This window comes from Variovorax ginsengisoli, from assembly GCF_030811835.1.
GTDB classification, from domain to species: domain Bacteria; phylum Pseudomonadota; class Gammaproteobacteria; order Burkholderiales; family Burkholderiaceae_C; genus Variovorax; species Variovorax ginsengisoli_C.
Window position 1 is genome coordinate 1 of sequence record NZ_JAUSRO010000001.1, and the last position, 57,671, is coordinate 57,671.

At 66.8% G+C, this 57,671-nt stretch carries 43 protein-coding genes (1 of these 43 running past the window's edge); 30 read left to right on the forward strand and 13 right to left on the reverse strand.

Going from position 1 to position 57,671, the window contains the following annotated elements; genetic code table 11:
- Positions 1-381: 381 nt before the first annotated feature.
- Complete coding sequence (locus J2W36_RS00005; protein ID WP_307687600.1) at positions 382-6,378, reverse strand: alpha-2-macroglobulin family protein; 5,997 nt, start codon at positions 6,376-6,378, stop codon at positions 382-384.
- 156 nt (positions 6,379-6,534) lie between these two features.
- On the opposite strand from J2W36_RS00005, the gene opgC reads away from it, so the two are divergent.
- The 3 genes from opgC (at position 6,535) to J2W36_RS00020 (ending at position 9,559) form a co-directional block, all read left to right on the forward strand.
- Positions 6,535-7,671 (forward strand): OpgC domain-containing protein, encoded by a 1,137-nt coding sequence (gene opgC, locus J2W36_RS00010; protein WP_307687601.1) that lies wholly within the window; start codon positions 6,535-6,537, stop codon positions 7,669-7,671.
- 96 nt (positions 7,672-7,767) lie between these two features.
- Positions 7,768-8,250: a DUF2844 domain-containing protein gene (locus tag J2W36_RS00015; RefSeq protein WP_307687602.1), complete on the forward strand. Its 483-nt coding sequence runs from the start codon at positions 7,768-7,770 to the stop codon at positions 8,248-8,250.
- A gap of 67 nt (positions 8,251-8,317) precedes the next feature.
- Positions 8,318-9,559 carry a DUF3443 domain-containing protein gene (locus tag J2W36_RS00020; protein WP_307687603.1) on the forward strand — a complete coding sequence of 414 codons (1,242 nt, stop codon included), beginning with the start codon at positions 8,318-8,320 and terminating at the stop codon, positions 9,557-9,559.
- A gap of 7 nt (positions 9,560-9,566) precedes the next feature.
- On the opposite strand, the gene J2W36_RS00025 is transcribed toward J2W36_RS00020, so the two are convergent.
- The 4 genes from J2W36_RS00025 to argH all read right to left on the reverse strand — a co-directional run bounded on the left by J2W36_RS00025 (position 9,567) and on the right by argH (position 13,308).
- Entirely contained in the window at positions 9,567-10,361 is a 795-nt protein-coding gene (locus J2W36_RS00025) for an SGNH/GDSL hydrolase family protein (RefSeq protein WP_370869223.1), read from the reverse strand.
- Positions 10,362-10,461: 100 nt separating this feature from the next.
- Positions 10,462-11,226 (reverse strand): anti-sigma factor, encoded by a 765-nt coding sequence (locus J2W36_RS00030; protein WP_307687604.1) that lies wholly within the window; start codon positions 11,224-11,226, stop codon positions 10,462-10,464.
- A gap of 10 nt (positions 11,227-11,236) precedes the next feature.
- Complete coding sequence (locus J2W36_RS00035; protein ID WP_307687605.1) at positions 11,237-11,812, reverse strand: RNA polymerase sigma factor; 576 nt, start codon at positions 11,810-11,812, stop codon at positions 11,237-11,239.
- A gap of 80 nt (positions 11,813-11,892) precedes the next feature.
- Positions 11,893-13,308, reverse strand: a complete 1,416-nt coding sequence (argH, locus tag J2W36_RS00040; RefSeq protein WP_307687606.1) for an argininosuccinate lyase — start codon at positions 13,306-13,308, stop codon at positions 11,893-11,895.
- A gap of 127 nt (positions 13,309-13,435) precedes the next feature.
- Between argH and J2W36_RS00045 the strand changes: the two genes are divergently transcribed.
- Positions 13,436-14,650, forward strand: coding sequence for an AI-2E family transporter (locus J2W36_RS00045; RefSeq protein ID WP_307687607.1), 1,215 nt, complete (start codon positions 13,436-13,438; stop codon positions 14,648-14,650).
- A 9-nt stretch (positions 14,651-14,659) separates the two neighbouring features.
- On the opposite strand, the gene J2W36_RS00050 is transcribed toward J2W36_RS00045, so the two are convergent.
- Both J2W36_RS00050 and J2W36_RS00055 read right to left on the reverse strand, forming a co-directional pair.
- Positions 14,660-22,888, reverse strand: a complete 8,229-nt coding sequence (locus tag J2W36_RS00050; protein ID WP_307687608.1) for a glycoside hydrolase family 94 protein — start codon at positions 22,886-22,888, stop codon at positions 14,660-14,662.
- Positions 22,889-22,892: 4 nt separating this feature from the next.
- Positions 22,893-23,111 (reverse strand): hypothetical protein, encoded by a 219-nt coding sequence (locus tag J2W36_RS00055; protein ID WP_307687609.1) that lies wholly within the window; start codon positions 23,109-23,111, stop codon positions 22,893-22,895.
- 409 nt (positions 23,112-23,520) lie between these two features.
- Here J2W36_RS00055 and J2W36_RS00060 point away from each other — a divergent pair, with 409 nt between their 5' ends.
- Entirely contained in the window at positions 23,521-25,263 is a 1,743-nt protein-coding gene (locus J2W36_RS00060; RefSeq protein ID WP_307687610.1) for an ABC transporter ATP-binding protein/permease, read from the forward strand.
- A gap of 21 nt (positions 25,264-25,284) precedes the next feature.
- Here J2W36_RS00060 and ppc read toward each other — a convergent pair whose 3' ends face one another.
- Entirely contained in the window at positions 25,285-28,119 is a 2,835-nt protein-coding gene (gene ppc, locus J2W36_RS00065; protein WP_307687611.1) for a phosphoenolpyruvate carboxylase, read from the reverse strand.
- Between the two features lie 52 nt (positions 28,120-28,171).
- Between ppc and hemC the strand changes: the two genes are divergently transcribed.
- Genes hemC through J2W36_RS00085 form a run of 4 tightly spaced genes read left to right on the forward strand, consistent with a single transcriptional unit; the run spans position 28,172 to position 32,326 of the window.
- On the forward strand, positions 28,172-29,119 hold the full coding sequence (gene hemC, locus J2W36_RS00070) for a hydroxymethylbilane synthase (RefSeq protein ID WP_307687612.1): 948 nt from the start codon (positions 28,172-28,174) through the stop codon (positions 29,117-29,119).
- 2 nt (positions 29,120-29,121) lie between these two features.
- A complete protein-coding gene (locus J2W36_RS00075; protein WP_370869224.1) occupies positions 29,122-29,934 on the forward strand; it encodes a uroporphyrinogen-III synthase in 813 nt (270 codons plus the stop codon).
- Positions 29,931-31,034, forward strand: coding sequence for a uroporphyrinogen-III C-methyltransferase (locus J2W36_RS00080; protein WP_307687613.1), 1,104 nt, complete (start codon positions 29,931-29,933; stop codon positions 31,032-31,034). The genes J2W36_RS00075 and J2W36_RS00080 overlap by 4 nt, the downstream gene beginning before the upstream one ends.
- The gene (locus tag J2W36_RS00085) at positions 31,034-32,326 is read left to right on the forward strand and encodes a heme biosynthesis protein HemY (protein ID WP_307687614.1); all 1,293 of its coding nucleotides are present in this window, start codon (positions 31,034-31,036) and stop codon (positions 32,324-32,326) included. The genes J2W36_RS00080 and J2W36_RS00085 overlap by 1 nt, the downstream gene beginning before the upstream one ends.
- Positions 32,327-32,377: 51 nt before the next feature.
- Here J2W36_RS00085 and J2W36_RS00090 read toward each other — a convergent pair whose 3' ends face one another.
- Together J2W36_RS00090 and J2W36_RS00095 are read right to left on the reverse strand one after the other, a co-directional pair.
- Positions 32,378-32,878, reverse strand: coding sequence for a GAF domain-containing protein (locus tag J2W36_RS00090; protein WP_307687615.1), 501 nt, complete (start codon positions 32,876-32,878; stop codon positions 32,378-32,380).
- A 138-nt stretch (positions 32,879-33,016) separates the two neighbouring features.
- Positions 33,017-36,331: an Rne/Rng family ribonuclease gene (locus tag J2W36_RS00095; protein ID WP_307687616.1), complete on the reverse strand. Its 3,315-nt coding sequence runs from the start codon at positions 36,329-36,331 to the stop codon at positions 33,017-33,019.
- 546 nt (positions 36,332-36,877) lie between these two features.
- On the opposite strand from J2W36_RS00095, the gene J2W36_RS00100 reads away from it, so the two are divergent.
- From J2W36_RS00100 to J2W36_RS00115, 4 genes are read left to right on the forward strand one after another with little or no spacing between them, the layout of a single operon-like run.
- Positions 36,878-37,930: an RluA family pseudouridine synthase gene (locus J2W36_RS00100; protein ID WP_307687617.1), complete on the forward strand. Its 1,053-nt coding sequence runs from the start codon at positions 36,878-36,880 to the stop codon at positions 37,928-37,930.
- Positions 37,923-38,591 carry an HAD family hydrolase gene (locus J2W36_RS00105; protein WP_307687618.1) on the forward strand — a complete coding sequence of 223 codons (669 nt, stop codon included), beginning with the start codon at positions 37,923-37,925 and terminating at the stop codon, positions 38,589-38,591. The genes J2W36_RS00100 and J2W36_RS00105 overlap by 8 nt, the downstream gene beginning before the upstream one ends.
- Positions 38,592-38,638: 47 nt before the next feature.
- Positions 38,639-39,007: a Rieske (2Fe-2S) protein gene (locus J2W36_RS00110; RefSeq protein ID WP_307687619.1), complete on the forward strand. Its 369-nt coding sequence runs from the start codon at positions 38,639-38,641 to the stop codon at positions 39,005-39,007.
- Between the two features lie 18 nt (positions 39,008-39,025).
- Positions 39,026-40,069, forward strand: coding sequence for a S49 family peptidase (locus J2W36_RS00115; protein ID WP_307687620.1), 1,044 nt, complete (start codon positions 39,026-39,028; stop codon positions 40,067-40,069).
- 29 nt (positions 40,070-40,098) lie between these two features.
- Here the strand turns inward: J2W36_RS00115 and J2W36_RS00120 are convergent, their stop codons facing one another.
- From J2W36_RS00120 to J2W36_RS00130, 3 genes are read right to left on the reverse strand one after another with little or no spacing between them, the layout of a single operon-like run.
- Complete coding sequence (locus tag J2W36_RS00120; protein WP_307687621.1) at positions 40,099-41,250, reverse strand: MFS transporter; 1,152 nt, start codon at positions 41,248-41,250, stop codon at positions 40,099-40,101.
- A gap of 3 nt (positions 41,251-41,253) precedes the next feature.
- Entirely contained in the window at positions 41,254-42,012 is a 759-nt protein-coding gene (locus J2W36_RS00125; protein WP_307687622.1) for an SAM-dependent methyltransferase, read from the reverse strand.
- Positions 42,009-42,590 (reverse strand): Maf family protein, encoded by a 582-nt coding sequence (locus tag J2W36_RS00130; RefSeq protein ID WP_307687623.1) that lies wholly within the window; start codon positions 42,588-42,590, stop codon positions 42,009-42,011. The genes J2W36_RS00125 and J2W36_RS00130 overlap by 4 nt, the downstream gene beginning before the upstream one ends.
- A gap of 38 nt (positions 42,591-42,628) precedes the next feature.
- On the opposite strand from J2W36_RS00130, the gene J2W36_RS00135 reads away from it, so the two are divergent.
- The 17 genes from J2W36_RS00135 to rnc form a co-directional block, all read left to right on the forward strand.
- Positions 42,629-43,177 (forward strand): YceD family protein, encoded by a 549-nt coding sequence (locus J2W36_RS00135; RefSeq protein ID WP_307687624.1) that lies wholly within the window; start codon positions 42,629-42,631, stop codon positions 43,175-43,177.
- A 161-nt stretch (positions 43,178-43,338) separates the two neighbouring features.
- Positions 43,339-43,521: a 50S ribosomal protein L32 gene (gene rpmF / locus J2W36_RS00140; protein WP_307687625.1), complete on the forward strand. Its 183-nt coding sequence runs from the start codon at positions 43,339-43,341 to the stop codon at positions 43,519-43,521.
- 97 nt (positions 43,522-43,618) lie between these two features.
- A complete protein-coding gene (gene plsX / locus J2W36_RS00145) occupies positions 43,619-44,671 on the forward strand; it encodes a phosphate acyltransferase PlsX (RefSeq protein ID WP_307687626.1) in 1,053 nt (350 codons plus the stop codon).
- Entirely contained in the window at positions 44,671-45,648 is a 978-nt protein-coding gene (locus J2W36_RS00150) for a beta-ketoacyl-ACP synthase III (protein WP_307687627.1), read from the forward strand. Before plsX ends, J2W36_RS00150 begins: the two co-directional genes overlap by 1 nt.
- Before the next feature lie 64 nt (positions 45,649-45,712).
- On the forward strand, positions 45,713-46,672 hold the full coding sequence (gene fabD, locus J2W36_RS00155) for an ACP S-malonyltransferase (RefSeq protein WP_307687628.1): 960 nt from the start codon (positions 45,713-45,715) through the stop codon (positions 46,670-46,672).
- Entirely contained in the window at positions 46,669-47,412 is a 744-nt protein-coding gene (gene fabG, locus J2W36_RS00160; RefSeq protein WP_307687629.1) for a 3-oxoacyl-ACP reductase FabG, read from the forward strand. The genes fabD and fabG overlap by 4 nt, the downstream gene beginning before the upstream one ends.
- Positions 47,413-47,513: 101 nt before the next feature.
- Positions 47,514-47,753, forward strand: coding sequence for an acyl carrier protein (gene acpP, locus J2W36_RS00165; protein ID WP_007830471.1), 240 nt, complete (start codon positions 47,514-47,516; stop codon positions 47,751-47,753).
- A 93-nt stretch (positions 47,754-47,846) separates the two neighbouring features.
- Positions 47,847-49,091: a beta-ketoacyl-ACP synthase II gene (fabF, locus tag J2W36_RS00170; protein ID WP_307687630.1), complete on the forward strand. Its 1,245-nt coding sequence runs from the start codon at positions 47,847-47,849 to the stop codon at positions 49,089-49,091.
- A gap of 13 nt (positions 49,092-49,104) precedes the next feature.
- Positions 49,105-49,599, forward strand: coding sequence for a hypothetical protein (locus tag J2W36_RS00175; protein ID WP_307687631.1), 495 nt, complete (start codon positions 49,105-49,107; stop codon positions 49,597-49,599).
- Complete coding sequence (rpoE, locus tag J2W36_RS00180) at positions 49,596-50,270, forward strand: RNA polymerase sigma factor RpoE (protein WP_307687632.1); 675 nt, start codon at positions 49,596-49,598, stop codon at positions 50,268-50,270. The genes J2W36_RS00175 and rpoE overlap by 4 nt, the downstream gene beginning before the upstream one ends.
- Positions 50,271-50,287: 17 nt before the next feature.
- Positions 50,288-50,959, forward strand: a complete 672-nt coding sequence (locus J2W36_RS00185; RefSeq protein WP_307687633.1) for a sigma-E factor negative regulatory protein — start codon at positions 50,288-50,290, stop codon at positions 50,957-50,959.
- 14 nt (positions 50,960-50,973) lie between these two features.
- Positions 50,974-52,065 (forward strand): MucB/RseB C-terminal domain-containing protein, encoded by a 1,092-nt coding sequence (locus J2W36_RS00190; protein ID WP_307687634.1) that lies wholly within the window; start codon positions 50,974-50,976, stop codon positions 52,063-52,065.
- Between the two features lie 130 nt (positions 52,066-52,195).
- Positions 52,196-53,704 (forward strand): DegQ family serine endoprotease, encoded by a 1,509-nt coding sequence (locus tag J2W36_RS00195; protein WP_307687635.1) that lies wholly within the window; start codon positions 52,196-52,198, stop codon positions 53,702-53,704.
- A gap of 523 nt (positions 53,705-54,227) precedes the next feature.
- Complete coding sequence (gene lepA, locus J2W36_RS00200; RefSeq protein ID WP_307687636.1) at positions 54,228-56,039, forward strand: translation elongation factor 4; 1,812 nt, start codon at positions 54,228-54,230, stop codon at positions 56,037-56,039.
- A 7-nt stretch (positions 56,040-56,046) separates the two neighbouring features.
- Positions 56,047-57,018 carry a signal peptidase I gene (gene lepB, locus J2W36_RS00205; protein WP_307687637.1) on the forward strand — a complete coding sequence of 324 codons (972 nt, stop codon included), beginning with the start codon at positions 56,047-56,049 and terminating at the stop codon, positions 57,016-57,018.
- Between the two features lie 7 nt (positions 57,019-57,025).
- Positions 57,026-57,376, forward strand: a complete 351-nt coding sequence (locus J2W36_RS00210) for a DUF4845 domain-containing protein (protein WP_307687639.1) — start codon at positions 57,026-57,028, stop codon at positions 57,374-57,376.
- A 13-nt stretch (positions 57,377-57,389) separates the two neighbouring features.
- Positions 57,390-57,671, forward strand: partial view of a ribonuclease III gene (rnc, locus tag J2W36_RS00215; protein WP_370869225.1) — the start only. It continues 414 nt past the right edge of the window; 282 of the gene's 696 nt are visible here — the first part of the coding sequence; it begins with the start codon at positions 57,390-57,392; the stop codon falls past the right edge of the window.

Consider the following 57,671-nt stretch of genomic DNA (forward strand, 5'->3'; position numbering starts at 1 on the left):
CGGGTTCCCGTGTGAAAGTAGGTCATCGTCAGGCTCTTACAGCCCAGTCTGCCCCCGCTTGTTTATTCAAGCGGGGGCTTTCTGCTTTCTGGGAAGAAAATTCTCTTCGGGTTGCTGCCAACGGTGTCAGAACCAGTGCAGTTGTATGCATGGTTCTCTAGTCACCAATTTCCTGGTCTGCCCGCCATTTGGGAAGGTTCCACATACGTTGAATCGTCTTTGGTTGAGCTGTCGCTGCGTGCAGGTCCGTGATTGACCAACTTCCCCACCCAGGGCGCGCGCTTGCGCGCCAATGAAGCGCAGCAAATAAAGAGGTCGATGCGGGGTGCGAGTCGGACGTTCCTCTCAGAAATACGCCCGACCCCTTGCGCACCTTGGCGCCTACTTTTGCGCTTCCACTTTCACCCGTGCATTGGGGGTTTCACCGAATATCTCCGGCGCGTACATGGCTTCCACACGGCTGGGTGGCAATGCGAAGTCGCCCACATTGTTGAGGCGTACGGTATATTCCACCTTCACGACCCCTTTGGGCAGATAGTCGTAATAGCTGCGGAAGGCTTCGAAGCTTTTCTCTTCGAATGCCGCCGAGCCATTGCCTGACTGCTTCTCTCCCTGCGTGGCGATCTGCGAGTCACGGCCCAGGCCGCTGCCAAGAATGGTGGCACCGCCCGGGATGGGGTCGCTGATCACCACCCACGTCATGTCGGTACTGGCATTGACCTCCAGAGAAACACGCAGAACGTCACCACGGGTGTACTTGCCCGCCACGGCCTGTTCCACGGGAGTCACCGTCTTCTTGATGGCGTAGCCTGCTGCAAAAGGCGTCTTCAAGGGGACGGCGGCCAGCGACTGCAGGGTCAGCCATGGTTTGCCAGAACCTTGTTGGGTCACCAGCAGGGTGTCGCGAACGGGTGGCTGGGGCCAAGGCAGGAACATGGCGTTGTTGCGCAGATTGCCGGGCGACGCCGGCGCGCCAAAGGAGGTGCCTTGATGCGGCGCCCCTGCGGTGTCGCTGACCTTGACCCGTTCAACACGGCTCCAGTCGACCTGCGCCTTGGCAGCTCCCAGCGTCGCCGCCGTGATGCCTGCGACCGGCGTGCTTTCGAACACTTTGGAGAAGCGCTCGAGCGCCAGGCCACCCCACAGATTGGCGGTCGTGGTGTGCCAGGCGCCGTTTTGCTGGCGACTGATGAAACCGTTGGCCAGCTTGCCGATGTCGTCTTTCCAGGCAGGGTCCTCCATCACGGCGAGCAGCAGACGGGCGGTGTTGACGTCGCCGTTGGTCATCAGCCACCACCAGTAATCGTCTTTCTCGGTGCTGAAGATCAGCCGGGTACCTTGGTAGCTCAGTCGCGCCTTCAAGACATTATTCGCCTCGTCCATGCGTTCCTGCCGTTGGGGCACGTCCTTGACCCGTCGCAGGATCTGCAGCCAATCGATCACCGCGCTGGTCGGCCATTGGTTCGGTGCCACGGTGATGGACCCGAGCATGCGCCCCTGCGCTTTGCCATAACGCGACAGCGCTTCGATGGCGGCGAGCTTGCGGACGTCGAGGTCCTTGCGAGGGCTCCAGAAATCCCGTTGGATGCGGCCCTCGACAAAGGCGATCAAACCCGCTTCCATAGGGGCTCGCACGTCGTCGGCAATGGCAAAACCCGGATCGATGATCGAGGCTTCCTGCGTGGCGGCCAACAGGTACGAGGTCAGGATATCGCTGCCGCGGTTCGCCTCGCCATCACGCGGCGGGAAGTAGTTGGCAAGACCGTCGCTGTCGAGATAGCCCGGCAGTTGGGCCAGCACGCCTTGCCAAGTCTTGGCATCGCGCAGGCTGATCGACTTGCTGGTTTTCTGCTCCAGACAACTGAAGGGGTAGTTGGCGAACCAGTCGCGCACGCCGGGCAGGCCTTCGGCCAGGCGGGGCTGGAGCGACATCTTCAAGCCACCGCGGCCGGGCAACGCATCGGCCGGCGGGGCCACGTCGAGCGTATACGGCCCGTCGATCTGAACGAGCGTCGCCTGTTGCACCGTGAGCGGGACGGCCGGCACGATGCGCTGCCGCACCTTGAGCGCATCGCGCGCGCCGGTTGCACCAGCCAGCGTGTCCCTGGCCTCGATTTCCCACAAGATGGACTCGGCGCGGGTTTGCGCAAGCTGCGCTGGCGCCGTCACGTCCCACGCAACGTCACGCGACTCACCGGCCGGGATGTCGACCGTCTGGGGCGTCAGCGCAAGCAGGGTGGCGCGCGGCGATGCTTCGACCTTCATCGGTTTCTGCGTCGTGTTGCGAAGCGTGATCTGCGCACGGAACTGGTCATCCTCGCGCACCAGAGGCGGCAGGCCACTGATGATCTGAAGATCCTGCGTAGCCTGGATGGTGGTCTGGCCCGTACCGAACAGCCCCACGCCCGCGTCGGCGACCGCCACGATGCGGAACGTGGTGAGCGCGTCGTTGAGCGGCACTGTGACCACGGCTTGCCCGTTGGCGTCGAGGACCACTCGCGGGTTCCACAGCAGCAAGGTCTCGAGCAGCTCGCGTGTCTGCGCCTTGCCGCCACCACCACCTGCGGGCACCGCCTTGCGGCCATAGTGGCGCCGGCCGACGATCTCCATTTGCGCGGTCGAGGTGCTCACACCCCAGCTGCGCCGCTGCAGCATCGCACCCAGCAGGTCCCAGCTGTCGTTGGGCATGAGCTCCAGCAAGGCTTGGTCAACGGCGGCTACCGCCACCTCGGCACCTGCGGCAGGGTTGCCATCGGGCAGCTTGCCCGAGATGGTGATCTGGGCCTTGCCGCGAACCGGGTAGTTTGGCTTGTCGCTGGCGACCTTGATGTCGAGCTGGTGGGCCTGCGTCCCCACGCGGATCTCCGCCAGGCCGAGCCGGTAGGCGGGCTTGCTCAGGTCGACCAATGCGGTCGGCGCAACGTACTCCCGTCCCTCGTACCAGAAGGCGGTCCACCATTCGCGCGGCGCCTTGAAGCCCCAGGTGAAGAAGCTGTACCACGGCACCTCGCGCAACCGGCCGCGCAACGCAAGCACGCTGACGTAGGCGTTCGGTCCCCATTCGGGCTTGACCTGCAGGGTGACGGTCGGGTCCTGTCCGTTGAGTTGCACGACGTGCGTTTCGATCACGCCTTCACGCTCGACCGACACCAGTGCGGTGGCGAAGCGAAAGGGACTGCGGACCTGGAACTTGGCGGTTTCACCGGGCTGGTAGCTCTTTTTCTCGGGCAGCACGTCGATGCGGTCGTTGTCTTCGCCACCGAACCAGAGCTCGCCTTGCCGGGTGACGTACACCGAACTGGCCGCCTGGCTGTCGCGCCCGTCCTTGTCGGTTGCGGTGGCTACCAGCTCGACCTCGCCGGCGTCCTTGAGTTCGACTTCGCACAGCAGCAGGCCGCGCGCGTCGCTCTTGCCGCTGCACACACTGCCCAGCTCCTTGAGGTCGGTCTTGTTGTCGTAGGTATAGAAACCACCGACCATGCGTTTGCGGCTGGTGGTCGTGATCCGCGCCACGGCCTTGACGTCGATCTTGGCGTCTGCCTGCGGCTTGCCGGTGAGGTCGAGGGCCAGCGCCTGGAACTTCAGTTTCTTGTTCGTCGACACCCAGCCTTCGGTTTTCAGGCCCGCCACCACGGCTGCCGGCCACATCGTCTGCGTGCTGCGCAGCGTCTGCACTTCACCGTTGGGGTCGGCATAGTTGGCCTCGATCAGCAATTCGCGCGGTGTGGCCTTGGCCAGCGGCACGCGTTCGATGGTCACCTTGCCTGCGCCGTTGCGGTCGAGCGTCACTGGCAGCTTGTCGGCAATGACGCGCGTGTCGTCGAAGGCGGATGCCTCTTCGTCGTCCCCCGAACCGCTGTGCGTGTCACCGCGCTGGCGGGGCGGGGAAAAGCTGAACCCGTCGTAGTCGGAAAAGTTCAGCTGCTTGGCCCGCACCATCGCCGACACACGCACCGGGAGGTTGGCAGCGCCGCCGCCGGCCACGTAGTTGATCTGCACATCCGTCGGCAGCGATGTGATGGCCACCAGCGGCTTCTTGTCGCTCGGGCCGACGCGGCCCTCGAGCACGGGCAACCGGAATTCCTCGACCCGGAACTGGCCTGTATCGAAGCTGTCGCGCATGCCGTCTTCTTCGCCGCTGCTCTCTCCGGGTGGTTTGGACTGCAGGCTCACCTGGTAGACACCCAGCTTGGACGCTGGCGCGATCGCGAAGCTGCTCTCCGCACTCAGGCCGCCGCTGGCGGTCTTGCGCCAGGTCACCGGTTGCGTGAACTGCTGGCCGCTGCCCACGTGCGTGATGACGAGCACGCCGGGTTGGGTCGCGGGCAGGCCGAAACCCTTGCTCGTCTGGGTGCGCAGCAGGTGCTTCATCGACACCGTTTCGCCAGCCCGCAGCAGCGTGCGGTCGAACACGGTATGCGCCAGGCGGTCAGGCTCGGGCTGGCTGCTCGTGGGAACGTTGAAACGCCAGGGTTCGATCCCGCGCTGCCAGTCGCTCCAGGTGAAGGCGAGGTCTTCCACACCCTTTGCGTCCTTGGCGCGCGCGCTCACAAAATAGGCGTTGCTGCTCGTGTAGTCGTCGCCATCGGTGCCGCCGCTGCAGCTCGGACCATCGGGCGACACGCCGTCCAGGCGCGCGATGCCCTGTGCGTCGGTGGTCGCCGTCGCCACCGAATTGCCGCGGCAGTCGGACACCCGCACCGTCGCGTTGGCGACCACGCTGCCCTTGTCGAGCGTGGTGACCCAGGCCATCGAATTTTCACGGCCCAGCTTGAAGTGAACAGCCAGGTTGGTGGCCAGCGCGGTGGTGCGAACGTACATCGTGCGGCCGGTGCCATAGCGGTCGTCGAGCAGCGCGTCACCGAGCTTTTGCGAGGCGATCTCGAGCACGTGGAATCCGGGTGTGAGCGGGATACCGACCACCTCGAAGGGGCGCGGGTCGCCGCTTTCGGCCTTGGGCATGTCCAGCGTTTTCACCCCGGACTGACCACCCAGCAGAGAGATCATGCGCGTTTGCACGTTGTTGCGGTTGTCTTTGTCGATCACCGGCGGCAGCGGCCCCTTGACGTCGCGTGCGGCAGCCTTGCGCTCGATCGTGAAGCTGCTGTCGTAGCGGCGTACCTTGCGGAACCAGGCGATGATTTCCGCGTCGGTCTTGGGATTCATGTCGCTGACTTTGCCGGGCGTGAGGGCACTCACCTTCAAGGCCGGCTCGACGCGACGCACGGTCACGGGCATCAGCGCCACGCCGTCAGGCTCGGCCAGCCGCTCAATCACGCCGAAGGGCGACGCGGCGAACTTGGCCAAGGGCGGCATGGCGCCGGTCGACACTTTCAGCGGGAAACTGTCGGGTGTGTCCAGCGGGCGACCCGAGGCGTCTTCGAACTTCGTGGGTACGCGCACCGTGAAGGTCGCGCTCTCCGGAAATGGCGCCGGGAAGGTGATGCTGTCGATGACGGCATCTTCGCTCGCCGCGCTGTCCTCGTCGAAAGCCGGCTTGACGGTCTTGCCGTCGCCCTGCAGCACGATCTGCTCGGCCATCTTGCGGGTGACCGGCGCGTTGAAGGCCAGCCTCATCGGCCGCAGCGGCAGGCAGGCCGCCTGTGCGTTCTCGCGTTCGCAGCTGAAGGCCACGGCAAAAGGCTCGCGTACATTGAAGCCGAAGCGTTTCTCGGTGTTGTTGGCAATGCCCGACGGGGTGGCCACGCCCTTGCCATAGACCAGCTGCACGCGGCTGGCTGGTGTGAGCGTGCGGTTGCACTGCAGCGTGACGAAGCGCAGTGGATCTTTTGCGGCCTGCTTGTCGCGGCCCTGGGATTTCAGCAGTCCCTCGCGTTCGTCGCCATCGACCAGGCGCACCGGTATCCGTTCGCCCACGCCATCGGCCGAACACCAGACGTTGTCGCGCACGCTGGCCAGCGTGGCCGGGCCGTTGAGCTCGAGCAGGAAGAGTTGCTGCTCGTCGATCTTGCCGCCGCTCGGACGCAGGCTTCGCACGAACGGTCCGCCCGTATTGAACTGATAGCGTTCGGGGCCGCTCAGCTCGGCGCCGCTGCCCGACTTGAAGCCGGACACGCGGGTGGCGGTGCAGCGCACGCCAGGCGGCAGATCGCCCTCGAAGTCGAACACCCAGCGCTTCTCGCCCGTCCAGCGGCCCGTTCCCTTGCCTGCCTGGGTATCGCTGCAACTGACCGTCAGCGGCGCAGGTGCCTTGGGGTCGCCGAAGTTGACGGCTGCCTGGTCGAATGTGGCGACCAGCTGGCGCACCTGGGAGACCTCGCCCTGGGGTGTGAGCGCGCTGATCTGAAGCGCCGAGGCCTGATGTGCGCCCAGCAGACCGCCAGCGAGCCACAGAAAGGACGTGATCCCTCGATTCATGCGTTTGTTCTCCTTGGTTTGGTCCGAGCGTAGCCGAAGCTTGCCGGCCGCAGATACACGGAAACCGTGCACCTCGATTCTTCGCGCGCATTTCCTACAATCGGAATTTAGTCGTGCGTGCCTCGCGCGAGATCGCGAGCAGGACCTGCCGACCAAATGAAACGTTACTGGGAGATCGACGCGTTGCGCGGGCTGATGCTCGTGCTGATGACCGTCACCCACCTGCCGACGCGGCTCACCGATCCGCTGGGCCAGCCTTTTGGCTTCGTGTCTGCGGCCGAAGGCTTCGTGCTGATGTCCGCTTTCATGGCCGGCCTCGTCTACAGCCGCATCGGCTACCGCGATGGCGTCGATGCCATGCGCACCGCTTTCTGGCGGCGCGCGCTCAAGGTGTACCTGGCGCAGGCTGCGACGCTGCTGTTCCTGTTCACCGTCATCACCGCCGTCGGCCTGCGCATCGACCAGCTGGCGGTGAAGAACCTGGTGTCCTATTACCTGGCACAGCCGCACGATGGCTTTGTTTTCGGCCTGTTGCTCATCTACGAGCCTGCGTTGCTCGACATCCTGCCGATGTACATCTTCTTCATGCTGCTGAGTCCCTGGGTGCTGGCCTTCGCCCTGCGCCATGGCTGGGGTGGGGTGATGGTGGCCAGCGCCACGCTCTGGGCGTTGGCGCAGTTTGGCCTGAGCGAGTGGGTCTACGCCCATGCGGTCGTCTGGACCGGGTTGCCTGTGCCCTTCGCCGAGATGGGTGCCTTCAACACCTTCGGCTGGCAGTTTCTGTGGTTTGGCGGGCTGTGGCTGGGCGCCAGCCGCAACGCGCCCGACGCAAAGGCGCTGCGTCTGCCGTCGTGGCTGCTCTGGCTGGCGGCCGCCGTGGCGCTGTACGGGCTGTACTGGCGTCACAACAACGGCATCAATGGTCAGGCGCCCTTTGGCGGGAACGAACAGCTCAACCTGCTTTTCGACAAATGGCAACTCGGCCCGTTGCGTTTGCTGAACCTGGTGGCGCTGGGGCTGCTGGTCATGCGCTTTGGCGCCGGCCTGGCGCACCGCCTACCGCGCCTGCATTGGCTCGAGGCGATGGGCTCGGCCTCGTTGCCCGTGTTCTGTGCCCACCTGGTGGCGGTGCTGCTGACGCTGGCTTTCTACGGCGACAGCCAGACGGCAAGGCCCTGGTGGGGTGACGTGCTGCTGCTCGCCGGTGTTTTCCTGATGCTCTACGGCGTGGCGCGCCTGACGTTGTGGCGCGATGCGCGCAAGAAACTCGCCAAGGTCGTCGTGGTGCATTGACGACGGATGTCGCGTGACGAAGCGTTGAACGTGCGGTGGTGCGGCTACGATACGCGCCAACGTCGTTTCCCGACAATTCTCCACGCTGGAGCAAAGATGGATTTCCTTTCACGTCATGCGCAGGTTTGGCAGCTTGGCCTGGGTCTCGCTTTGGGTGCGGCCCTGACGGGCCCGGCGCTGGCCGCCCTGGGCCAAGCCCCTGCGGTGCTGCCGTCCGGCGCGGTCCAGCGCAGTCTGCAAGCCGGCCCGGCTGCTTCCGCTTCCGCTTCCGCTTCTGCGTCTTACACGCTCATCGAATCCATCGACACTTCCGGCGTCACGGTCCACGAGTACGTCAGCCCGGCTGGCATCGTGTTTGCCGTGACCTGGAGCGGTCCGGCCCGTCCCGATCTCTCGGTGCTGTTGGGAGCCCGTCCTTATGCCCAGATGGTGGCGGCGGGCAGCCTTCGCCGCGGACCGGTGGAGGTCGACCAGTCGGACCTGGTCATCCACTCCGGCGGCCGCATGGGCGCGCTGCGCGGCAGCGCCTGGATTCCGAGCCTCGTGCCTGCGGGCGTGAGCGTCGAGCAACTGCCGTGATCGCACCGCTGGTGCACGCCCTTCGTTCCCCCTTCGCGTTCCCGCGATGCCTTTGCACGAGTCTCCCATGCGCACTCCATTGATCGCCCTGTGGCTGCTGGTTGCCGCCGGTCTGCTTTCCGCCTGTGGTGGTGGGGGCGGCAGTGCCACTGCCCCGGCGCCGTCCACTTCCACAGCGTCCACGCCGTCCACACCCTCCGCAACCACATCCAATGTGATGGCCGTCACGGTCGATGGTGGGTTCGACGGCAACTATCCGAACGGCCTGTTCGCCAGTGCCACGCTGTGCCAGCCCGGTACGAGCAATTGCCAGACCGTCGATCGCCTGCTTGTGGACACCGGTTCGGTCGGCCTGCGGGTGATGGCGTCGGCGCTCGGCAGCGGCGTGCTGGGCGCACTGCCCAGCCAGCGCGGTGCGGTCACGGACAACGGGGTCAATCCGCTGGGGCAATGTGCGCAGTTCATCTCCGGCTACACCTGGGGCTCGGTGCGCCAGGCCGACGTGCAGCTGGCGGGCGAGCGTGTGACCAACCTGCCGGTGCAGGTGATCGGCGACACCGCCGTGGTTGGTGACGTGCCGGCGAGTTGCCAGAATGCTGGCGGCACCTCGCTCAGCAGCACGGCCGCGCTCGGCGCCAATGGCATTCTGGGCGTCGGCCTGTTCATCAACGACTGTCCGGCCTGCACCGCGGCAGCGGTCACGGCCATCTACTACACCTGCGCTGGCACCGGCAGCTGTACGCCGGCCCAGGTCCCGGCGGCGCAACAGGTGGTCAATCCGGTGGCGCGCATGAGCGTGAACAACAACGGCGTGGTCATCAAGTTGCCGGCCGTGCCCGACCTCGGTGCTGCCACGGCGACCGGCACGATGACTTTTGGCATCGGGACGCAAAGCAACAACGCGCTGGCCACGACGCGCATTCTGCGCACCGACGCTTATGGTTACATCCGGACCCAGGTCAATGGCACGCAGTACCCGTCGAGCTTCATCGACAGCGGCTCGAATGCCCTGTTCTTTCCGAGCGCAACGCTGCCTGTATGCAGCAGCATCTGGTACTGCCCGACCGACACGGTCACGATGAATGCGACGTTGCTGGATGCATCGGGCCAGAACGTACAGCCGCTGAGTTTCGACATCGCCAATTTCACGCGTCTCATCGTCTCCCGCAACAAGGCTTTCGACAACCTCGGTGGCAATGCGAGCGGCATGTTCGACTGGGGTCTGCCATTCTTCTACGGACGTACCGTGTACACCGCCATCGAAGGCCGCCAGGCCGGTTCGGCCGTTGGGCCGTACGTGGCCTACTGAGCGATCGTCACCGCGTGGAAACGGTGGGGGTGGGCGAGCCGGGCAAAGCCGCCGCCGCAGCCGCCGGGGGCATCACAGCGGCCGGCACATGGGCCGCGATCACCGACTGCCACAGCCGGTAGCCGTCCTCGTTCATGTGCAGGCGGTCGCGCAGGAACAGTTCGGGCCGCGCCCGGTTGTCAGGCCCGATCATCGGCGTATAGACGTCGATGAAATCGCTGTTGGGCACCGTGCGCAGGTAGGCGGAGATGATGTTGTTGGTTTCGCGCATCTTCGACATCAGCGCCTCCCGCGAGGGGCTGGGCTTGATCGAGATGTAGCTGATGCGGGTGTCGGGCAGCTCGGCACGCACCGTGTTGGCAAAACTGGCAAAACTCTCGAGCACCTGCAGCGGCGTGCGGCCCTCCGCCAGATCGTTGTCGCCGGCATACACGAGGACGTGCCGAGGCTTGTAGCGCACCACCAGATCGCGTGCGAACAGGCTGCAGTCGGCCATCGTCGACCCTCCAAACCCGCGATTGATGACCACCGGCACCTGGCGGAAGTCCTGCGCCATCTGCTTCCAGAAACGGATCGTCGAACTGCCGACGAAGAGCACGCCATCGGCGCCGGGCTGTTTTTCCCGGTCTGCTTCGTCGAACGCGCTGAGCGAACTCTTCCAGCGGGTCAGCGCGGCGACATATTCCGGTGACTGCGCGACGGCGGGTGCTTCGATGCGCACGGGCTGCGCCTGCAAGCCCGTCGACATCGCTGCGTACAGCGCCAGGGACACCAGGACGCCGCGGCGCCGGAGGGCTTTCATCGACTTCATCAGATCAAAACTGAATTCGACCGCTTCGCGTTGACCGGTTCCCGCCAAAATGAAGCGAAATGTGAGCGAAAGTGGCAATGCCGCGACGGCGCTACAGCGTCTTCTCGATCAGCGCGCCCTTGAAGAGGACCGGACCGGTGGGTCCCCGGTCGCTCGGCACCCCCCCACGGGGCTCCAGGCTGATGGCCAGGGTCGGCACGGCGCGGACATCGGATTCCTGCGCAGGCAGGCGCAATGCCGGCGCGTGGTCGAGCACACCGAGCGAGCGCGGCGCGCCTTCCGGCGGCAGGGCCCAGAGCTGCAACGACTTGTCGCTGCCTTCGGTGTAGCCGCCCACCCGTTGGAGCACCAGCTGGCGCTTGTTGGGGTCGAAGGTGACCAGCATCGATGCGGTGGACTGGTCGTCTGCAAGCACCGCCACATATTGAACCGCCGGTGCGTTGGCGAGTTGATCGCGCAGGTTCACACCCACCACGACGGCCAGCACGGTCGCCACCGCGCCGGCGGCCGCCGCGCCACGCCACAAGGCGAGGCTGCGCAGCCACCCGCCGGAGGCCGACGCGTCGTGCACCGGCAGGGCCCGCGCGGCGGCGCGCTGGCGGGCCATGGCGTGTTCCTTCTGCTCGGCCTCGATGAGGTTGCGGATGCGCGTCCACACGGCCGGGTCGGGCGCCACCGGATGCGCCAGCTCCGTCATGCTGGCCAGGCGGCCCTGCCAGGTCAGCGCGGCCGCACGCACGACGGCGTGTTCGCGCGCCATGGCCTCGAAGCGGCGACGCGCACCGCCACGCAAGGTACCGAGCGCATAGCTGGCGGCCAGCAATTCGAGCAGCGCAGGGTGGGCGGAAAGTTTCATGGTCGGCCCTTCACGCGAAACGGCTCATGCAAAGGCGCATTTTTTCCAGGCCCCGGCGGATCCAGGTCTTCACAGTACCCAGCGGGAGCTTGAGCTGCTCGGCCAACTCGCCGTGGCTGAGGTCGCGCAGGTAGGCGAGGCTCACCACCTCGCGCTGCCGGCCTTCGAGTTGAAGCAGGCACTGATGCAACGCCCAGGCCTGTTCGCTCGCATCGGTCGCATCCATCGGGTTCTGCGCCTGTGACTCCATCGTCTCTTCCATGGCGTCGTCGAACGGCTCGGTCAGCTGGGTCCGGTCGGCCGTGCGTTTGCGCAGCAGGTCGAGCGCGCGGCTGCGCACGATCAGCCCCATCCACGCCATCGGTGGGCTCAACGAGGCGCGGTAGTCTCCGGCCACGCGCCAGATCGTCAGGAAGGCTTCCTGCACCACGTCCTCCGCCCATTCGCGCTGGCGCACCACCCGCAGCGCCAGGCCGAAGAGCTTGGGCGCGCAACGGTCGTAAAGGGCGCGCAGGGCAGTTTCGTCGCGCTGGCCGACGCGATCGATCAGCGCTATCAATTCGGCATCGGGGCTGGGTGCAGTCATGCACGGATTGTCGGACATCGGTGGGCATGCAGCAGGTACGAGCCTGCATGCCCACCGGATTCAGAGGCCGACGGCTGCACTCAGGCGAGGCGGGCGCGGTGGCGTGCGACCTGGGTGCGGACCTGCGCGGGCGCGGTGCCGCCCAGGATGTTGCGTGCATTGAGCGACCCACGCAGGCTCAGCACCTCGTAGACGTCCTTCTCGATGGTCGGGTTGAACTGCTGCAGCACCGCCAGCGGCAGCTCCGACAGGTCGACCTGGTGCGAGATCGCCGCCTTGACCGCATGGGCGACCGTTTCGTGGGCGTCGCGAAAGGGCAGACCCTTCTTCACCAGGTAGTCGGCCAGGTCGGTGGCGGTGGCGTAGCCGCGCAGCGCGGCCTTTTCCATGGCTTCGGGCTTGACGGTGATGCCGCCGACCATCTCTGCAAAGATGCGCAGCGTGTCCTTGAGCGTGTCGACGGTGTCGAACAAGGGCTCCTTGTCTTCCTGGTTGTCCTTGTTGTAGGCCAGCGGCTGGCCTTTCATCAGCGTGATCAGGCCCATCAGGTGGCCCACCACGCGGCCGGTCTTGCCGCGCGCCAGCTCAGGCACGTCGGGGTTCTTCTTCTGCGGCATGATCGACGAGCCGGTGCAGAAGCGGTCCGCAATGTCGATGAAGCCGAAGCTCTGGCTCATCCACAGTACCAGCTCTTCGCTCAGGCGGCTGACGTGGATCATCGCCAGCGAAGCGGCAGCGGTGAACTCGATGGCGAAGTCGCGGTCGCTCACGGCGTCCAGGCTGTTCTGGCAGACCGCCGGGGCGCCGTCCGCGTCGACCATGCCCAGCGTCCTCGCGACCAGTTCGCGGTCCAGCGGGTAGCTGGTGCCGGCCAGCGCGGCAGCGCCCAGCGGCAGGCGGTTCACGCGCTTGCGCACGTCGAGCAGGCGCTCGGCATCGCGGCTGAACATTTCGACATAGGCCAGCATGTGGTGGCCGAAGCTCACCGGCTGCGCCACCTGCAGATGGGTGAAGCCCGGCAGGATGACTTCGACGTTCTTCTCGGCGATGTCCACCAGTGCTTTCTGCAGGTCCACCAGCAGCGCACCGATCAGGTCGATCTCGCTGCGCAGCCACAGGCGCACGTCGGTCGCGACCTGGTCGTTGCGGCTGCGCCCGGTGTGCAGACGCTTGCCTGCGTCGCCGACCAGCTGGGTCAGCCGTGCTTCGATGTTCAGGTGCACGTCTTCCAGATCAAGCTTCCATTCGAAGTCGCCGGCCTCGATTTCGCTGCGAATCTGCGCCATGCCGCGCTCGATCGCAGCATGGTCGTCGGCGCCAATGATGCCGCGCGCGGCCAGCATGCCGGCGTGGGCCAGCGAGCCCTCGATGTCTGCCTGCCAGAGTCGCTTGTCGAAGAACACGCTGGCGGTGTAGCGCTTGACGAGGTCGCTCATGGGTTCGGAGAACAGGGCCGACCAGGCTTCGGATTTCTTGTCGAGTTGGTTTTGGGTCATGGGAGGCCTCGCGGAGGCAATAATGGGTGAGTCATCCCGGAACTCGGCGATGCGCAATCCGTCGATTTTATCGGCCGCGCCCGTGCAAGGTCACCGGCCCCTGCGCGACATGCGCCAAGGACACACCATGAGCGAACCTGCCGTGAAGCCTGATTCCCTGCCTGACCCGGTGCCCGAGGCCGCCTCCGAGGAGGTCCAGGCGGCGCAACAGGAGGCCCGGGAGGTCCGGCAAGCCGAACGCGACCGCGTGCTGCTTCACATGCCGGTCGACGTACGCAGTGCTGCGCTGGTCGTGCTGGCGGTACTGGCCTCGATCTTCGCATTGCGCTGGGCGGCGGCGGTCTTCATTCCGCTGATGCTGAGCCTGCTGGCGACCTACGCCCTGTCGCCCGTGGTCGACCGTCTGGCGCGGTGGCGGGTGCCGCGCTGGCTCGGCGCGGCGGTGCTGCTGCTGGGCATCGGGGGCGGCCTTGGCACGACCGCCTACTCGCTGTCGGGCAGCGCCTCCCAGTTGCTCGACGCGCTGCCGGTGGCCGCGCAGAAGCTGCGCCTGGCCATGACCCGCGGGGCCCGGCAGAACACCAGCGCGCTCGACACGGTGCAGCAGGCGGCTGCGCAGCTGGAACAGGCGGCGCAGGCCGGGCCGGCCGCCGCGCGGCGCGGCGTGACCCGGGTGATCATCGAGCGCCAACCTTTCAATGTGCGCGACTACCTTTGGAGCGGCTCGGTCGGCCTCATGGCGGCCGCCGGGCAACTCACGCTGGTGGCTTTCCTCACCTACTTCGCGCTGTGCTCGGGCGACACCTTTCGCCGCAAGCTGGTGAAGATTACCGGCGACAGCCTGCAGAAGAAAAAGATCACCGTGCACGTGCTGGACGACATCACCGGCCACATCGAGCGCTACCTGCTGGTGCAGATCTTCACCAGTGTGCTGGTCGGCGTCGCCACAGGCCTCGCGTTCTGGGCGATCGGCCTGGAGAACGCGGCGGTCTGGGGCATCCTGGCTGCCGTCACCAACCTCATTCCGTACGTTGGCTCGATCATGGTGATGGGCGCCTCCGCCCTGGTTGCGTTCCTGCAGTTCAACAGCATCGAGATGGCCCTGCTGGTGGGTGGCACTTCGTTGTTGATCCACACGCTGGTGGGCAACCTCCTCACGCCCTGGCTGACCAGCCGCACCAGCCGCATGAATCCGGTGGCGGTGTTCGTCGGTGTGATCTTCTGGGGCTGGCTGTGGGGCGTGTGGGGCCTGCTGCTGGGCATTCCGATCATGATGGTCGTCAAGGCTGTGTGCGACCGGGTGGAAGACCTGCAGACCATCGGCGAGCTGCTGGGCGACTGAGTCGCGCGCTCAGGCCTCCCGCCGCACAGTACCGTCCATCGCCGGGCCCAGGCGCACCACTGCACCGTCGGGCAGTGTGGCGGCGAGGATCGGCTGGCCCACGGTCATCGTGTGGGTGGGTGGGGTGTCGTGCTCACCCCATTGCAGCGTCAGCGTGCGGCCGTTGCGCCGCAGGCAAAGTTCGAAGGCATCCCAGTGCGAGGGCACGCGCGGCGTGAGCCACAGCGTCTCACCGCGCACCTGCAGGCCCAGCAGTGTCTCCACGGCGGCGCGGTGCAGCCACGCGGCCGAGCCGGTGTACCAGCTCCAGCCGCCGCGCCCGACGTAAGGCGCCGCGCTGTAGATGTCGCCGGCCATCACATAGGGCTCGATCTCGTAGCGCGGACCCCGTGCAGGGTGGCGGGCGCGGTGCGCCGGGCTGAGCCCTTCAAAGCTCTGCCAGGCCGCGTCGGTGTCGCCGGTGAGTGCCTGCGCCATCAGCGCCCAGACCGCCGCATGCGAATACTGACCCCCGTTTTCGCGCACGCCCGGCGGGTAGGCCTGGATGTAGCCGGGGCTGTCGACGGCGTTCACCAGCGGTGGGTCGAGCAGGCGCAGCAGGCCGGCGACCGGATCGTGCAGCTGTGCCTTCATCGCGGCCAGCGCGGGCGTGGTGTGGGCGGCGTCCGAGGCACCCGAGAGCACCGACCAGGCCTGCGCGATCAGATCGATACGGCATTCGTCGTTGGCCGCCGACCCCAGCGGTGTGCCGTTGTCGAAAAAGGCGCGCCGGAACCAGGCGCCGTCCCAGCCTGCGTCGTGCAGCGCGATGATCCAGCCCTGCCGAGCGTCGCGCCAGCGCTGCGCGCGCGCTTGGTCGCCACGCGCTTCGGCCAGGGGCGCGTAACGTTCGACCACACTGCAGAGGAACCAGCCCAGCCACACGGATTCGCCGCGGCCCTCGTGGCCCACGCGGTTCATGCCGTCGTTCCAGTCGCCGGTGCCCATCAGAGGAAGGCCGTGTGCGCCGGTCGACAGGCTGCGGTCGATGGTGCGCGCGCCGTGTTCGTAGAGGCTGGCCTCCTGCGTGCTGATCTGCGGTGGGTAGTAGGCATCTTCGGCGCCGGGCGGTATGGCCGCTCCTTCGATGAAGGCCACCGATTCGTCAAGCACGGCCGCGTCGCCGGTGACTTCGACGTAATGCGCGCTGGCATAGGGCAGCCACAGCAGATCGTCGGAGAAGTGGGTGCGCACGCCAGCGCCCCCGGGCATGTGCCACCAGTGCTGCACGTCGCCTTCGGGGAACTGACGCGCGGCGTTGACGAGGATCTGTGCGCGCAGCCGGGCCGGGTCGGTCAGCGCAAATGCCATGGCGTCCTGCAGTTGATCGCGAAAGCCGAAGGCACCGCCGGCCTGGTAGAAGCCGGCCTTGGCCCAGAGCCGGCAGACCAGTGTCTGGTAGGGCAGCCAGCGGTTGACCATGGCGTCGAAGAGCGGGTCGGGCGTGCGCACGGTCAGCCGGCCGAGCAGGTCGTCCCAGAAGCCGCGCGCCTGCGCAAGTGCAGCAGGAACGTCGCGCGTTTGCCAGCGACATGCCAGCTGCAGCGCCGCCTCGGCGCTGTCGGCATGGCCGAGCATGAAGGTGAAGCTGGCGCTGTGCCCGGCCGCCAGTGTGAAATGGCGACCCACCGCGGCGCAGGCATCCAGGCCGTTGCCCGCGCGTGCGCCGAGCACGGCCGGTACCTCGACCGTTCCGCGGCCCGCGAAGAATTCGTTGCGGTCGCAGGTCCACTGCACATCCGCGGCGTCACCTGGCAGTCCGGTCAGCTGAACAAAGGCCGTGCTGCCGCCGAAGCCGCCGCTCGATTCACGTTGTTCGCCGAACACGGCGGCCCCATCGGCCGGTCGCCAGCCATGCACGGTGCGACGTTCGCCACGTGCGGCACCCAGTTGCCATTCGATCATGGCGAGCGCACGCAGATGGCGTGTGCCAACACCGTCGTTGCGCACCGTCACCTGCACCAGCTTCATGCGTTCGTCCCGGTCGGCGAAGAAGGTGGTTTCGAGCGTCACGTCGCGATGCGCGCACTCGAACACGGTGTAGCCCTGGCCATGGCGCACGCGATGCCGCGCTGCGCTGGCGCCGCGGCTGGCCGGTGTCAGCGGCAGGAATTCGTGCGACTCGGTGTCCTGCAGCAGGTAGTGCTCGAACGCCGTGTCCTGCACCGGGTCGTTCGACCAGGGCGTCAACTGGTGCATGCGGCTGTTCACCGCCCAGGTGTAGCCGGCGCCCGACTCCGATACCTGGAAGCCGAAGGACGCGTTGGCGATCACGTTGACCCAGGGCTTGGGCGTGCGGTGGTTCCGGTCGACCTCGAAACGAAACTCACCGCTGGCCGCGTCAAAGCTGCCTTCCGGCGAGCCCACCGGGCCGGTCGAGAGTGCTGCCAGGGGCGGCATCGACAGCGGCGTGCGCTGCAGGCCTGCTGGCGGCGCGGCTGCGAGCGCGGCCTCTCGCAGCGCGGCGATCTGCGATTCGAGCGAGCGGCCGTCGGCCGTGAACACGGCGCGTGCGAGCACGGTGAGCGCGGCCTTCTCGGAAGGCGCGACCTCGTGGTCGCGAAACAGGTAGAAGCCGGCCGCGTCGTTGCGCGGGAAGCTGTTGCGCGTTTCCTGCAGCACGCGGGCGCGCAGTGCCTCGATTTCGCGCTGAAGCGGCATGAGGTAGGAGTTGGGCTCGCCGTTGAGCACCACCAGGTCGCAGGCAACGCCTCCGAATCCCAGCCAGGGCTGGGCGCGCAGCAGCGTGTTGAGCAGTGCGATATCGGCCAGCGCATGGATGTGCACCAGCACGATCGGCTTGTCGCCCGAGATGCCGAAGCGCCAGATCTGGCGCAGATCGATCACGCCCCGGTCGCTCATCACACGCGGCGTGGTGTAGGTCAGGAGGGTCGTGAGGTCCTGCAGCGCCAGCGTCTTGGCCGGATCGATGCTGAGGTCGCGCAGGCGAACCTGCGCCAGGGTGGCGGCCATGCGCCTGGCGCGCTCCACGTGCATCGGCTGCAGGTAGCGGTCCAGTCGCGGCATGAGCGCGTCCACGTGGGCGTCGGCCGCCGTGGCAAAGGTCAGCCGTGCGGTGGCGCCGGGGGCGATGTGCAGGCGCACGCGCAGGCACGCGATGGGGTCGAGCCCGGTTACCGGCGTGCCGGCGGCAGTCAGCGGCTGGGCGTCGAGTGCGGGACTGGCGAGGGTGCCATTGCGCCCGATGAAGGCACGTCGATCGGCCATGCAGTCGATCGACAGCACATGCGCATCGACCGACGCCAGAAAGTGCGCCACGGCCATCACCGCGTCGCCGTGCAGCCGGGGCTTGCGCCACAGCAGCAACGCGCGCATGGCAGGTTCCCAGCGCGTTTGCACGAACAGGTTGGCAAAGGCCGGATGCGACTCGTCGGCCTTCGGGTGGGAGAGCACTGGTTCGAAGTACGACACGAGTTCCAGCGTGCGCGCCTCGGTGCCGCTGTTGTGCAGCGTGACGGTGCGCAGTTCGGTGTCGTCTTCAGGGCTGATGAGCACCGTGACCCGCGTCTGCAGGCCGGCGCCGTTGGCCTCGTATTGCGCCTGGTCGGCCAGAAACCGCGTGCGGTAATTCCAGCCTTCTCCCGGTGCGGGCAGGGCGGTGAGCGAGGTGGCGCCCTGGCCGTTCGCATCGCGCACGAAGAAGAAGGTGCCGTGGCCGTCGCGCAGCGGATCGTCGCGCCAGCGGCTGACATTGAATGCCTGCCAGCGGCTCACGCCCGCGCCGCTGGCGCGCAATGCCACGGTGTAGCGACCGTTCGACAGCAGGTGGGTGGGTTGAAGGCCTGGCGCGCAGGGATCGACCAGGCGCGGCTGGAAGGTCAACGGCACCTCGGCGCTGCCGGGCTCGGGCGGCGGGCGCGGATCGGCGCTGCGGATGATCTGGCGCGGGGTGCGCTCGTGCAGCAGCACGGCGTGCGCCTGCACCAATGCGGCACTGCCGAACCAGCGGCGCGGTGCCTCCTGGCGCACCACATTGCACAGTGCGACCAGCGACATGCCCTGGTGGTGGGCCATGACGTTGCGCACCACCGAAAAGGGTTGCCCCTCGGGCTGGCGTGACAGCGTGAAATCGACCGCATCGAAAAAGCCGAACTCGCCGCGCGCGCCCAGCGTTTCGAGGCGTCTGAGATTGCGCACCGCCTCCACGGGTGCAAGCAACGCCGCCATGGCGCTCGCGTAGGGCGCGACCACGCGGTCGGTCGGCGGCGTGCGGCGCAGCGCCAGGCGCGGTACGCCAAAGGGTGCGTACTGGTACGCCAGGGAGTGGTCCTGTGCGAAATACGCCGACTCCGACACCCCCCAGGGGATGGCCTGTGCATCGCCGAAGGCCTGCTGTTCGCGCACGGCGGCGAGGTTGGCGACCTGCAGCAGGCCATCGACGGGCTCGTCCATGACCAGCGCAGGCATCAGGTATTCGAACATCGAGCCCGACCACGACTTGAGCCCCGGCCGCACACCGACCGACAGAAAGGGCCGGCCCAACGCCATCCAGTGGCGCCGCGGCACGTCGCCCTTGGCGATCGCCAGGAAACTCAACAGGCGCGACTCGGAGGCCATCAGGTCGTAGTAGCTGGCGTCGAGCGTGTCGTCCTCGACCCGCAGGCCGATGTGAAACAGGTGGCGCTTGGCGTCGTAGAGGCCGCGGAAATCCATCGCCATGCACAGCGTGTCGCAGCGCTGCGCCAGCGCGTCGAGTGCGGTTTGCAGCGCCGGATCGTCGCGGCCGAAGCCGCGGCAGGCCTGTGCCACGGCGATCAGGTGGCCCGCCAGGTTGCCGCTGTCGACGCTGGAGACGTACGCCGGGGGCAGCATGCGCAGCGTGCGCGTGTCGTACCAGTTGAGCAGATGGCCTCGGTGCTTGTCGAGCCGCTCGACGGTGTCCAGCGTTGCACCCAGGCGTGCCGCGAGCGCAGCATTGTCGATCCAGCCGAACTCGCGCGCACAGCAGCAAGCCAGCAGGTACATGCCGACGTTGGTGGGAGAGGTGCGGTGGGCAATCGTCGGCTCAGGCTCGAACTGCAGGTTGTCGGGCGGTAGATGATGGTCTTCGGGCCCCACGACGTGCTCGAAGAAGCGCCAGGTGTCGCGGGCCAGCGTTTCCAGGTAGTCGCGGTGTTCGTCGGCGAGCGCCCCTTGGGTCGGCGCGGGTACACGGCTGATCCACCAGGTGGCCACGGGCGCGCAGGCCCACAGCAGGAAGAGCAGCGCACCGGCCAGCGGATGCGGGCCCCAGAGCGATGCCACGGCCAGTGTCAGACAGGCCAGGGCGACACCCGCCCCCGCGCGCAGGAAAGCCGGCAGGTCGTAGCGTGCCAGGTCCTGCGCCTGGGCTGCGGTGGTCCATTCGAGCAGGCCGTGCCGGCTGACCACCACGCGCCAGCTGGCGCGCGCGGCGGCATCGAGCAGCAACGCGGATTGCGCGCCCAGCTGGATGAACTGCGAGGCGGCGCCAGCGAGTGCGCGCAGCAGTTCGGTGGCCCCTGCGTCGAAGAAGTGCCGCAGCGCAATGGCACGCCGTGTGGGCACCAGCCCGGCCAGGGCGCCCATCAGCGGCCCGAGCACCAGCGCTGCGGCCACGGCCGCGAAGGCCCAGGCGGGCGCCAGGACATCGGTGAGAAGGGCCAGGCCCAGCAAGGCGGCCGAGGCCGGCACCACGAGTGTGCGGCGCAGGTTGTCGACCATCTTCCACAAGCCCAGGGCGTCGATGCCGAAATGGCGCGCACGTCCCATCAGCGGCAGCAACTGCCAGTCGCCCCGGGTCCAGCGGTGCACGCGCGACGCGGCCACGCCGGCGTGATGTGGGTGGTCTTCGACCAGCACCGTGTCGCTGACCATGGCACAGCGTGCGATGGTGCCTTCGAGCAGGTCATGGCTGAGCACTGCGCCTTCAGGCAGCCGACGGTCCAGCGTGGCATGCACCGCCTGCACGTGCAGCAAGCCCTTGCCAGTGAAGGAACCGGTGCCGAACAGGTCCTGGTAGACGTCGGAGGCGCTGCTGCTGTAGGGGTCGAGGCCGCACTGGCCTGCGAACATCCAGTGGAAGAACGAGCGTTCCTCGCGCGCGGGAAAGGGCGTGACGATGCGCGGCTGGAGGATGCCGAAGCCTGCGACCACGCGGCGGCGCTGCGCATCGACCTGCGGCGCGTTCAGCGGATGCGCGGCAATCGACACCAGTTCGCGCAGGCTGCCCGGCGGCAGGCCGGTGTCGCTGTCGAGCGTCATCACGTAGCGGATGTCGGTGGCCAATTCCATGCTCGGGCCCAGGCCGAGGCCCAGGCCCTGCGACAGCGGCAGGAAGCCAGTCGCGTCGCCGCTGGCGAGCAGGCGCAGCAGCATTTCGATCTTGCCGCGCTTGCGTTCCCAACCCATCCAGCACTGTTCGGTGTCCGACCAGACGCGCGGGCGGTGCAGCAGCACGAAGCGCGGCGGCATGCCGGCAGCGGCTGGGTGGCGCAGGTTGAGCGCCGCGATGCGCGCGCGCGCGTCGTCGAGCAGGTCGGCATCGCCGGGCATCATGGCCTGCGGCGCGTCACCCCAGTCGGTGACCAGCGCGAACTGGGCCTCGGCTTCGCGGTTGGCAAGCCAGTGAAGCTCGAGCTGGTGGGCGAGGCGCGTGTTGCCGGCCACCGAGCCGAGCAGCGTCGGAATGGCGACCAGCACGCGATGCGCCGCCGGAATGCCCGCCACGAAGTCCAGGCGCGGCAACGGCTGGCTGCGCGTGGCTTCGGCCACAATGCGATGAACCAGTGCCATGACGGCTTCGGACAGCGGCAGGGCCAGCAACGCGAGCGCCATCCAGCCGATCCAGCCCGGTTCGGCGCCATTGCGCAGCTGCATGCCGTGCAGCACAGCGGCCAGCAGCAGCGCCGTGCCCAAGCCGATGCCCAGCAGGTAGACGGGCAGGCGCCACGCGCGTGCGCGTCGGCGCGTCGGGAGCGGCAGCAGGAGCGCCCCCGGCTGCCGGGCCCCCAGGGCCGCGACGAGGTCGGCGTGCCCCTCTCCGAACAGGTGGTAGCCGGCTGTGCGCTTCGCCGTCTGTCGGCGTGGGCCATCGGCATCCTCGGCGGGCATTCCCGCTGAGGCCTCCGCGGCCAGGCGCACCACGGCTTCGGCCACCGCACGCTCGGAGCGTCCGGTGGTGCGTGCCACCTGTTCCATCGCATGCGTGATCTGCTGGCGTGTGAGCTCGCTTTCGCTGGCAAAGCTGGGCAGCGCGCGCAGAACCTGCAGCGACCGGCTCACGGGCTCGATCAGGTCGGCCCATTCGACCTGGCCGATCAACCGCAGCGTCGTGATGATGTTGCCCACCGTGAGGTTGGCCGCCGCCTGCGCCGTCTGCGCGTCGTCGACCAAGGCCGGGCCGTTCGGGCAGTGCCGCTCGGTCCAGGCCAGCAGCGGCGGCGGGGTCTGCGTGCGTTCCACCGGCAGGCGCTGCCAGAGCTGCGCGCAGTAGCTGTCCTGCAGGCCCCGGCTTTCGATGAGGATGTAGAGGGCGTCGAGGTCGGCGGTCGACAGGTGTGCGGACTCGTCCCACGCCGCATGAGCCAGTTCGCGCGCCACCTTGTTCTCGGCAATGCTCTCGGCCAGGCGCCGCAGGTTTTCCAGCAGCACGACGCGCAGTGTCGTTGGCAGAGCCCACAGCTCGCCGAGCGTGAGTTCGTCGATGTCCTGATAGGCGCGAAGAAAAGCGGTGAACAGGTCCTCGTTGAGCACGCTGTCGGTATGGGCGACATAGGCCCAGGCGATGCCGTAGACACGTGGCAACCCGGCCAGCGGCGGTGCCGCCAGCTTGGGCAGGCGCGCGTAATAGCTGCGCGGGACGCCCTCGCGGATCTGCTGGAGCTGCGCCTCGACCAGATGGAAATTGTCGAGCAGCCATTCGGCGGCCGGCAACACGTAGCGCCCGCTTTGCGAGATCGACGCCACGTAGTCGAAGGCGTTGCGCAGCGACTGCAGGTTCGCGTCGACCCGCGGGAAGAAGGGGGCTGTGCCAGGTTCGGCACCACGCTCCTGCACCGCCTGCGCGCGCGCGAGGCTGCGGCCGTGCTGCTCGAAGCGCTGAACGCCGAACAGCTCCGCGCGCACCGGCGCCTGCAACGCGTCGTGCGGCGTCAGGAGCAGGCGGCGGGCGTAAGGGCTGAGGGAGGGAAGGCGGTCGACGATCGAGGGAGCGGCCACGCGCTCAGGCCAGGTTCGACACGCTGATGCCAATGAGTGCTGCGACGCAGGCGATCGTCACGATCCGGCCGGCGGCCACGCTGCGTACCCGCTGCAGGTGATGGCGGGTGGTGAACCATCGGCCCTTGGCCTGGGCACAGTGCTGCATGTGGGAAGCAAGCGCGGCGACGTCATGGCCCACGAAATCGACCGGCGCGCGGACAAGGGAAGACGATTGAGACATGGCGACAGTTCCTGGAAAGACGTATGACACCACCGCGGTTGCGAAAGCTGAAGACGTGGTCACAGGGTACGCGCATGCGAATGGCCTTTTCGAAATGAACCGGCGCGTTCCCCTGTAGGCATTGGCCTGCCTGGCCCGATCACGGCGCGCGGGGAGTCGGTGGTGCAGCACGTTTCCTGGGCGCATGCAGGGACGCGCCACTTTCCTTGCCCGCGCCATGGTGCCGTCCGACAAATTGCTTACAACTTGCCCGCCTATGGTTGCTGCACTGATCCCTGCAACGCACGCCCTACGCCGCTCGATGTCCACTCCGATCCCCGCCGTTCCCCTGCCGACATCGCCCGGGGCCGTGAAAAGAAAGAAGCCGCGCTCGCGACCTGGCCTGTCGATGGCAGCCTGGCGGCAATTCATGGACGTCGCCAAGCCCTACTGGACCGGCGACCAGCGCCGGCAGGCGTGGTCGCTCATGGGCCTGCTGATCGTGCTGATGCTGTGCGAGACGCAACTGGCAGTCATGCTGATCGACAAGACTGGCGAGATGACCTCCGCGCTCGCCGCGCAGGACCGGGACCGCTTCTGGAGCGCCGTGCGCGCCAGCCTTCTGGTGCTTGCTTTCGCCGCGCCGGTGTACGCGTTCTATTACTACATGCGCGACACCTTCTCCAACCACTGGCGGCGCTGGCTCACCGGCCGCTTCCTTGATGGCTACCTCGACGGCCGCAAGTACTACGAGATCGGTTCGCGCGACGACATCGACAATCCGGACCAGCGCATCAGCGAAGACATCAACACCTTCACCGGCCGATCGATCAACTTCCTGCTGATCTTCATCGGTTCACTGATGCAGCTGGTGGCCTTCAGCACCGTGCTCTGGTCCATTTCGCATGTGCTGGTGGCGTTTCTCGCCTGCTACGCGATCGCGGGCACGGTGATCGCGCTCTATGTGTTCGGCGCACCGCTGATTCGGCTGAACTTCTGGCAGGTTCGCCGAGAGGCCGATTTCCGTTTCGGCCTGATGCGGTTTCGCGAGAACGCGGAATCGATTGCCTTCTACCGGGGCGAGGCGCAGGAGCGTGCGCAAATCGACCATCGCTTCCAGGCGGTGATCGCCAACTACACGCGCCTGATCAAGAAGCAACGCTCCCTCAACCTGTTCCAGCGCGCCTTCAGCCAGCTCACGCTGGTCGTGCCCAGCATCATCCTGGCCAATGACGTGCTGTCGGGTGACCTGGAGGTCGGGCGCGCGGTCCAGGCGGCGGGTGCATTTGCTGCCGTGCTCGGGGCGGTTTCGCTCATCGTCGACAACTTCGAGAGCCTGAGCCGTTTTGTCGCCGGCATCGATCGCCTCCATGTGCTAGCCCAGGGCGTGCTGAAGACGCCTGCCGCGGACCGCGCGCCAGTGCCGGCGCAGCCGAAGGCGGGGGGGCCGGTTGCAGGATCGGCTTGCCTGGCGGGGCAGGGCGACCTGCCGCCAGTGACGGAAATCCGCAGCGAAATGGGCGACGAACTGGCGGTCGATCGCCTCACGCTGCACACGCCGCAGTTCGGCCGGCTGCTCGTCAAGGACCTGAGCCTGGCGCTCAAGCCGGGCGAGGGCCTGCTGATCACTGGCGCGAGCGGCTGCGGCAAGAGTTCGCTGCTGCGCACCATTGCCGGCCTCTGGCGTACCGGCACGGGCACCGTGCACCATCCACCACTCGATGACATCTTCTTCCTGCCGCAGCGCCCCTACATGCAATCGGGCACATTGCGCAGCCAGATCCTCTACCCGGCACGCGACTCGGCCTTGACCGACGCGCACCTGCTGGCGCTGCTGGACGACGTGCAGCTGGGCGAGCTCGCCGCGCGCACCGGCGGTCTGGATGCCGTGCACGACTGGGAAAAACTGCTGTCGATGGGCGAGCAGCAGCGCCTGGCGTTCGCACGCGTGCTGGTGCGCCAGCCGCGCGTGGCGATCCTCGACGAGGCCACCAGCGCGCTGGACAGCGCCAACGAGGCGGCGCTCTACCAACGCTTGCGCGACAGCGGCACCACGCTCATCAGCATTGCGCACCGTGCGGCTGTGCTCAAGTACCACACGCACGTGCTGCAGTTGCGTGGTGGGGGCGAGTGGCAATTGCACGCAGCCAGCGACTATCTGTTCGATCAGTGAAGGCTTGGCGCCCGCCCGGCGTCAGCCCGTGTTGCGCAGCCCCGCGGCCACGCCGTTGATCGAGATGTGGATGCCGCGCTGGAGGCGCTCGCCGCCGTCGCCTGCACGGTAGCGGCGCATCAGTTCGACCTGCAGGTGGTGCAGCGGGTCGATGTATGGAAAACGGTGGCGCACCGAGCGCTGCAGCTCCGCATTGCCTTCGAGCCGTTGCTTCGCGCCGGTGATCAGCGTGAGCGCGTCGGACGTGCGGTGCCATTCGCTCTCGATCATCGCGAACACCTTCTGGCGCAGCTTGCGGTCGCCCACCAGTTCGGAATAGCGCGAGGCCAGTGCCAGGTCGCTCTTGGCCAGCACCATGTCCATGTTCGACAGCAGCGTGCGGAAGAAAGGCCATTGCGCGTACATGCGCTGCAGCAGCGCCTGGCGTTCCTTGCGCTCGGCCGCGTTCGCGGCCCCGCCGACGAAGCTTTCGATCGCCGAACCGAAGCCGTACCAGCCCGGCAGCGTCAGGCGGCACTGGCCCCAGCTGAAGCTCCAGGGCACCGCGCGCAGGTCCTCGATCCTGTGGCTCGGGTTGCGCGATGCGGGGCGCGAGCCGATGTTCAGCTCCGCGATTTCGCGGATCGGCGTGGAGCCGAAGAAGTAGTCACCAAAGCCCGGTGTCTCGTAGACCAGCTTGCGGTACGCAGCCATGCTGGCGCTCGACAGTTCCGCCGCGGTCGACAGGAAGGCGGCCGGCGCCGACTTGCCCTGGGGCAGCAGCGTGGCCTCCAGCGTGGCGGCAACCAGTGTCTCGAGGTTGCGCCGGCCGATCTCGCGGTTGGCGTACTTCGAGCCGATCACCTCGCCCTGTTCGGTCAACCGGATCTGGCCGCGCACCGTGCCCGGTGGCTGCGCGAGGATGGCCTGGTAGCTCGGGCCACCGCCGCGGCCGACCGTGCCGCCGCGGCCGTGGAACATCCGCAGCCGGATCGGGTTGCTCGTGCCTTTGTTGAGCTCGTCGAACAGCGCCGCCAGCGCCAGCCCGGTGCGATAGAGCTCCCAGTTGCTGGTGAAGATGCCTCCGTCCTTGTTGCTGTCGCTGTAGCCCAGCATCACATCCTGCAGCCCGCCCGAGCGCTGGACCAGCGCCTGGATGCCGGGCAGCGCATAGAAGGCCCGCATGATCGGCGCCGCGTTGCGCAGGTCCTCGATGGTCTCGAACAGTGGCACGACGATCAGGTCGTTCGTCGCATTGCCGTCCAGGGTGCCGCGCAGCAGGCCGACTTCCTTTTGCAGCAGCAGCGCCTCGAGCAGGTCGCTCACCGTCTCGGTGTGGCTGATGATGTAGTGGCGGATGGCCGCCGCGCCATAGCGCGCGCGTGCCGTGCGGGCCGCCGTGAAGATCGCCAGTTCGCTGCGCGTGAGCGGGGAGTAGTCGACGTCGGGCACCCGCAGTGGACGGGCCTCGTCGAGCAGGCGCACCAGCAGCGCCTGCTTGTCTTCTTCGGCGAGCGCCGCATAGTCCGCCTCGATGCGTGCGTGCTGGAGCAGCTCGGCGATTACCGCTTCGTGCTTGTCGGAACTCTGGCGCAGGTCGACGGTGGCCAGGTGGAAGCCGAACACCTCGACGGCGCGGATCAGCGGACCCAGGCGGTGGCCGACGAGCGCTGCGCCGTGCTTGTCGGCCAGTGAATCGGACACCGTGTGCAGGTCGGCCAGGAATTCTTCGGCCTGGGCGTACGGGTTCTGCGGCGCGACCGCATGGCGCGCGGCCTCGCCTCCGGTCAGCGCGCGCAGCGTGGCGGCCAGACGCGAATAGACGCCGGTGAGGGCGCGACGATAGGGTTCGTCGACGCGATGTTCGTTCTGGTCGGGCGAGCGCTCGGCGAGCGCCTGCATTTCCACCGACACATCGACCAGCGTGGCCGACAGCGACAGCTCGCCGCCCAGGTAGTGCACCTCGGTCAGGTAATGGCGCAGCACCAGTTCCGACTGGCGGCGCAGCGCGTACTCCAGCGTGTCGGCCGTCACGTTCGGGTTGCCGTCGCGGTCGCCGCCGATCCACTGGCCCATGCGCAGGAAGGGCGCAATGCCGGTGTGGCCGAGCTCGCGCTCCAGCTCGGCGTACACGCGCGGGATTTCGCGCAGGAAGGTGGCCTCGTAATAGCTCAACGCGTTCTCCACCTCGTCGGCGACCGTGAGCTTGGAAAAGCGCAGCAGCCGGGTCTGCCAGAGCTGGGTGACGCGGGTGCGCATCTGGGCCTCGTTGGCCGCGTAGTCGAGCGGCGTGAGCGCGTCCTTGCTGCCGGCGTAGGCGCGCTGGCGCAGGCCGATCTCGTCGCGCGCGGTCAGCAACTGGGCGATGGCGCGTTCGGCATCGAGGATGCTCTTGCGCTGCACTTCCGTCGGGTGCGCGGTGAGCACCGGCGACACGTAGCTCTGCGCCAGCGACGCCACCACCGCCTCGGGCGACACGCCGGCCTTGCGGATGCGCGCCAGCGCGGTCTGCAGACTGCCATCGGCGCTCTCGCCGGCACGGTCGGCCTCGGTGCGGCGGCGGATCTGGTGGCGGTCCTCGGCCAGGTTGGCCAGGTGGCTGAAGTAGGTGAAGGCGCGGATCACGCGCACCGTCTCGGCCGCGCTCAGCCCCTTGAGCAGGGTCTTGAGCGCGCGGTCGGCGGCCTGGTCGGCATCGCGGCGGAACGCCACCGAGAGGGTGCGCACCTTCTCGACCAGCGCATAGGTGGCTTCTCCCTCCTGTTCGCGGATCACGTCACCGAGGATGCGGCCGAGCAGCCGGATATCGTCGATGAGCGGCTGGTCCTCGCGGAGTGGGCGCTTGGGCGGCGGCGTTGTCTTCTTGGCTGTGGTCATTCGCGTTGCTTTCCTCGTCGGAGTGGCGCCGCGAGCAAGGCTGCGGCGCAAAATGCTAGCATCCCCCGGGTTCCAACCATCAGGTACCGAGGCTTTGAGCAACATCGTGATCGCGACGCGCGAAAGCCGTCTGGCCCTCTGGCAGGCCGAGCATGTGCGCGGACTCCTGCAAGAAAGAGGCCACACCGTCGAACTGCTGGGCATGACCACCCGCGGCGACCAGATCCTGGACCGCACGCTGAGCAAGGTCGGCGGCAAGGGTCTGTTCGTCAAGGAGCTGGAGCTCGCGCTGGAGGAGGGCCGGGCCGACATCGCCGTGCATTCGCTCAAGGACGTGCCCATGGCACTGCCCGAAGGCTTCACGCTGGCGTGCGTGCTCGAACGCGAAGACCCGCGCGACGCCTTCGTGTCGCCCCACTATGCCGCGCTGGACGCCTTGCCGCAGGGCGCGGTCGTCGGCACCTCCAGCCTGCGGCGCGTGGTGCTGCTGCGCGCGCTGCGTCCGGACCTGCGCATCGAGCCGCTGCGGGGCAACCTTGACACGCGCCTGCGCAAACTCGACGAGGGCCAGTACGACGCGATCGTGCTGGCTGCAGCCGGCCTCAAGCGCCTGGGTCTCGAACACCGCATCCGTACCGCCTTTGCCCCCGAGGTGATGCTGCCGGCCGCTGGCCAGGGCGCGCTGGGCATCGAGGTGCGCACGACGCGCAGCGACCTGATCGAGCTGCTCGCTCCGCTCGTGCACCCGACCGACTGGCTCGCCACCGCCGCCGAACGCGCGGTCAGCCGTGCGATGGGCGGCAGCTGTTCGATGCCGCTGGCCGCGCACGCGCAGTGGCAGCCCGACGGCACGCTGCGCATCGACGCCGCGTGGGGTGACACCGAAGGCGTGTTGCCGCTGGTTCATGTGCATGCGCAGGCAGACACCGCCGATTTCGAACAGGCCGAGGCCCTGGGCCAGTCGGCAGCCCTGCGCCTGCGCGAGGCTGGCGCCCACTGACGATGAACGTGCCGGTGCGGCGGCTGATCGTCACGCGACCCGCTGCCGAGGCTGCGCGATGGGTGCAGGCCCTGCGCGAGGCCGGCATCGATGCCGTGGCGTTGCCGTTGATCGACATTGCGCCTGTCCAGGACGATCGGGCGCTGTGTGCCGCGCGCGACCGGCAGGCCGACTACGACGCGCTGATGTTCGTCAGCGCCTCGGCCGTGTCGCACTTTTTCGGTGGAACGCCTGACAGGACGTCCGACCGGCCTTTCATGCTGCGGACCGGGCCGGCGGCGGCCTACCCACGTTGCTGGTCCACCGGTCCCGGCACAGCGCGCGCACTGCGCGAGGCCGGCGTTCCCGCCGCAGCCATCGACACGCCCGGCCAAGACGCGGGCCAGTTCGATTCCGAGGCGCTCTGGGCTGTGGTGCGGCCACAGATCCGACCTGGCACGCGCGTGCTCATCGTGCGGGGTGGCGACGCCGCCGGCCTTGCCACGGGGCGCGACTGGCTGGCCCGTCAGATCGCGTCGGAGGGCGGCGAGGTCGATACCGCCGTCGCTTACCGCAGGCTGGCGCCGGCCTTCGGTGCTGCCGAACGGGCACTGGCCGCCGAAGGGGCTTCAGGCCGCGCACGCTGGCTGTTCAGCAGTTCGGAGGCCATCGGCAACCTGCGCCTTGCGATGCCGGCGCAGACCTGGGGCGCAGCCTGCGCCCTGGCGACGCACGCGCGCATCGCCCAGGCGGCGCGCGATGCGGGTTTTGGCGTGGTGTGCGGCGTGCCGGCCGGCCTTCCTGCGTTGATCGCCTCGATAGAATCCCTCGCATGAGCGCTGCCCCCCCGAACGAAGACGCCGTGCCGAATCCTGCATCGATCTCCGCATCGATCTCCGCGCCTCCAACGACCCTGCCCGCCGTGGTGCCGCCGTCGCAGGCCGCCGCGTTGCTGCTGTCGCGCATCGGCATCGGCCTGCTTGCGCTGCTGGTGCTGATCGCCTTGGTGATGACTTTGGTGCTGTGGCAGAAGGTCAACGGCATGCAGGAGCAGCTCGCGCGCCAGAGCGCCGACGCCCTGGCGCAGTCGCTGGAGGCTCGCACGCTGGCCCGGCAGGCTGCCGACACGGTGCGCGATGTGGGCGGGCGCGTGGCGCTGACCGAGACGCGCGTGGCCGAGGTGGCCCTCCAGCGCGTTCAGCTCGAAGAACTCATGCAGAGCCTGTCGCGCTCGCGCGACGAGAACCTGGTCGTCGACATCGACTCGACCCTTCGTACCGCGCTGCAGCAGGCGCAGGCCACGGGCAATGTCGAGCCCCTGCTCGCTGCGCTCAAGGCGAGCGACCTGCGCATCACGCGCGCTGCCCAGCCGCGGCTGGCGCCGTTGCAGCGCGCCATGCAGCGCGACATCGACCGGTTGCGTTCGGGTGCCAACAGCGACGGTGCCGATGCACTCCAGAAAATCGACGAGCTGCTGCGCGGCGTGGACGACATGCCGCCGCTCAACCATGTGACCGCCATGCGCGGGACCGGTGCGAGCACCTGGCAGGGCGAGGCCGTGCCGACCGATGCGCCCTGGTGGCAGCGCTGGCTGGTGAGCATCGGCAACGAGGCGCGCTCGCTGGTGCGGGTGGGGCGCATCGAGCGCCCGGAAGCCGTGCTGCAGACGCCTGACCAGACCTTCTTCCTGCGCGAGAACCTCAAGCTCAAGCTGCTCAACGCGCGGCTGGCATTGCTGTCGCGCCAGGTTGACACGGCCCGCAGCGAACTGGCCACGGTGTCGGCCGCGATCAACCGGTACTTCGACCCGGCGTCGCGCCGCGTGCAGTCGGCGGCCACGCTGCTGCAGCAATTGCAGTTGCAGGTGCGCACGACCGAGCCCGTGCGCATCGACGAAACCCTGGCCGCACTGGCCACCGCCGCTGCGGGTCGCTGATGCGCGCCGCACTCTGGCTTCTCGCGCTTTTCGGCATCGCGGCTGCGGTGGCGCTGTTCGCGGGCAACAACCAGGGCACGATCACCGTGTTCTGGGCGCCCTGGCGCGTCGACCTGTCGTTGAATCTCGTGCTGTTGCTCATCGGCGCGACCTTCGTGCTGCTGCACGGCGCGCTGCGGGCGCTGGCCGCGCTCTTTGCCCTGCCGCATCAGGCGCGGCAATGGCGCGTGCAGCAAAAGGAACGCGCCCTGCATGCGTCGGTGCTCGACGCCATCGTCCAGTTGACGGCCGGGCGGTTCTCGCGCGCCCGCAAGGCGGCGCTGGCTGCGCTCGCGCAGGAAAAAAACCTGGCGGCGATGGACGTCGCGCTGCCGCAGGCGTTGCAGGTGCGCGTGCTGTCGCATCTGCTGGCGGCCGAGAGCGCCCAATCCCTGCAAGACCGCAGCGCGCGCGATGCGCATCTGCAGCTTGCCCTCAACGAAAGTGCCGAACGCGGCACCCTGAGTCCTGAAATGCGCGAGGGCGTCAAGCTGCGTTCGGCGCGCTGGGCACTTGAAGACCGTGATCCCTCGGCCACGCTGGCACGCCTGCAGGAACTGCCCCAGGGTGCCCAGCGCCGCACGTTGGCGCTGCGCCTGTTGCTCAAGGCGGCGCGCCAGGACGGTCGCACGCAGGAAGCGCTGGAAACCGCCCGTCTGCTGGCCAAGCACCGTGCCTTTTCCGAGGTGGCCGCCCGGAGCATCGTGCGCGGGCTGGCAACCGAACTGCTGTCGGGTGCGCACGATCCTGCACAGCTCATGCGCGCCTGGGATCAGCTTGAAAGGTCCGAGCGCCTGATGCCGGAGGTGGCCATCCAGGCGGCCCACCGCATGGTGCTGCTTCACGGTGACCTGGCTGTTGCGCGCGGTTGGCTGTTGCCCGCTTGGGAACGCATGGTGGAGCACCCGCCCGCGCACCCCCAGGCGCTCAGTGAAGGGTTGCGTGTCAAGCTGGCCCGTGCGCTGGAGGCCGGCCTCGATTCCGTCGATGCCGAGTGGCTGGCCCGCATCGAAACCGCCCAGCGCAATGATCCGAGCGATGCCAACCTGCAATACCTCGCTGGCATGGCCTGCATGAAGCGCCAGCTCTGGGGCAAGGCGCAGCAGCTTCTGATGCAGGCCGGCAACGGCCTGCAGGATGTGGGCCTGTATCGGCGCGCCTGGTTGACGCTGGCCGAACTGGCCGAGGCAAGGGGTGACGAGGCACAGGCGCTGGTCGCCTGGAAGCGCGCTGCGCAGGCCGACAATCGCTGACGACGCCGTGGTCCGGGGCCTGCTGCAGACGGCCTCGGTACGCGATCCGCCTCAAGCCGGCGATGCGGACGGTTCGGCTTTGGGGTAGGGCGGCACATGACCGCCCAGTGCCAGGAAACTCGCCACGTTGAGCATGAGTTCGAGATCGACCTGCGCTGGGTCACGAGGGACCATGTCGTAATGGCAGAGTGTGCCGAGGATCGTGCCTTCGCTGTCCATCACCGGCACGCCGCAATACGACTGCACTTCCTGGCGCGCCGGGTGCGCATTCAGGCGCGCGTCGACCAGCGCATGGGGCGTCTGGAAGGGCTGGCCTGATTCCCGTACGTAGCAGCAGTAGGTCGCGTTGTCAGGCACCTCCTGAGCGGTCATTGACTCGGGATTCTCGCGGTCGTAGTGCACCACGGCATTGGCTTTGCCGTTCTCGAAGCGCCAGATGCCGATGAAACGGTAGTCGGTTCGCTTGACCAGACAGGCCAAGGCCTCGCGCAGGCCTTCCAGGCGAAGAGTGACGACAAAGTCGGCGAAGGTGCGGCTGTTCTGGGGGTCCATGGTCGACGTGGGATGAAGACCCGGGATTTTAGGGGGACTTCTGATGCGACTTCATGTGAAAAAACCGGCACAAGGCCGGTTCTTTGGGCATCAGCGCGCGCAGGCGGCGCGCTGATGCAGGCGGCAGCGTCCGCCGGTTCAGGCGGGCGTGGTGTTGCCGTCCTGCGCCTTTTCGAAGGGCAGCTTCATGCCTTGCAAATCCAGGCGTGTTTCCACCAACACCAGGGGGCCGACGTCCAGCACGACTGCCGGAGGACGTTCGCGAGGCACATGTGCCGGCTTGATTTCCGCCGCCATGGCCGCCTGGGCCTGTGCGATGCGCTCGGGGTTGGAATTGACCCACTGAAGGCCAGAGCCTTCAGCGATCTGTGCCAGCTCACCCAGCGGCATCTCGAAGGCCTGAACCTTCGGCAGTGCATGTGCGCTTGCAGGGGCAGGTGCTGCGCTGGCGACCGGTGCAGCAGCAACAGCGGCGGGTGCCGCTGCCGCCACGGCGCGTTCCACCGGCGCTGCGGCTGGCGCAACGGCAGCGACGCGCTCGACCGGGCGCGGCGCCACGGCGTCGGCAGCTGCGGTGGGCTGTTCGGTCGTGGTCTGCACCTGCGGTGCCGCCACGGGAGCCCGTGCCGCAAAGTAGGACGTTGCCGGGGGGGCGTCTGCCGATGCGCTGAGGTCCGAACGCTCCAGGTGCTCGTCGCTGCGCTGCACCGTTGCCGGCGTGCTGCGGAAATCACCGTCTGGCGCCGCAGCTTGCGGTGCATCGGTCTCTTCCCGCGGGCTGCGTTCGCGGCGGTCACGGCCGTAGCGGTCGCGTGAGCGGCCGCGGCGTTCGTCGCCATCGCGGCGCGGTGCGGCATCGCTCGGTGCGTCGCCGACCGAGCCTTCCAACGGGGCGCCTTCGGTCGAAGGTGCTGGGGCGTCGGCTTCGAGGTTGCGTGGCGCATCGCCATTGCGGCGCTCGCGGCGGCCATCGTTGCGGTCACCGCGGGGTGGGCGGTCCTCGCGGGGTGCGCGTTCTTCACGAGGCGCGCGCTCCATGCGCTCGCCTTCGAGCGGCTGTGCTGCGTCTGCAGCCAGCTCGCGGGGCGCATCGCCGTTGCGATCGACCTGGCGGTCGCCACGCTCACCGCGTTCTGCGCGGTCGCCGCGCTCACGGCGAGCGCGTGGTGCGCGTTCCAGCGGCGCGCCGTTGGCATCGACCAGGCCGGTGGGAATCAGCGTCTGACCTTCGGCCTGCGCTTCACCCGTGTCTAGCGTCACCACGCGCGATTCGCCGTCACGGCGTTCGCCGCGACCACCGCGACGGGGTTCGCGGGGCTCGCGGCCCTCGCGCCCTTCACGTGGTTCGCGGGGCTCACGCACGGGGGCATCGGCACGCACGTCACCGCGGGCTTCGCGAACGTCGCGGCGCGGCTCACCGGCGCGGCCTTCACCGCCACGCCCTTCAGCCGTACGACCGTCACGGACTTCGCCATTGCGGCCATCGCCACGACCATTGCGACGCTCGCCGTCGCGGCCGCCACGGCCACCGCGCCGCGCATCGCCTTCACGCGGTGGGCGGGCTTCGCCGTCACGCGCCGGGCGGCCATCACGGCCATCGCGACGCGTTGGCTTGGGGGCTTCCACCGGGATGGCCGATGGCATTGCATCGGATGTGCTCGCTGGCGCAGCGGCTGGAGCACCCATGCCGAACAGCTTCTTGATGAAGCCCATGAAGCCGGCTTCGGCCGGTGCGGGCGCCGGGGTCGGTGCCTGTACCGGAGCGGGTGCCGGGCGCGCGGCCGCTGGTGCGGCCGGTGCGCTGACGGGCGCGCGCACTGGCTCGGCCTTGGGCGGCACGACCGGAGCCGGTGCGTCGGGCAGCACGCCCTTGATCACCGGCGTCTGCTTGTTGGTCGGTTCCTGCGAGCGGCGCGTGACCGAGGTCGGGTCTTCCACCTCTTCGGCCATCTTGTAGCTGGCTTCGATGTGGTCGAGGCGCGGGTCGTCGTGCTTGAGGCGTTCGAGTTTGTAGTGGGGCGTCTCGAAGGTCTTGTTGGGCACCATCAGCACGGTCACGCGCTGCTTGAGCTCGATCTTGGCAATCTCGGGGCGCTTCTCGTTCAGCAGGAACGAGGCGACCTCGACCGGCACCTGGACGTGCACGGCGGCCGTGTTGTCCTTGAGGCACTCCTCCTGGATGATCCGCAGGATCTGAAGCGCGCTCGATTCGGTGTCTCGGATGTGGCCCGAGCCGCCGCAACGGGGGCAGGGGATCGACGATCCTTCCGACAGCGCCGGCTTCAGGCGCTGGCGGCTCATTTCCATCAGGCCGAACTTGCTGATCGAGCCGAACTGCACCCGGGCGCGGTCTTGGCGCAGCGCATCGCGCAGGCGGCTTTCGACTTCGCGGCGGTTCTTCGACTCGTCCATGTCGATGAAGTCGATGACGATCAGGCCGCCCAGGTCGCGCAGGCGCATCTGGCGGGCCACTTCGTCGGCGGCTTCGAGGTTGGTGCGGGTGGCGGTCTCTTCGATGTCGCCGCCCTTGATGGCGCGGGCCGAGTTGACGTCGACCGAAACCAGCGCTTCGGTGTGGTCGATCACGATGGCGCCGCCTGAAGGCAGCTGCACGGTGCGCGCGTAGGCCGATTCGATCTGGTGCTCGATCTGGAAGCGGCTGAACAGCGCCGCGTCGTCGCGGTAGCGCTTCACGCGGGCGGCATGTTCGGGCATGACGTGTGCCATGAACTGCTGGGCCTGTTCGTAGATGTCGTCCGTGTCGATCAGGATGTCACCGATGTCGTGATTGAAGTAGTCACGGATGGCGCGGATGACGAGCGACGATTCCTGGTAGATCAGGAACGCGCCCTTGCCGCCCTTGGCCGCGCCGTCGATGGCGCTCCAGAGCTTGAGCAGGTAGTTCAGGTCCCATTGCAGTTCGGGGGCCGAGCGGCCGATGCCGGCGGTGCGCGCGATGATGCTGGCGCCCTTGGGGTACTCCAGCTGGTCCATCGCCTCCTTGAGCTCGGCACGATCCTCGCCCTCGATGCGGCGGCTGACACCGCCGCCGCGCGGGTTGTTGGGCATCAGCACGACGTAGCGGCCGGCCAGCGAGATGAAGGTGGTCAGGGCCGCGCCCTTGTTGCCGCGCTCTTCCTTTTCGACCTGGACGGTGAGTTCCTGGCCTTCGCGGATCGCGTCCTGGATGCGGGCCTGGCTGGCCGACACCCCTTCGGCGAAGTACTGCTTGGAGATTTCCTTGAACGGCAGGAAGCCGTGGCGGTCTTCGCCGTAGTCGACGAAACAGGCTTCGAGCGACGGCTCGACGCGCGTGACGACCGCCTTGTAGATATTGCCCTTGCGCTGTTCGCGCCCTTCGATTTCGATTTCGTAGTCGAGGAGCTTCTGCCCGTCGACGATGGCCAGGCGGCGCTCTTCGGGCTGCGTGGCGTTGATCAACATCCGCTTCATGATGCGTTGTCCTTATAGGTATGCGTATTCACCGGCCCATGACGGGCCAACGATGCACGGACGACGCCTGCGAAACGAGGGGGAATTGCCGTTGGTCCGGGTTGTCGTGGCCGACGCGCGTGCGCGTTCGGCCGGCTTGGGCTTCAGCTCAAGGACAGCAAGGGTGGGGGCGCATGGATGGGGGCGAGCCCGAGGCGGTGTTGACGTGTCGCGGGTGGCGCGACAGGTTGCGCAGGGGTAGCGCGCGCTGCAGACGATTCAATGCCGGAGGCCACTGGCCACAGCCAGGTGGGCCAACGCAGGCACATTTGAATCAGCAGCATCAACACAAGTGGACTCGCTTCGATCCGCCGGTAGCTGTAAGGCTGCCGGCTGGGTATTCCGTATCGGTGTTTCGTGGGCGTCGGCTTGACTGGGGCACCCGGTTTTGCCACTTTGCGCTGGAGCGCGGGGTTTGCAATGGGGTGCCAAAGCGGCATCGACCTCACCGTGCGTTTGATCGTGCTCTAAACTTCTGTCTAATCAAGCACTTACAAGAACGCACTGGTGAAAAACATTATAGGTGCGAAGCCGGAGTCCGCGGTGGCGGAAGTTCGTTTTCTGACAGTCGATGACGAATCGGCCGGCCAGCGACTCGACAACTTCCTCTTCCGCCATCTCAAGGGCGTCCCCAAGACCCACGTCTACCGGATCATCCGGTCGGGCGAGGTGCGCATCAACAGGGGCCGCGCGCAGGCCGAAAGCCGGCTGGCGGTCGGCGACCTGGTTCGACTGCCGCCCGTGCGCGTGGCCGCGCGCGCGGAGGAAGGCGCCACGCCTGCGGCGCCCGCACGCGAATTCCCGCTGCTGCTGGAAGACGATGCGCTCATTGCCATCGACAAGCCGGCCGGCGTGGCCGTGCACGGGGGCAGCGGTGTCAGTTTCGGGGTGATCGAACAACTTCGCACCGCGCGGCCGACCGCCCGCTTCCTGGAACTCGTGCACCGGCTCGACCGTGAAACGTCCGGCATCCTGCTGGTGGCCAAGAAGCGCAGCGCCCTGACCGCGCTGCAGGATCAGTTCCGCGAGCGCGAGACCGGCAAGACCTACCTGGCGCTGGTCGAGGGCGCCTGGCCGGCCAACCGCAAGGTGCTGGATTCGTCGCTGGCCAAGTACCTGCTGCCGAGCACCAAGGGCTCGACCGAGCCGGGCGAGCGCCGCGTGCGCGTGGTCGCCAAGGACCATCCAGACGCCATGCGTGCGCTGACGCTGGTGCGCGTTCTGGGCAGCCTGGCGCTGCCGGGCGATGGCCGCACGCTGTCGCTGCTGGCGGTGACCATCAAGACCGGCCGCACCCACCAGATCCGCGTGCACCTGGCCTCCGCAGGGCATGCCATCGTCGGCGACGACAAATACGGCGATTTCGAGCGCAACCGCGCCTTGCAGAAGTTCGGTGTCAAGCGCATGTTCCTGCATGCCTGGCGCCTCCAGTTCAACCACCCCGCGAGCGGCGAACGCACGGCGCTGCAGGCCGATCTGCCGCCCGAGCTGCAGGCGCTGATGACGCCGCCGCTGCGCGAAGCGCTCGCCCAAGCCCCTGTGCCTACCTCTCATGACTGATTCCCGACCCCGCCGTTTCGACCTCATTGCCTTCGACTGGGACGGCACCCTCTACGACTCCACCCGGCTGATCGCGCGCTGCATCCAGTTGGCGGTGGTCGACGTGGGCGGCACCATGCCCAGTGAACGCGATGCCGCCTGGGTCATTGGCCTCGGCCTGGGCGAGGCGCTGGCCCGCGCGGCGCCCGACGTTCCCAAGGAGAAATATCCGGAGCTGGGTGCGCGCTACCGCTACCACTACCTCAAGCACCAGGACGACATCGTTCTGTTCGAGGGCGTATTGCCGATGCTCGAGGCACTCAAGGCGCGTGGCCACCTGCTGGCCGTTGCCACCGGCAAGTCGCGCCGCGGTCTCAACGAGGCCTTGGCGACGGCCGCGTTGCGCCATTGTTTCGACGACTCGCGCACCGCCGACGAAACGCACGGCAAACCGCATCCGCGCATGCTGCTGGAGCTGATGGAAGCGCTGGACGTGCCGGCCGAGCGCACGCTGATGATCGGCGACACCACCCACGACCTGCAGCTTGCGCTCAACGCGGGCTGCGCCAGCGTCGGCGTGAGCTACGGGGCGCACGAACCGCAGAGCTTCGATGCGCTGCAACCGTTGTTTGTAGCCCACTCCGTCAGCAGCCTGTCGGCATGGCTGCTCGACAATGCCTGACGCCTGGTACGCCTCCGACCCACCGCTTTTCCCCGTCACCCGCCCCCATGAGTGAAGAAGTCATCCCCCTGTGCAACGCCGCCGACCTCGGCGAAGGTGGTTTGGCGGTGCCTTTCGACGTGGTGTACGGCGGCGAGAGCTGCCGTGCCTTTGCGGTGCGTTTCGAAGGTCGGCCTCATGCCTACCTTAACCGCTGCAGCCACGTCGCCATGGAAATGGACTTCCAGCCCGACCGTTTCTTCGACGACTCCGGCCAGTGGCTGCTGTGTGCCACCCATGGTGCGGCGTACAGCCCCGAGACCGGCGAATGCGCAGGCGGCCCCTGCCGAGGTGGCCTCGTGAAGATCGCCCTGAGCGAGCGCGATGGCGTGGTCCACTGGCATACTGCCCCGAACCTTCGCCCGCTGGCCTTCTAGACAAGACATTCAACCGACATGACCGATCCCACGCGCCGGGAACCCGAGGGCTTCGAGCCCTTTGAACGCACGGTCCCTCTTTCTTCCTCTTCTGCTTCGACCCCCTCCATGGCCAACAACGACCCCACTTCCCAAACCGGCTGGGAACGCGCGACGCTGGAAAAGCTCGCCTTCGCCGCTCTGCGTGAGCAGAAGTCCACGCGCCGGTGGAAGACCTTCGTCCGGCTGTCGTGGCTCGCCTTCTTCATCTTCCTGGCCTGGTTTGCGCTGGCACGTGGCACCGCAACGACCACGACCACCACCGCGCACACCGCCGTCGTCGAGATCAAGGGCGAAATCGCCAACGGCGCCGATGCGAGTGCCGAATTCGTGATCGCCGCCATGAAGACCGCCTTCGAGGATGCGAGCGCCAAGGGCGTGATCCTGCTGATCAACTCGCCCGGCGGCAGCCCGGTGCAGGCCGGCATCATCAACGACGAAATCCGCCGCCTGAAGGCCAAGCACAACAAGCCGGTGTATGCGGTGGTCGAGGAGACGTGTGCCTCGGCGGCCTACTACATTGCCGCTGCCACCGACAAGATCTACGTGGACAAGGCGAGTATCGTGGGCAGCATCGGCGTGCTGATGGACGGCTTCGGTTTCACCGGGCTGATGGACAAGGTCGGCGTCGAGCGCCGGCTGCTCACTGCCGGCGAGAACAAGGGCTTCCTCGACCCGTTCAGCCCGATGAACGATGCCCAGCGCGCCCATGCGCAGCAGATGCTCGACCAGATCCATGCGCAGTTCATCAACGTGGTCAAGACCGGACGCGGCGACCGCCTGAAGCTCGACACGCCCGGCCTCTTCAGCGGCTTGTTCTGGAGCGGCCAGCAGGCTGTCGACCTCGGCCTGGCCGACCAGTTGGGCAACGTCGACTTCGTGGCGCGCGAGGTCATCAAGGCCGAGGACGTGATCGACTACACCCGCCGCGACAACGTGGCCGAAAAGCTGGCCAAGAAGTTCGGCGCGGCCTTTGCCGATGCCTCGGTGAGCGCCATGCGCACGTTGCCCGCGCTGCGCTGACCCCCCTGCGGTGCCCCTCTGCGGTGTCTTCAGGCCGAAGGTGGTGGATTGGCATGGCGCGCCGATGCCGCCAGGGCCAGTGCGAACATCACCACCACGCCCAGTGCGGCCGTCAGTGAACTGACGCGCGCGAGCAGGCCGATCAGCGGCGGCCCGACCATGAAGCCGAGGTAGGCGAGGGCGGACACCGCGGCGATGCCGCGTGCCGGATCGACGCCCGGCACCCGTGCCGAGGCGGAGAACAGGATCGGCACCACATTGGCGAAGCCGACCCCGACGCCGGCAAATCCCACCAGCGCAATCCACGGCGTGGCCGTCACAAGCACCAGTGCCATCGACGCCGCTGCCACCAGCGCGCTGGCGCGCAGCAGCACGGCGGGCTCGAAGCGCGCGCGCAGGGCGTCGCCGCCGAAGCGTGTGGCGGCCATGGCGGCAGAGAAGCTGGCATAGGCCAGCGCGGCCTGCTGCTGCGGACTGCCCAGCTCCTGCTGCAGATAGAGCACGCTCCAGTCGTAAATGGCGCCTTCGGCGATCAGGCCGAGCGCGGCCAGCACGCCAAGCACGGCAAGGGTGCCGCGAGGCAGGCGAAAGCCGTGGTTGCCGCCCGCCGAGGCCGTGGCTTCCCGGGGCAGCATCGCGGTGGACGACAGCATCACGGTGAGCGCCATGACGCCTGCGACCAGCAACAGATGGTGTTGCGGCTGCAGACCTGCGGCCAGCGCGGCCCCGCCGGTCACGGCGCCGGCCATGCCGCCCAGGCTGAACATGCCGTGCATGCCGCTCATCAGCGTCTGGTGGCCGTGCAGTTCCAGTTGCGAGGCTTCGGTGTTGATGGCCACGTCGAACACGCTTGTCACCACGCCGAACAGGCCCAGCAGCGCGAGCAGCGCGCTGTAGCCCGGCATGGCGATGAGGCCGGCGAGCAGCAGCGCATAGACCACGCCGCAGGCCGTGGCCACGCGACGCGCGCCGTGGCGGCCGATCCACTGGCCTGCGCGTGTCAGTCCCAGCAGCGCACCCACGCCCGCCGCCAGCATGGCCAGCCCGAGCGCCGCCTCGTCGACGCCGTAGTGCGCCTTCACCGTGGGTATGTGCACGCCCCAGGTCGCGAAGATGAAGCCGGAAGCGAAGAAAAGGCCGCGCGTGGCCCAGCGCGTACGCGCGGTGACGATCGCCTTCATCCTTTAGCGCCCGATCGCAAAGACGGCGGGTGCGCGCTGGTCACCTTCGGCCTTCTGCGAACGCCAGGCCTTGACGGTCTGGCTGCAGGTGGTGGCACTGGCCAGCGTGATGCCGCGCGCGACCGCCAGCCGTGTGTTGTGCTGCAGTGTCTGCAGCAGCGCCTGCAGCACCGCGGCGTTTCGGTAGGGCGTTTCGATGAAGAGTTGGGTCTGGCCGCTGCGCAGCGCCAGGGCCTCCAGCTCGCGGATGCGCTGCGTGCGGGCGTCGGCGTCCTGCGGGAGGTAGCCCACGAAGGCGAAGTTCTGGCCGTTCAGGCCGCTGGCCGCGAGCGCGAGCAGCAGCGAGACCGGTCCGGTCAGCGGCACCACCACGATGCCCAGGTCGTGCGCGGCGCGCGCGACGGAGGAGCCCGGGTCGGCGACCGCCGGCATGCCCGCTTCGCTCAGCAGGCCCACATCGTGGCCTTCGAGGGCGGCGGTCAGAAGCGGACGCGCGTCGAATTGACCGGCGTGGTCGCCTTTCTTGTGCACGTCACGCGGGAGTTCCTGGATCTGCTGCGATTGCAGCGGCGCGGCCAGCGGTATGACCGCGTCGATGCGCTTGAGGTAGGCGCGGGCCGATTTGGCGTTCTCGCAGATCCAGTGGGTGATGCCCGCGGCTTTTTGCAGCGTGCCCAGTGGCAGTGCGTCCTGCAGTGGTGCCTGTTCGTCGCAGCCGAAATCCAGCGGGGCGGGGACGAGGTAAAGCGTGCCCGTGCTCACAGCAGCTCCACGCCGGCTGCCCGCAGCATGCGGCTGGTGCGGATCAGCGGCAGGCCGATGAGGGCGGTCGGGTCGTCGCTGTCGATGGCGTCGAGCAGCGCGATACCGAGTCCTTCGCTCTTGGCGCTGCCGGCGCAGTCGTAGGGCTGCTCGGCGCGCAGGTAGCGCTCGATGGCGTCGTCGCTCAGGTCGCGAAAGACCACGCGCACCGGCGCCAGGTCCCGCTCGACGAAGCCGGTCGCCTGGCAGACCACGGCCACGGCCGTCTGGAACACGAGCGTCTGGCCGCGCATGCGCCGCAACTGGGCGACCGCGCGTTCGTGGTTGCCGGGCTTGCCCAGCGGCTCGCCACCGAGGTCGGCGACCTGGTCGGAGCCGATCACCACCGCCTCCGGAAATTTGGCAGCGACCGCGCGTGCCTTCTCCAGCGCAAGGCGCTGCGCGAGTGCCTGCGGTGCCTCGCTGGGCAGCGGGGTTTCGTCGACATCGGGCGCGTGAACGTCGAAGGGCAGTTGCAGGCGGGTGAGCAGTTCGCGGCGGTAGCGCGAGGTCGAGGCGAGGATGACAGTGCGTTGCATGGTCGGAGATTGTGCGCGAGCGGTTTAGACTGGGCGGGATGAAAAGAGAATTCACGCCCGCCCGGCTCGACGTCTCGGCCTTCGCCGAAGCTGCGGCCACCTTGTCCGGCAGCGATCCGCTGACCCGGTACACCCGCCTGGGTGCAGAACTGGCCGATCCGGCCGCCGATGCCGTCGTCCAGTGGGAGGCCACGGGGCAGGAGCGAACGGGTGCTGGCGGCAACGCCGTGCCCTGGCTGCACCTCGCTGCCGAGACCGTGGTGCCGCTCGTGTGCCAGCGCTGCCTGGCGCCCGTGGACATCGCGTTGCAGGTCGACCGCTGGTTCCGCTTCGTCGCCGACGAGGAAACCGCAGCAGTCGAAGACGAGAACTCGGAAGAAGATGTGCTCGTGGGTGGACGCGATTTCGATCTGGCCGCACTGATCGAGGACGAGCTCCTGATGGATCTGCCGATCACGCCCACGCACGAAGTCTGCCCCGAGCCCGTGCAGCTGTCGGCCGTTGACCCGGCTTTCGACCAGGCGCTGGAAGCCAAGCCGAATCCTTTTGCGGCGCTCGATGCGTTGCGTCCGCGCAAGTCGGAGTGACACCCGATCAGCGGGCTGGCGCTCTTTGCGAGGTCGCGCTATAATCATGGGCTTCGCGCGCGCCGCCGTCGGCAATCAGGCTCTCTCGGGAACCCCGAAAGCAGATGTGCCCCAGCCGAGCGCATGCCCGCCCACTCAACCGAATATTTCCAGGAGCCACCATGGCCGTCCAGCAAAACAAGAAGTCGCCCTCGAAGCGCGGCATGCATCGTTCCCACAACGCGCTGGTCGTGCCCGGCACCGCCGTGGAACCGACCACTGGCGAAATCCACCTGCGTCACCACATCAGCCCCAACGGTTTCTACCGTGGCCGCCAGGTTCTGAAGAACAAGTCCGAAGCCTGATCGCGATATCCAAGGCCGAGGCCCGAAGCTACGCCTCTTGTAGCGTCGGGCCTTTGTTTTGATGGTCACGCCATCCTCTTTCGCTTCGGCGCCCCCTGTGATCACGTTGGCCGTGGATTGCATGGGAGGCGACCACGGGCCGCGCATCACGCTGCCCGCCTGCCGCGCTTTTCTGGAGCGCTATGTCGACGCACATCTGCTGCTGGTCGGCAAGCCTGAGCAATTGGCTGGTTTTTCGCATCCCCGCGCCACATTGGTTGCGGCCAGCGAGGTCGTCGGCATGGACGACCCCATCGAGATCGCGCTTCGCAAGAAAAAAGACTCCTCGATGCGTCTGGCGATCGAGCAGGTCAAGCTGGGTGCCGCGCAGGCTGCGATATCTGCGGGCAATACCGGTGCTTTGATGGCGATCGCACGCTATCTTCTCAAGACCATGGAGGGCATCGATCGCCCGGCCATTGCCACACGCCTGCCCAATGCAAAGGGTGGCGCCACCACCGTGCTCGATCTGGGTGCCAACGTGGATTGCGACGCCGGCGATCTGCTGCAGTTCGCGGTCCTGGGTTCGGCCCTGGTGTCGTCGCTCACCGGCAACGAGTCGCCCACGGTGGGTTTGCTCAATGTCGGCGAAGAAGCGATCAAAGGCAGCGAAACCATCAAGAAAGCCGGTCAACTGCTGCGTGCGGCTGCCCTGTCGAAGGACCTGAACTTCCACGGCAACGTGGAAGGCAACGACATCTTCAAGGGCACGACTGACATCGTGGTGTGTGACGGCTTTGTCGGCAACGTGACACTGAAGGCGAGCGAAGGCGTCGCTTCGATGATCGTCGACTATTTGCGCGCCGAGTATTCGAATGGTGTTTTCAGCAAATTTGCAGCGATCGTGTCGTATCCGGTGTTAAAAGCACTCAAAAAGCGCCTGGATCACCGCAGCTACAACGGCGCGGCACTGCTGGGACTGCGTGGGCTGGTTTTCAAGAGCCATGGCTCGGCCGACGAACTCGCATTCGGTCATGCGCTCGATCGCGCTTATGATGCCGCTCGCAACAACCTGCTCGATCGCGTGCGGGCCCGCATCGCCCACGCCGCGCCCTTGCTCGCGCGGCACGAACCGGCGGCGCCGGTCGACGCGGCGGCGCTCCACGCCTGATGACCCCTTATTCACGTATCACCGGCACCGGCAGCTACCTGCCCCCCCGCCGTGTCACCAACGACGACCTCGCGAGAGACCTGGCCACCCGCGGCATCGAAACGTCCGATCAATGGATCATCGAGCGCACGGGCATTCACGCTCGGCACTTCGCGGCGCCGGATGTGACGAGCAGCGATCTCGCGCTCGAGGCCTGTAAAAATGCGCTGGAGTCAGCCGGCCGCCGTGCCGACGAGATCGACCTGATCATCGTGGCGACCTCGACCCCGGACATGGTGTTCCCGTCGTCGGCCGCCATCCTCCAGCACAAGCTGGGCATTGCCGGCTGTCCGGTGTTCGACGTGCAGGCGGTGTGCAGCGGCTTCGTGTATGCGCTGACCGTGGCCGATTCGCTGATCAAGACCGGCACCGCCAAGTGCGCACTGGTCGTGGGTGCCGAAGTGTTTTCGCGCATCCTGGATTTCAACGATCGCACGACCTGCGTGCTGTTCGGCGACGGCGCAGGTGCGGTGGTGCTTGAAGCGAGCGATGAGCCGGGGATCCTGGCGAGCGATCTGCATGCCGACGGCAAGCATGTCGGCATCCTGTGTGTGCCCGGTCATGTCTCTGGCGGCAAGGTGCTGGGCACGCCGCTCCTGCACATGGATGGCCAGGCGGTCTTCAAGCTCGCGGTGCGCGTGCTCGAGGATGCGGCCCGCGCCACGCTGGACAAGGCAGGCAAGACCGAGGCCGACATCGACTGGCTCGTGCCGCACCAAGCCAACATCCGCATCATGGAGGGTACGGCCAAGAAGCTGAAGCTCTCGCGCGAGAAGCTGATCGTGACGGTGCACGCGCACGGCAATACCTCGGCCGCTTCGATTCCGCTGGCGCTCGATGAATCGGTGCGCAGCGGCAAGATCAAGAAGGGTGAAACGCTCATGCTCGAAGGCGTGGGCGGCGGTTTCACCTGGGGCGCCGTCCTTTTGAATCTGTAGTCCGCATGCTGCGGAGCCCGCCGTCATGCGGCGGGTTCTGTGTTGCGACAGAAGACCTAACACCATGAAATCCTTTGCTTTTGTCTTTCCAGGCCAGGGCTCCCAGTCGGTCGGCATGCTCGACGCGTGGGGCGATCACCCCGCCGTGGCCGAAACCCTGCGCGAAGCCTCCGACGCCATGGACCTGGATCTGGCGACGCTGATCCACGAGGGTCCGAAGGAGGCGCTCGCGCTCACCACCAACACGCAGCCCGTCATGCTGGTGGCCGGCGTCGCCGCTTGGCGCGCCTGGCTGGCCGAAGGAGGCGCCCGGCCCTCGGTGGTCGCGGGCCATTCGCTGGGTGAATATTCCGCGTTGGTCGCTGCCGGCGTCCTGACGCTGGCGCAAGCCGCGCCACTCGTGCGCTTTCGCGCTGAAGCGATGCAGCAGGCCGTGCCAGTCGGCGTGGGCGCCATGGCGGCCGTGCTCGGCATGGACGCCGCCAAGGTCATCGCCGGCTGCGCCGAGGCCACTGCCAGCTTCGGTGCAGGCAGTGCCGAAGTGGTCGAAGCCGTGAACTTCAACGACCCGATGCAGACCGTGATCGCCGGCAGCAAGGCGGCGGTCGACAAGGCCTGCGAGATCGTCAAGGCCCACGGTGCCAAGCGTGCGTTGCTGCTGCCGGTGTCCGCGCCGTTTCACTCAAGCCTGATGAAGCCTGCGGCCGAGGCGCTGCGCGAGAAGCTGGCGTCGGTCACGCTGGCCGCGCCGCAGATTCCGGTGCTCAACAACATCGACGTGGCTGTCGAGACGGATGTCGAACGCATCCGTGAGGCGCTGGTGCGCCAGGCAGCCGGCCCGGTGCGCTGGGTCGAAAGCGTCCAGGCGCTCCAGGCCCGTGGCGTCGAGGCGATGGTCGAATGCGGCCCCGGCAAGGTGCTCGCCGGCATGGCCAAGCGCATTGCTCCTGAACTCGCCGCCGCTTCAATCTACGATCCGGCCACGCTGGCCGACGTCCGCCAACTGTTGAATCCCACCCCATGAGCAAACCCTCCTTTGAAGGCCAGGTCGCCCTGGTGACCGGCGCGACGCGCGGCATTGGCGCTGCCATCGCACTTGAACTCGCCCAGCATGGCCTGAAAGTCATCGGCACCGGCACGACGCAGGACGGCGCAGCCAAGATCTCCAGCGCGCTGTCGGCCTTCGGCGGCCAGGGCTGCATGCTCGACGTGAATGACGGCGCGGCGCTCGAGGCGCTGGTCGACGACATCGTCAAGCTACACGGCGGCCTGCATGTGCTGGTCAACAACGCCGGCATCACGCGCGACATGCTTGCCATGCGGCTCAAGGACAACGACTGGGATGCGGTGATCGACACCAATCTCAAAGCCGTGTTTCGCATGTCGCGGGCCGTGATTCGACCGATGATGAAGCAGCGTTATGGCCGCATCATCAGCATCACGAGCGTGGTGGGCGCGGCTGGCAACGCCGGCCAGGCCAACTACGCAGCGGCCAAGGCCGGTGTGGCAGGCATGACGCGCGCCCTGGCGCGCGAACTGGGCAGCCGCAACATCACCGTCAACTGCGTCGCGCCGGGCTTCATCGAGACCGACATGACCGCCAGCCTGCCCGAGGCCCAACAGCAGGCGCTGCTCTCGCAGATTCCGCTGGGGCACCTGGGCAAGCCGGCGGACATCGCGCATGCGGTGGCGTACCTTGCATCGCCGCAGGCGTCGTACGTGACGGGGCAGGAACTGCACGTCAACGGCGGCATGCACATGTAAAGGCGCATCGCGCAATCTTTTCCCGTAGGGTCCGTCCGGCGATTGCCGGTCGCGGGCCAGTTAAAATCCACCGATTCTTTACAACCCCCAGAGGGAACCAAATGAGCGATATCGAAGCACGTGTCAAAAAAATCATTGCCGAACAACTCGGCGTTGAAGAGTCCCAAGTCACCAACGAGAAGGCTTTCGTGGCCGATCTGGGCGCTGACTCGCTCGACACGGTCGAACTCGTGATGGCACTCGAAGACGAGTTCGGCATCGAGATCCCCGACGAAGACGCAGAAAAGATCACGACGGTGCAGAACGCCGTCGACTACGCCACCAAAAATCAAAAGGCCTGAACGGCCGGCTGACACCGTCATGGCTCGCGGCGCTTCGGCAGTCCGTGCACAAGATCCGACGGTGCTTCAGCGTCTCGAGAAAGGTTTGCCGGCATGACCAAACGCCGCGTTGTCGTGACCGGTCTCGGTTGCATCGCCCCTGTTGGAAATACGGTGGCCGAATCCTGGTCCAACCTGTTGGCCGGCAAGTCGGGCATTGACACCATTCAAGCGTTCGACGCCAGTCCTTTCGCCTGCAGATTTGCAGGCGAGGTGAAGGGCTTCGATATCACCCAATACATTTCCGAGAAGGAAGCGCGTCACATGGACCGCTTCATCCATCTCGGGATGGCGGCCGCCATCCAGGCGGTCCAGGACAGTGGCCTCAAGACCGGCGAAGAACTTTCGCCCGAAGAGGCCACCCGCATCGGCTGCAACATCGGTTCGGGCATCGGTGGACTGCCGATGATCGAGCAGACGCACGCAGAACTCGTCAACCGTGGCCCGCGCCGCGTCTCGCCTTTCTTCGTGCCGGCCTCGATCATCAACATGATCTCCGGCCACGTGTCGATCAAGTACGGCTTCCAGGGCCCGAACATCGCTGTGGTCACGGCTTGCACCACGGGCCTGCATGCGATCGGCCTGTCCGCGCGCATGATCGAATACGGCGACGCCGACGTGATGATCGCGGGCGGCGCCGAGTCCACCGTGTCGCCGTTGGGCATTGGCGGCTTTGCGGCCGCGCGTGCGTTGTCGACGCGCAACGACGATCCGAAAACGGCTTCGCGTCCCTGGGACAAGGACCGCGACGGCTTCGTGCTGGGCGAAGGCTCGGGCGTGATGGTGCTCGAGGAGTACGAACATGCCAAGGCCCGCGGCGCCAAGATCTATGCCGAAATCTCCGGTTTCGGCATGAGCGCGGACGCCTATCACATGACCGCACCCAACGTCGACGGTCCGCGTCGCTCGATGAGCATGGCGCTTGCCAACGCGGGTGTGAATGCGGACCAGGTGCAGTACCTCAACGCGCATGGCACGTCCACGCCGCTGGGCGACCTGAATGAGACCAACGCGATCAAGAACACCTTCGGCGCGCATGCGAAGAAGATGATCGTCAACTCGACCAAGTCGATGACGGGGCATCTGCTGGGCGGTGCGGGGGGCATCGAGTCGGTCTTCACCGTGCTGGCACTGCATCACCAGAAGAGCCCGCCAACGATCAACATCTTCAATCAAGACCCGGAATGCGATCTGGACTACTGTGCCAACGAGGCGCGGGACGTGAAGATCGAGGTCGCGGTGAAGAACAACTTCGGCTTTGGCGGCACCAACGGCACGCTGGTGTTCAAGCGCGCTTGAGTCTGCTTCCTTCATGCACAGCGCTCCGTCGGTGAGTTATCCGGTGGGGCGTTCGTCGCGCAACGCCGCACGTCTGCTGTTAGGCCTCTGGTGGGCGGGTGCGTGCGTGACTGCGCTCACGGCCTGGCAGTTGCAACACGTTGGCTGGCGCACTGTCCTGCTTGGCGGCAGCGTGTTGCTGGCGGGCTGGGCCCTGCGTCATGAGGGCCGTACGGGCCGCGCGCAAGGTGCCGGCATGCTGCAGTTCGACAGCAATGGGTGGTCGCTGAAGGGCGCGACGCTCCTGCACGCGGAGTGCGTCGAGGTCTGCCTGGACCTTCAGTCGCTGCTGCTCGTTCGCTTGCAGCGCGCTGGCGAGTCCTCTCGCTGGCTGTGGCTCGACGCGTGCAGTGAACCGGCGCACTGGCCGGACCTCCGTCGTGCGGTATATTCGCGCGCGCCATCGACGGCCCCAGATTCCCATGCCGTGGGACCGCAGGTCGCTCGCGCGTCTTCGACCTTTTCATGACAGCTTCCCTACCGCCTGCTCCTCCGGATTCCGGTTCGACCGACGCGTCGCCGGCCGAGCCGCGTCCGGGCGAGGTCGACTTCCAACTGGTCCAACGCACCGTCGCGGGCGATCAGAAGGCGTTCGAGTTGCTCGTCATCAAATACCAGCGCCGCATCGAACGGTTGATCGGACGCATGGTGCGCGATGTGGACCTGGTCGAAGATATCGCCCAGGAAACCTTCATTCGAGCGTACCGCGCGCTGCACCAGTTCCGCGGCGAAGCCCAGTTCTACACCTGGCTCTATCGGATCGCCGTCAACACCGCCAAGAAGGCGCTGGTCGACATGAAACGCGATCCGACGGTCTCGGAAAGCGCACTGCGCTCGAGTTCCGACGACGAGGATGAAACTTACCGGCCCGGAAACGAACCAATCAGCGACGAAACCCCCGAAACGGTGCTCGCTGCGAATGAAATCGCAGCGGTGGTCGAGGCCGCCATGGCCGCATTGCCTGCGGAACTGCGGCAGGCGGTCACGCTGCGCGAGATCGAGGGCATGAGTTACGAAGAGATTGCCGAGATCATGAATTGCCCGATTGGCACGGTGCGTTCGCGGATATTCCGGGCGCGCGAAGCCATTTCGGCACGGGTGAAGCCCATGCTCGACAACCAGTCCGGCAAGCGTTGGTAGGTAAGCAGGTGAATCAAATGAACCATTCAGAATCAGCACGTGAACAGGTGTCCGCATTGGCTGACGGCCAACTCCGAGGCCAGATCCTTGTCCAGGCGGTCGCCCAGGTGTGCGACGACGAGGCGCTGCGCAATACCTGGCAGACCTACCACCTGATTGGCGACGTCATGCGGACGGGCAACCACGCCCCTTGCACCGACACGAGCGCCTTCATGGCGCGCCTGCAGAAGCGCTTGGCCGAGGAGCCACCGAGGGCCAAACCCGTGCTGGTGCCCGTGACTGTGGCGCACCCGGTGGTCCAGCGTGTGGAGGCGGCCAACGAACCCATGTTCAGGTGGAAGCTGGTCGCAGGCGCGGCGTCGCTTGCCGCTGCCGCGGCGATCGGCTGGAATTTCGTGGGTTACGGCGCCGGCGCAGGTATGGGGGTCGGCGCGGAGCTTGCGCAGCAGTCCACCAGCCAGGGCACCTCGGCGAATGCCATCGTGGCCGTGGCCGAGAGGGTGCCTGCAGCTTCCTCGGTGGTTCCCGTGCTCGAACCGAGCCGCGTAGTGGTGGGCAACATGCCCCAAGTGATGCTGCGCGATCCGCGCCTGGACCAGTTGCTTGAGGCGCACCAGCAGGCCGGTGGCGCCTCGCAGATGCCCTCGGGCTTTCTCCGCAACGCCACTTTCGAAGGATCGTCGCGCTGAGGGCGCGCCTGCCGATGGGAATCATCACCGTTTCGATGCCGGCGGGTGTCCGTGGCGCCGCACTTGCTGCCGCGTTGTGCCTGGCGCAGGGCGCCGGCGCCCAACTTCGGGGGCCATCGCATCCAGGGGAGCCGGCCAGCCCGTCGTCGAGTGCATCGCATGTGCTGACCGTGGCCGAGACGCCCCCCGCGCTCAATGCCGCCGAGTGGCTGCGCCGTATGCATTCGGCCTCGCGCACACGCAGCTACGTCGGCACTTTCGTGGTCTCCGCGGCGACCGGCAACCTGTCGAGCGCGCGCATCTGGCATGTGGCCAAGGGCGGTGTCCTGATGGAGCGCATCGAGGTGCTGTCGGGAGCACCGCGCTCGACCTTTCGGCGCAACGACCACATCATGACGTTCCTGCCGGAGGCCAAGGTCGTCAAGAGCGAGAAGCGCGAGAACCTGGACATCTTTCCCAATCTGCCGGGCAGCCCCGATTCGGGCGTGAGCGACTATTACGAAGTCGGTTTGTTGGGCAAGGGCCGCGTGGCCGGCTTCGACGCCGACGTGGTCCAGCTCTCGCCACACGACGGTATGCGCTTTGGCTACCGTATCTGGAGCGAGCGTCGCTCTGGGCTGGTGATCGCGTTGCAGACGGTCGACGGTGACGGTCGCGTGATCGAACAGTCGGCCTTCTCGGAATTGCAGCTCGATGCGCCGATCAAGATGGCCGCGCTGTCGCAGATGATGGGCAACACGGCGGGCTACCGCATCGAGAAGTCTGAGCTCGAGCGCACGACGGCCGTGGCCGAGGGTTGGTCGCTCAAGACCACCGTACCCGGCTTCAAGCCGGTGAGTGTCTACCGCCGCGCGCTCGACGGCGATGCGAATCCTGAGCGCACGATGCAGTGGACCTTCACTGACGGCCTGGCATCGGTCTCGTTGTTCATCGAACCTTACGATGCGTCGCGCCAATCCAAGGAGGCGTCGCTCGCGCTGGGTGCCACGCACACCCTCACGCGCCGGCTGGTCGACAGAAATGGCGACTGGTGGCTGACGGCCGTGGGCGAAGTTCCCGCACAGACACTCGAATCGTTCGCCCAGAACCTTGCACGTGTGCGTTGACCGTTGACGTGTTGCACGGACCCGCGCTACAACGGGTCGAGGCATGCACGCTGGGGGCGCAGCGCCTGGATTCGCAGTGTGATGCCGTTGTTCACCGATATCCCAGAGATTTCCCAAGGAAAGAACCCTGATGATGCTCAAAGTCGAAGCCCTGAGTCTTCGCTCCTGCTTTCTGGCCGCCGCGCTGGCCGTCACCACCGTGGGCAGTTTTCTGCCGGTTGAGGCGGTGCAGGCGCAAACCCGCACGTTGCCTGACTTCACCGACCTGGTCGATCAGGTCGGGCCTTCGGTTGTCAACATCCGCACCATCGAGAAGGTGGCACAGCGCACCCCGGGCGTGCCAGGTGCGCCGGGCTCGGGTGAGATGGACGAGGAGATGCAGGAATTCTTCCGCCGTTTCTTCGGGCAACCACTGCCCGGCACGCCGCGCTCGACGCCGCCACGGTCCAACCGGCAGCCGGAACCACAGGAAGAAGAGCGGCCGCGCGGCGTGGGTTCGGGCTTCATCCTGAGCGCCGACGGGTTTGTGATGACCAACGCGCACGTGGTCGAAGACGCGTCCGAGGTGCTGGTCACCTTGCCCGACAAGCGTGAATTCAAGGCCCGCATCATCGGTGCGGACAAGCGCACCGATGTGGCAGTGGTCAAGATCGATGCCACCGGGCTGCCGGCCGTCAAGATCGGCGACATCTCCAAGCTGCGCGTGGGCGAATGGGTGATGGCCATCGGCTCGCCTTTCGGCCTGGAGAACACCGTGACCGCAGGCATCGTGAGCGCCAAGCAACGTGACACGGGTGAGTACCTGCCGTTCATTCAGACCGACGTGGCGATCAACCCCGGCAATTCGGGCGGGCCACTGCTGAACATGCGCGGCGAGGTGGTGGGCATCAACAGCCAGATCTACTCGCGCTCGGGCGGCTTCATGGGCATCTCGTTCTCGATCCCGATCGACGAGGCAATCCGCGTGAGCGACCAGTTGCGCGCCACGGGCCGTGTGTCGCGCGGCCGCATTGGCGTGCAGATCGACCAGGTGACCAAGGACGTGGCCGAGTCGATCGGCCTGGGCAAGGCGCAAGGCGCGCTCGTGCGCAGCGTGGAGGCCGGTTCGCCAGGCGAGAAGGCCGGCGTCGAGGCGGGCGACATCATCACCCGGTTCGACGGCAAGCCCATCGAGAAGCCCAGCGACCTGCCGCGCCTGGTGGGCAATACGAAGCCGGGCACCAAGAGCACGCTGACCGTGTTCCGCCGAGGCAGTTCGCGCGATCTGGCCGTGACCATTGCCGAGATCGAGGCCGACAAGCCCGCCAAGCGGACACCCGATCGGGAAGAGCCGACGCCCAAGACGCCGCCAGTGTCGGCCGCGGCCAAGTCCTTGGGACTGGCAGTGAGCGAACTCACTGATGCGCAGAAGAAAGAACTCAAGGTCAAGGGCGGCGTGAAGATCGAGGCGGCCACCGAGAGCGCCTCCAAGGCGGGCCTGCGCGAGGGGGACGTGATTCTCGCGGTCGGCAATGTCGAGGTGCTGAACATGAAGGAATTCGACGCAGCGGTCGGCCGGGCCGACAAGAGCAAGCCGGTCAGCGTGCTGTTCAGACGTGGAGATTGGGCGCAATACGCGCTCATCCGGCCTGCGCGCTGAGCGTCTTCGCAGCGATCAAAGTGGCCCCATCCTCCAGTCGGGTTTGGGGCCTTTTTTTCGCCGTGGACTCTCCGGAGCGGCGCCATGTGAAAAATTTCTGGTCGAAATCGACCTTCCTTTTGTTGGTGTTTACTAACTTCAAATGAAGGCTTAACGATGGTTTTTGGTAGAATAGGGTGGTTCCGGTAGCCCGCTCATGCATAAGGCCCGGATCGTGGTTCACGATGCGGTATGTCTACAGGCAGTCCACCAACGCTCCACAGTTCACCCACAAGTTGTCCAAGAACTGATCCACAGTTCCTGTTGATAAGTTGTTTATAACTTCCATGTTGCTGACCTGCAACGACCCCTTCGGACGACCTTTGGTCATGTACGCGCCCCCCTTTTTGCCTACAATGAAGTTCCAACTACTGCAGTTGCCATTGCTTGTTGGTTCAGGGCGCGTCTCTTTCAGACGCGCCCTTTTTTCTTGCCTGCTGCGTTCTGCGGCCAATGCAATTCAAGTACTTAAGCGTTCCCGTTGATGAATCACATCAGAAATTTTTCGATCATTGCGCACATCGACCATGGCAAGTCGACGCTCGCCGACCGTCTGATCCAGCGTTGTGGCGGCCTTGCGGAGCGCGAGATGGAAGCCCAGGTGCTCGACTCGATGGACATCGAGCGCGAGCGTGGGATAACCATCAAGGCGCAGACGGCGGCACTGCGCTACAAGGCCAAGGACGGCCAGATCTACAACCTCAATCTCATCGATACGCCGGGTCACGTCGACTTCTCGTACGAGGTGAGCCGCTCGCTGTCCGCATGCGAAGGCGCGCTGCTGGTGGTCGATGCGTCGCAGGGTGTCGAAGCACAGACAGTGGCCAATTGCTACACCGCGCTCGACCTGGGTGTCGAGGTGATCCCGGTGCTCAACAAGATCGACTTGCCCAACGCCGACCTCGACAACGCGCGCACTGAAATCGAGGACGTCATCGGCATCGATGCGACCGATGCGATTCCCTGCTCGGCGAAGACCGGCGTGGGTATCGACGACATCCTCGAAGCCATCGTCGCGAAGATGCCCGCACCGCGCGGCAACCCCGAGGGCCCCCTGCGCGCGATGATCGTCGACAGCTGGTTCGACCCGTACGTCGGCGTGGTGATGCTGGTGCGTGTGGTCGATGGTCGCCTGGTCAAGGGCGAGCGCATCAAGATGATGGCGTCGGGTGCGATGTACAACGCGGACAACATCGGCGTGTTCACACCGGCCAACGAACCGCGCGCTTCGCTCGAAGCGGGCGAAGTGGGCTACATCATCGCCGGCATCAAGGAACTGCAGGCCGCCAAGGTCGGAGACACCGTCACGCTGATCAAGCCGGGTACCGGCGGCGCGGCGGCCACGGCCACCGAGGCCCTGCCCGGTTTCAAGGAGATCCAGCCGCAGGTGTTCGCCGGGCTCTACCCCACCGAGGCGAGCGAGTACGACTCGCTGCGCGATGCGCTGGAGAAGCTCAAGCTCAACGACTCGTCGCTGCGCTATGAGCCCGAAGTGAGCCAGGCGCTGGGCTTCGGCTTTCGCTGTGGCTTCCTGGGCCTGCTGCACATGGAAATCGTGCAGGAGCGCCTGGAGCGCGAGTTCGACCAGGACTTGATCACGACCGCGCCCAGCGTGGTCTACCAGGTGGTGCGCACCGGCGGCGAAGTGATCATGGTGGAGAACCCGTCGAAGATGCCCGACGTGGGCAAGATGAGCGAGATCCGCGAACCCATCGTCACCGTGCACCTCTACATGCCGCAGGAGTATGTGGGCGTCGTGATGACCCTGGCCGTGCAGAAGCGCGGCGTACAGCTCAACATGGCCTACCACGGTCGCCAGGTGATGCTCACCTACGAAATGCCGCTCGGCGAGATCGTGCTGGACTTCTTCGACAAGCTCAAGTCGGTGAGTCGTGGCTATGCCTCCATGGACTACGAGTTCAAGGAGTACCGCGCCTCCGACGTGGTGAAGGTCGACATTCTGCTCAATGGCGAAAAGGTCGATGCGCTGTCGATCATCGTGCACCGCTCGCAAAGCCAGTACCGCGGCCGCGCCGTGGTCTCCAAGATGCGCGAGATCATTTCCCGCCAGATGTTCGACGTCGCGATCCAGGCGGCGATCGGCGTCAACATCATCGCGCGTGAGACAATCAAGGCGCTGCGCAAGAACGTTCTGGCCAAGTGCTATGGCGGCGACATCTCCCGCAAGAAGAAGCTGCTCGAAAAGCAGAAGGCGGGCAAGAAGCGCATGAAGCAGATCGGCTCCGTCGAGGTGCCCCAAGAGGCATTCCTCGCGATCCTGCAAGTCGAAGACTGAAACCATCATGGCATTCATCACCTCCCTGATCCTCGCGGCCTTTGCCGCCTACATTGGTGCCTGGTACTTCGGCGCGGTCGAAGGCAACTTCGCGCTCCTGCTGTTCCTGGCAGTCGTCGTCACCGGCATCTACTGGCTGGCCGAGCGCTTCTATTTCCTGCCCCGGCGCCGCCGTGCGGCCGCTGCGCTGGAAACGTCGCTGGCCACGCGCCGCGAGGAACTCGCGCGCCAGGGCATCACGCACGTGGACACGGTCGACGACAAGGCGCGCGATCGCCTGCTCATGCAGCCCTGGTGGCTCGACTGGACCGCCGGCCTGTTCCCGGTGATCCTGGTGGTCTTCCTGCTGCGCTCCTTCCTGTTCGAGCCCTTCAAGATTCCGTCGGGCTCGATGATGCCGACACTCCTCACGGGCGACCTGATCCTGGTGAACAAGTTCACCTACGGCCTGCGCCTGCCGGTGATCAACACCAAGATCACCGAAGGCACGCCACCGGCGCGCGGCGACGTGATGGTGTTCCGCTATCCGCCCCAGCCCAGCCTCGACTACATCAAGCGGGTGGTCGGCGTGCCCGGCGACGAGGTCGCCTACCTGAACAAGAAGCTCACGATCAACGGCCAGCCCATCAGCAAGGACGCCTTGCCCGAGTTCTTCGACGAGGACGCGATGCGCTACCTCAAGCAGTTCAACGAGCAGCTCGGTACCAAGCAGCATCGCATCCTGAACGACGACGGCCGCCGTGCCGGCGTGTCGGAGGTGGAGGTGATTCCCTTTGCCAACCAGGATGCCTGCCGCTACAGCGTCGAGGGCGTGGTCTGCAAGGTGCCGCCCGGCCACTACTTCATGATGGGCGACAACCGCGACAACTCGCTGGATTCGCGCTATTGGGGCTTCGTGCCCGACAAGAACATCGTCGGACGTGCCTTCTTCGTCTGGATGAACTTCGGCGACCTCAAGCGCATTGGCGGTTTCCAGTGAGTGGCAAGTGAACCTTCGACCCAAGAACCAGCGCGGTGCCTCCTTTCTCGGCCTTCTGTTCGTGGTCGTGGTGCTCGGCTGCGTGGGCGTGGTGGCCGCGCAGGTCATCCCGACGCTGATCGAATACCAGGCCATCGACAAGGCGGCCAACCAGGCCAAGGAAGGCACGACCGTGCCCGAAGTGCGGGCCATCTTCGACCGTGTGCAGGCCGTGGAAGACTTCACCGCCGTCAGCGGCAAGGACCTCGACGTGCAGCGCTCGGGCAACCGCATGGTGGTCGCCTATGCCTACGAGCGCGAAATTCACCTGGTGGGTCCTGCCTTCCTGGTGCTGCGCTACAAGGGCCAGTCCCGTTGAGTCGCTGATGGCCGTGGCAAGTTCATCCGAAGGCGGTCTCGCCGGGCTGCAGGCACGCCTGCAGCATGCGTTCGCCGACCAGCGCCTGCTGCAGATGGCGTTGACGCATCGCAGCTTTTCGTCCGACCACAACGAGCGCCTCGAATTCCTCGGCGACTCGGTGTTGAACCTGGCTGTTTCGCACCTGCTGTACCGGCGCTTGTCGACGATGCCCGAAGGGGATCTGTCGCGCGTGCGCGCCAACCTCGTCAAGCAGGACACGCTGCACCAGCTGGCGGTCAAGCTCGCGCTGTCG

Excerpts from the sequence above, each read along its gene's own strand:
- J2W36_RS00005 (WP_307687600.1), bottom strand. The coding sequence starts at position 6,378 with ATGAATCGAGGGATCACGTCCTTTCTGTGGCTCGCTGGCGGTCTGCTG.
- opgC (WP_307687601.1), top strand. The coding sequence starts at position 6,535 with ATGAAACGTTACTGGGAGATCGACGCGTTGCGCGGGCTGATGCTCGTG.
- J2W36_RS00015 (WP_307687602.1), top strand. The coding sequence starts at position 7,768 with ATGGATTTCCTTTCACGTCATGCGCAGGTTTGGCAGCTTGGCCTGGGT.
- J2W36_RS00020 (WP_307687603.1), top strand. The coding sequence starts at position 8,318 with ATGCGCACTCCATTGATCGCCCTGTGGCTGCTGGTTGCCGCCGGTCTG.
- J2W36_RS00025 (WP_370869223.1), bottom strand. The coding sequence starts at position 10,361 with ATGAAAGCCCTCCGGCGCCGCGGCGTCCTGGTGTCCCTGGCGCTGTAC.
- J2W36_RS00030 (WP_307687604.1), bottom strand. The coding sequence starts at position 11,226 with ATGAAACTTTCCGCCCACCCTGCGCTGCTCGAATTGCTGGCCGCCAGC.
- J2W36_RS00035 (WP_307687605.1), bottom strand. The coding sequence starts at position 11,812 with ATGACTGCACCCAGCCCCGATGCCGAATTGATAGCGCTGATCGATCGC.
- argH (WP_307687606.1), bottom strand. The coding sequence starts at position 13,308 with ATGACCCAAAACCAACTCGACAAGAAATCCGAAGCCTGGTCGGCCCTG.
- J2W36_RS00045 (WP_307687607.1), top strand. The coding sequence starts at position 13,436 with ATGAGCGAACCTGCCGTGAAGCCTGATTCCCTGCCTGACCCGGTGCCC.
- J2W36_RS00055 (WP_307687609.1), bottom strand. The coding sequence starts at position 23,111 with ATGTCTCAATCGTCTTCCCTTGTCCGCGCGCCGGTCGATTTCGTGGGC.
- J2W36_RS00060 (WP_307687610.1), top strand. The coding sequence starts at position 23,521 with ATGGACGTCGCCAAGCCCTACTGGACCGGCGACCAGCGCCGGCAGGCG.
- ppc (WP_307687611.1), bottom strand. The coding sequence starts at position 28,119 with ATGACCACAGCCAAGAAGACAACGCCGCCGCCCAAGCGCCCACTCCGC.
- hemC (WP_307687612.1), top strand. The coding sequence starts at position 28,172 with ATGCTAGCATCCCCCGGGTTCCAACCATCAGGTACCGAGGCTTTGAGC.
- J2W36_RS00075 (WP_370869224.1), top strand. The coding sequence starts at position 29,122 with ATGAACGTGCCGGTGCGGCGGCTGATCGTCACGCGACCCGCTGCCGAG.
- J2W36_RS00080 (WP_307687613.1), top strand. The coding sequence starts at position 29,931 with ATGAGCGCTGCCCCCCCGAACGAAGACGCCGTGCCGAATCCTGCATCG.
- J2W36_RS00085 (WP_307687614.1), top strand. The coding sequence starts at position 31,034 with ATGCGCGCCGCACTCTGGCTTCTCGCGCTTTTCGGCATCGCGGCTGCG.
- J2W36_RS00090 (WP_307687615.1), bottom strand. The coding sequence starts at position 32,878 with ATGGACCCCCAGAACAGCCGCACCTTCGCCGACTTTGTCGTCACTCTT.
- J2W36_RS00095 (WP_307687616.1), bottom strand. The coding sequence starts at position 36,331 with ATGAAGCGGATGTTGATCAACGCCACGCAGCCCGAAGAGCGCCGCCTG.
- J2W36_RS00105 (WP_307687618.1), top strand. The coding sequence starts at position 37,923 with ATGACTGATTCCCGACCCCGCCGTTTCGACCTCATTGCCTTCGACTGG.
- J2W36_RS00110 (WP_307687619.1), top strand. The coding sequence starts at position 38,639 with ATGAGTGAAGAAGTCATCCCCCTGTGCAACGCCGCCGACCTCGGCGAA.
- J2W36_RS00115 (WP_307687620.1), top strand. The coding sequence starts at position 39,026 with ATGACCGATCCCACGCGCCGGGAACCCGAGGGCTTCGAGCCCTTTGAA.
- J2W36_RS00120 (WP_307687621.1), bottom strand. The coding sequence starts at position 41,250 with ATGAAGGCGATCGTCACCGCGCGTACGCGCTGGGCCACGCGCGGCCTT.
- J2W36_RS00130 (WP_307687623.1), bottom strand. The coding sequence starts at position 42,590 with ATGCAACGCACTGTCATCCTCGCCTCGACCTCGCGCTACCGCCGCGAA.
- J2W36_RS00135 (WP_307687624.1), top strand. The coding sequence starts at position 42,629 with ATGAAAAGAGAATTCACGCCCGCCCGGCTCGACGTCTCGGCCTTCGCC.
- rpmF (WP_307687625.1), top strand. The coding sequence starts at position 43,339 with ATGGCCGTCCAGCAAAACAAGAAGTCGCCCTCGAAGCGCGGCATGCAT.
- J2W36_RS00150 (WP_307687627.1), top strand. The coding sequence starts at position 44,671 with ATGACCCCTTATTCACGTATCACCGGCACCGGCAGCTACCTGCCCCCC.
- fabD (WP_307687628.1), top strand. The coding sequence starts at position 45,713 with ATGAAATCCTTTGCTTTTGTCTTTCCAGGCCAGGGCTCCCAGTCGGTC.
- fabG (WP_307687629.1), top strand. The coding sequence starts at position 46,669 with ATGAGCAAACCCTCCTTTGAAGGCCAGGTCGCCCTGGTGACCGGCGCG.
- acpP (WP_007830471.1), top strand. The coding sequence starts at position 47,514 with ATGAGCGATATCGAAGCACGTGTCAAAAAAATCATTGCCGAACAACTC.
- fabF (WP_307687630.1), top strand. The coding sequence starts at position 47,847 with ATGACCAAACGCCGCGTTGTCGTGACCGGTCTCGGTTGCATCGCCCCT.
- J2W36_RS00175 (WP_307687631.1), top strand. The coding sequence starts at position 49,105 with ATGCACAGCGCTCCGTCGGTGAGTTATCCGGTGGGGCGTTCGTCGCGC.
- rpoE (WP_307687632.1), top strand. The coding sequence starts at position 49,596 with ATGACAGCTTCCCTACCGCCTGCTCCTCCGGATTCCGGTTCGACCGAC.
- J2W36_RS00185 (WP_307687633.1), top strand. The coding sequence starts at position 50,288 with ATGAACCATTCAGAATCAGCACGTGAACAGGTGTCCGCATTGGCTGAC.
- J2W36_RS00190 (WP_307687634.1), top strand. The coding sequence starts at position 50,974 with ATGGGAATCATCACCGTTTCGATGCCGGCGGGTGTCCGTGGCGCCGCA.
- J2W36_RS00195 (WP_307687635.1), top strand. The coding sequence starts at position 52,196 with ATGATGCTCAAAGTCGAAGCCCTGAGTCTTCGCTCCTGCTTTCTGGCC.
- lepA (WP_307687636.1), top strand. The coding sequence starts at position 54,228 with ATGAATCACATCAGAAATTTTTCGATCATTGCGCACATCGACCATGGC.
- lepB (WP_307687637.1), top strand. The coding sequence starts at position 56,047 with ATGGCATTCATCACCTCCCTGATCCTCGCGGCCTTTGCCGCCTACATT.